The 57,671-nt window shown below is 41.8% G+C and carries 36 protein-coding genes (2 of these 36 running past the window's edge); 13 read left to right on the top strand and 23 right to left on the bottom strand.

Going from position 1 to position 57,671, the window contains the following annotated elements; all coding sequences use genetic code 11:
* The 3 genes from AB1Z56_RS00935 to AB1Z56_RS00925 form a co-directional block, all read right to left on the bottom strand.
* Positions 1-2,087 carry the 5' portion of a SusC/RagA family TonB-linked outer membrane protein gene (locus tag AB1Z56_RS00935; protein WP_426790817.1) on the bottom strand. 1,417 nt of this gene lie to the left of the window's left edge, so only the first 2,087 of its 3,504 coding nucleotides appear in the window; its start codon is at positions 2,085-2,087; the stop codon falls past the left edge of the window.
* Positions 2,088-2,336: 249 nt separating this feature from the next.
* Positions 2,337-3,599, bottom strand: a complete 1,263-nt coding sequence (locus tag AB1Z56_RS00930) for a FecR family protein (protein ID WP_426790816.1) — start codon at positions 3,597-3,599, stop codon at positions 2,337-2,339.
* A gap of 63 nt (positions 3,600-3,662) precedes the next feature.
* Entirely contained in the window at positions 3,663-4,262 is a 600-nt protein-coding gene (locus AB1Z56_RS00925) for an RNA polymerase sigma-70 factor (RefSeq protein WP_309364908.1), read from the bottom strand.
* 156 nt (positions 4,263-4,418) lie between these two features.
* Between AB1Z56_RS00925 and AB1Z56_RS00920 the strand changes: the two genes are divergently transcribed.
* Positions 4,419-5,564 carry an alginate lyase family protein gene (locus AB1Z56_RS00920; protein WP_426790815.1) on the top strand — a complete coding sequence of 382 codons (1,146 nt, stop codon included), beginning with the start codon at positions 4,419-4,421 and terminating at the stop codon, positions 5,562-5,564.
* A gap of 62 nt (positions 5,565-5,626) precedes the next feature.
* On the opposite strand, the gene AB1Z56_RS00915 is transcribed toward AB1Z56_RS00920, so the two are convergent.
* The 7 genes from AB1Z56_RS00915 to AB1Z56_RS00885 form a co-directional block, all read right to left on the bottom strand.
* Entirely contained in the window at positions 5,627-7,132 is a 1,506-nt protein-coding gene (locus tag AB1Z56_RS00915; RefSeq protein WP_426790814.1) for a glycoside hydrolase family 32 protein, read from the bottom strand.
* Between the two features lie 66 nt (positions 7,133-7,198).
* Complete coding sequence (locus AB1Z56_RS00910) at positions 7,199-8,803, bottom strand: glycoside hydrolase domain-containing protein (protein WP_426790813.1); 1,605 nt, start codon at positions 8,801-8,803, stop codon at positions 7,199-7,201.
* Between the two features lie 76 nt (positions 8,804-8,879).
* Positions 8,880-9,992: a hypothetical protein gene (locus AB1Z56_RS00905; protein WP_426790812.1), complete on the bottom strand. Its 1,113-nt coding sequence runs from the start codon at positions 9,990-9,992 to the stop codon at positions 8,880-8,882.
* Positions 9,993-10,035: 43 nt separating this feature from the next.
* On the bottom strand, positions 10,036-11,718 hold the full coding sequence (locus AB1Z56_RS00900; protein WP_426790811.1) for a RagB/SusD family nutrient uptake outer membrane protein: 1,683 nt from the start codon (positions 11,716-11,718) through the stop codon (positions 10,036-10,038).
* A gap of 43 nt (positions 11,719-11,761) precedes the next feature.
* On the bottom strand, positions 11,762-14,887 hold the full coding sequence (locus AB1Z56_RS00895; RefSeq protein ID WP_426790810.1) for a SusC/RagA family TonB-linked outer membrane protein: 3,126 nt from the start codon (positions 14,885-14,887) through the stop codon (positions 11,762-11,764).
* Between the two features lie 86 nt (positions 14,888-14,973).
* A complete protein-coding gene (locus AB1Z56_RS00890; protein ID WP_426790809.1) occupies positions 14,974-15,924 on the bottom strand; it encodes a carbohydrate kinase family protein in 951 nt (316 codons plus the stop codon).
* A gap of 194 nt (positions 15,925-16,118) precedes the next feature.
* Complete coding sequence (locus AB1Z56_RS00885) at positions 16,119-17,441, bottom strand: sugar porter family MFS transporter (protein ID WP_426790808.1); 1,323 nt, start codon at positions 17,439-17,441, stop codon at positions 16,119-16,121.
* 292 nt (positions 17,442-17,733) lie between these two features.
* Between AB1Z56_RS00885 and AB1Z56_RS00880 the strand changes: the two genes are divergently transcribed.
* Positions 17,734-20,487: a substrate-binding domain-containing protein gene (locus AB1Z56_RS00880; RefSeq protein ID WP_426790807.1), complete on the top strand. Its 2,754-nt coding sequence runs from the start codon at positions 17,734-17,736 to the stop codon at positions 20,485-20,487.
* A gap of 21 nt (positions 20,488-20,508) precedes the next feature.
* On the opposite strand, the gene AB1Z56_RS00875 is transcribed toward AB1Z56_RS00880, so the two are convergent.
* From AB1Z56_RS00875 to AB1Z56_RS00865, 3 genes are read right to left on the bottom strand one after another with little or no spacing between them, the layout of a single operon-like run.
* The gene (locus AB1Z56_RS00875; RefSeq protein WP_426790806.1) at positions 20,509-21,279 is read right to left on the bottom strand and encodes an ABC transporter permease; all 771 of its coding nucleotides are present in this window, start codon (positions 21,277-21,279) and stop codon (positions 20,509-20,511) included.
* Positions 21,272-22,177: an ABC transporter ATP-binding protein gene (locus AB1Z56_RS00870; RefSeq protein ID WP_426790805.1), complete on the bottom strand. Its 906-nt coding sequence runs from the start codon at positions 22,175-22,177 to the stop codon at positions 21,272-21,274. Before AB1Z56_RS00870 ends, AB1Z56_RS00875 begins: the two co-directional genes overlap by 8 nt.
* 4 nt (positions 22,178-22,181) lie before the next feature.
* On the bottom strand, positions 22,182-23,453 hold the full coding sequence (locus AB1Z56_RS00865; protein WP_426790804.1) for an erythromycin esterase family protein: 1,272 nt from the start codon (positions 23,451-23,453) through the stop codon (positions 22,182-22,184).
* Positions 23,454-23,719: 266 nt separating this feature from the next.
* On the opposite strand from AB1Z56_RS00865, the gene AB1Z56_RS00860 reads away from it, so the two are divergent.
* Complete coding sequence (locus AB1Z56_RS00860) at positions 23,720-24,964, top strand: glycoside hydrolase family 71/99-like protein (RefSeq protein ID WP_426790803.1); 1,245 nt, start codon at positions 23,720-23,722, stop codon at positions 24,962-24,964.
* Between the two features lie 3 nt (positions 24,965-24,967).
* Positions 24,968-27,454, top strand: a complete 2,487-nt coding sequence (locus AB1Z56_RS00855; protein ID WP_426790802.1) for a glycoside hydrolase family 95 protein — start codon at positions 24,968-24,970, stop codon at positions 27,452-27,454.
* A gap of 186 nt (positions 27,455-27,640) precedes the next feature.
* Here the strand turns inward: AB1Z56_RS00855 and AB1Z56_RS00850 are convergent, their stop codons facing one another.
* From AB1Z56_RS00850 to AB1Z56_RS00825, 6 genes are all read right to left on the bottom strand, one after another.
* Positions 27,641-29,896, bottom strand: a complete 2,256-nt coding sequence (locus AB1Z56_RS00850) for a GH92 family glycosyl hydrolase (protein WP_426790801.1) — start codon at positions 29,894-29,896, stop codon at positions 27,641-27,643.
* Positions 29,897-29,993: 97 nt separating this feature from the next.
* Positions 29,994-30,974 (bottom strand): family 43 glycosylhydrolase, encoded by a 981-nt coding sequence (locus AB1Z56_RS00845; RefSeq protein WP_120336608.1) that lies wholly within the window; start codon positions 30,972-30,974, stop codon positions 29,994-29,996.
* A gap of 69 nt (positions 30,975-31,043) precedes the next feature.
* A complete protein-coding gene (locus AB1Z56_RS00840) occupies positions 31,044-31,775 on the bottom strand; it encodes a DUF3823 domain-containing protein (protein ID WP_075991603.1) in 732 nt (243 codons plus the stop codon).
* A gap of 10 nt (positions 31,776-31,785) precedes the next feature.
* The gene (locus AB1Z56_RS00835) at positions 31,786-33,759 is read right to left on the bottom strand and encodes a RagB/SusD family nutrient uptake outer membrane protein (protein ID WP_426790800.1); all 1,974 of its coding nucleotides are present in this window, start codon (positions 33,757-33,759) and stop codon (positions 31,786-31,788) included.
* An 18-nt stretch (positions 33,760-33,777) separates the two neighbouring features.
* Positions 33,778-36,975, bottom strand: a complete 3,198-nt coding sequence (locus AB1Z56_RS00830) for a SusC/RagA family TonB-linked outer membrane protein (protein WP_309364888.1) — start codon at positions 36,973-36,975, stop codon at positions 33,778-33,780.
* Between the two features lie 258 nt (positions 36,976-37,233).
* Positions 37,234-39,837, bottom strand: coding sequence for a hypothetical protein (locus tag AB1Z56_RS00825; protein WP_426790799.1), 2,604 nt, complete (start codon positions 39,835-39,837; stop codon positions 37,234-37,236).
* A gap of 262 nt (positions 39,838-40,099) precedes the next feature.
* On the opposite strand from AB1Z56_RS00825, the gene AB1Z56_RS00820 reads away from it, so the two are divergent.
* From AB1Z56_RS00820 to AB1Z56_RS00785, 8 genes are all read left to right on the top strand, one after another.
* Positions 40,100-41,929, top strand: a complete 1,830-nt coding sequence (locus AB1Z56_RS00820; RefSeq protein ID WP_426790798.1) for an alpha-1,3-galactosidase-related protein — start codon at positions 40,100-40,102, stop codon at positions 41,927-41,929.
* A 33-nt stretch (positions 41,930-41,962) separates the two neighbouring features.
* Complete coding sequence (locus AB1Z56_RS00815) at positions 41,963-43,564, top strand: sulfatase (protein WP_426790797.1); 1,602 nt, start codon at positions 41,963-41,965, stop codon at positions 43,562-43,564.
* Between the two features lie 576 nt (positions 43,565-44,140).
* Positions 44,141-44,731: an RNA polymerase sigma factor gene (locus AB1Z56_RS00810; protein WP_204990787.1), complete on the top strand. Its 591-nt coding sequence runs from the start codon at positions 44,141-44,143 to the stop codon at positions 44,729-44,731.
* Between the two features lie 83 nt (positions 44,732-44,814).
* Complete coding sequence (locus tag AB1Z56_RS00805; protein ID WP_426790796.1) at positions 44,815-45,831, top strand: FecR family protein; 1,017 nt, start codon at positions 44,815-44,817, stop codon at positions 45,829-45,831.
* A 24-nt stretch (positions 45,832-45,855) separates the two neighbouring features.
* Complete coding sequence (locus AB1Z56_RS00800; protein ID WP_426790795.1) at positions 45,856-49,206, top strand: SusC/RagA family TonB-linked outer membrane protein; 3,351 nt, start codon at positions 45,856-45,858, stop codon at positions 49,204-49,206.
* Positions 49,207-49,217: 11 nt separating this feature from the next.
* Positions 49,218-50,603, top strand: coding sequence for a RagB/SusD family nutrient uptake outer membrane protein (locus tag AB1Z56_RS00795; RefSeq protein ID WP_426790794.1), 1,386 nt, complete (start codon positions 49,218-49,220; stop codon positions 50,601-50,603).
* Between the two features lie 28 nt (positions 50,604-50,631).
* Positions 50,632-52,104, top strand: a complete 1,473-nt coding sequence (locus AB1Z56_RS00790; RefSeq protein ID WP_426790793.1) for a redoxin domain-containing protein — start codon at positions 50,632-50,634, stop codon at positions 52,102-52,104.
* 437 nt (positions 52,105-52,541) lie between these two features.
* The gene (locus AB1Z56_RS00785) at positions 52,542-53,573 is read left to right on the top strand and encodes an MBL fold metallo-hydrolase (RefSeq protein WP_426790792.1); all 1,032 of its coding nucleotides are present in this window, start codon (positions 52,542-52,544) and stop codon (positions 53,571-53,573) included.
* Positions 53,574-53,575: 2 nt separating this feature from the next.
* On the opposite strand, the gene AB1Z56_RS00780 is transcribed toward AB1Z56_RS00785, so the two are convergent.
* The 4 genes from AB1Z56_RS00780 to AB1Z56_RS00765 form a co-directional block, all read right to left on the bottom strand.
* Positions 53,576-54,385, bottom strand: a complete 810-nt coding sequence (locus AB1Z56_RS00780) for a helix-turn-helix domain-containing protein (RefSeq protein ID WP_426790791.1) — start codon at positions 54,383-54,385, stop codon at positions 53,576-53,578.
* Positions 54,386-54,657: 272 nt separating this feature from the next.
* On the bottom strand, positions 54,658-55,242 hold the full coding sequence (locus AB1Z56_RS00775) for a Crp/Fnr family transcriptional regulator (protein ID WP_426790790.1): 585 nt from the start codon (positions 55,240-55,242) through the stop codon (positions 54,658-54,660).
* A 26-nt stretch (positions 55,243-55,268) separates the two neighbouring features.
* Positions 55,269-55,979: a response regulator transcription factor gene (locus AB1Z56_RS00770; protein WP_426790789.1), complete on the bottom strand. Its 711-nt coding sequence runs from the start codon at positions 55,977-55,979 to the stop codon at positions 55,269-55,271.
* Positions 55,960-57,381 carry a sensor histidine kinase gene (locus tag AB1Z56_RS00765; protein WP_426790788.1) on the bottom strand — a complete coding sequence of 474 codons (1,422 nt, stop codon included), beginning with the start codon at positions 57,379-57,381 and terminating at the stop codon, positions 55,960-55,962. Before AB1Z56_RS00765 ends, AB1Z56_RS00770 begins: the two co-directional genes overlap by 20 nt.
* Before the next feature lie 130 nt (positions 57,382-57,511).
* On the opposite strand from AB1Z56_RS00765, the gene AB1Z56_RS00760 reads away from it, so the two are divergent.
* Positions 57,512-57,671: the beginning of an alpha-L-fucosidase gene (locus tag AB1Z56_RS00760; RefSeq protein ID WP_426790787.1), read on the top strand. The gene runs 1,247 nt beyond the window's last position; the window shows 160 of its 1,407 coding nt (coding positions 1-160); the start codon lies at positions 57,512-57,514; its stop codon lies off the right edge, out of view.

Genomic DNA, 57,671 nt, shown 5'->3' with positions numbered 1-57,671 from the left:
TTGGCGGTTCCAAATCGTGAAGATCCATCGTAACGTACAACTGCTTCAGCTAGATATTTATTCGCATAAGCGTAATTGGCTCTACCGAAAAAGGAACGCAATCCATAATCAAGCTCATCACCGGTGATGGAACTCATCGTCGTCGCGGAGTTAAACGTTGTTAAATCGGGATGCACAAGACCAAGTTTGGCCGCACCAATATTATACTGGTTGAAGTATTGCTCATTATAACCTAAAATTCCGCCCACATCATGTTTACCAAAAGAACCTGAGTAGCGCAATACATTATCAATGATCACATTGTAGCTCTTAGTCAATCCATATTGGGTTGTTATTTGCCCCGAAGATAGTGCTGCTGTACTCAATTTGTTCGTTGCGAAATTCCATTTTTCATAAGGCACCTGATGGGAATTGGTCTCGGTATACGCATAATTGTAATTTACCTTTGACTCAAACTCCAGCCCCTTCATCAGATTTAATTTCGCAAAAATTGTCGTATTGAATCGATTGACCTGGTTCTTTCCGCCCATCCCATTGAGAAAAGCCAATGCATTATTTGCTGTGGCGGACTCTTCGGCAGCAGCTGGAAAACCATAAGCTCCATTATAATAAGGATAAACACCAGGTACAGTTTGGGTTTGGTAGGAATATGCGGTAGCAACATCGGCTACGCTCAAGTTTTGCAGATCACCAAAGGTCTGCGTTCCTACGGTCAAAAACTTAGCAACTTTCGATTGCAAATTGATACGCATACGTATCTTATCCGCTCCAGTTTCAGGCATCGTACCTGGATTGTTGAAATATCCTACTGAAAAGAGGTATTGCGTATTCTCGTTGCCACCATTTAAGGACAGATTGTGATTTTGTAAAAGCTTCCGTTGTCCAAAAAGTACATCGCCCCAATTGGTATTTGGATAAGCGACCTCATTTGGAATACCAAATTCGGTTAGCCCTGTTGGATTTTTCTTTGCTTCTTCCCAAAGATTGATTGTCGCATCGGTATACACAGCTGCCCGTCCCAAATTTTTAAATCCTTCATTGACTAGGCGCATATGCTGCGCATAATCAGTAATAAATTCGGGCACATTATTAGGTCGAAGCATAGAGACCATTCCTGTATAGGAGACATTATTTTTCCCTTTGGCGCCCTTTTTAGTTGTAATTAGAATAACACCATTGGAGCCTAAAGAGCCATAAATTGCTGCTGTTGCAGCATCTTTTAGAATAGAAATTGATTCCACATCATTGGGATTTACTGCATCCATAGATCCTACGATACCATCGATGACGACTAAAGGTGATGTATTGTTCAAGGTTCCCTTTCCACGGATAAGTATATTAGCGCCATCAGCTCCAGGTTTTCCCGTTGAGGTCTGCACATTAACTCCTGCTGCAAGCCCTGCTAAAGAAGATGTTAACGTAGAGGTGGACCGATTTTCCAATGAGCTTCCGCTCACAGTTGATACCGCACCAATCACATTGGCTCGTTTCTGGCTACCATAGCCCACGACAACTACCTCATCCAGACCACTTACCACCTCTTGAAGCACAATATTCAATTCTTCGTTGCCACTGACATTTTTTTCTAAACCTTGGTAGCCTACATTCGAAAATACCAAGGTCCCGTTCTCGGCAGGCAACTGGATGGTAAATCTCCCATCTTGATCTGTCACCGTGGAGATATTAGTTCCTTTCACGGTAACGGTCGTTCCTACAAGGGTCTGCCCTTTTCCATTGACGACTTTACCGCCGATGCTCCGCTGCAGGACTTCTTTGTGTTCAGCAATTAGTGAATTTCTTTTAGGTTTTATCACGACCACCTCATCTTTTTTAATCCACTCCAAATTCAAGGGTATCACGATAGCATTTAATGCATCTTCCAATTTAGCATGCTGTATATTGACTGACAAGCGAGTCTGTGCCAGCGACTTGCCATTCAAGAAAAAATTGACACCACTCTGTTTTTGGAGATCACGCATCACCTGGTTTAAGGTCACATGCTTTGCGGTTAAGTTTATGGTCTGCGCATTTCCTTCTGCAAACAGTTGCATCGCAGTCAGTAAAGAAATGAGTACGATTAATTTCATAATCAGTATACTTCGTAAAGTTAAACTCCACGGGTGTAGCCTAACAAATGGATAAAAAATCATATGTTTGTACGGTTTGTATGTTATTTATAAATGGTTATCAAAAATTTGCCCTCGGGCAACACTTGTAAGTATATGCATCCAATTTAAGGCAGTGCCCCCCAGCACTGCCCTTTTTGTCTTGCCTATACCTTTCTCCAGGTTAAGAGGAGTCTATGATCATTTCTTTTTTCATCAATATTTAAGGTTTTATTGCAATGGTGTCACCAGTAAGATATTTTTTTCCTGACTTCTGCTCAGCTCAAAATGCAGCCCACCTTCTTCCAATACATCGAGTACTTCACGGAGTGGCTTGTTTCGTTTGATACGACCATAGAAATGTGTTTGTGCCGCTTCGCCCTTATACCTCACTTCTACATTATACCAGCGACCAATCTGCTGCAGTGCATCCGACACCGGTGTTTCGTCAAAATAAAACAAGCCATCTTTCCAGGCCGTGAACGGCTCTGTATCTACATTTGCAACTTGTATATTTCCATTATTGGTATTAATCGATTGCTGACCAGGTCGAAGGTATATTGCCTGTGAAGCGTGATTATCGTTTGATAATTTGACCTTCCCTTTGATTAAGGTCGTCTTAATCGCCGTATTTTCCGGATAAGCATTCACATTGAATGCTGTCCCAAGCACCTCAATTTCCTGTCCTTTACTGAGCACTTTGAAAGGTCTGGAGCTATCTTTGCTCACCTCGAAAAAGGCCTCTCCCAACAGGATAACTTTTCGTTCATTTTTGGCAAAGCTCATCGGATATTTTAGAGAAGAGGCAGCATTAAGCCATACTTTTGTGCCGTCAGGTAAAGTAATTTGATACATCCCCCCAAGCGGTGTGGTCAACTCCAACGTAACCTTGCTTGGATCTACTTTCCGGCTTTGTTTACTTAAACCATCAGCAATAGATTGTCCATTTTGATAGGTAATACTTTCCCCCATCACAATACCCGACGCCTGCTTATCGAGTTCCAAAAGTGTACCATCTGCCAAGCGAAGCGTGGCACTGGTTCCGCCAGGCTTTACAGCATCGCCCTTTGTATCATTCAGTCCAACCAGGTTCCTGTCCTCCTGGACAAGGCTCGTCTGCTGCTGCCAAAATACCATTGAAAAAACAAAGAGCAATAGACAAGCGGCAGCAGCCCAATAGGGCCATCGTATTGAGAGAATGGTTTTCTTCTGGATCGGCATATTATCTTCCGCTCCTTTTTCCAATAAGTTATCTTTTCCTTGCTGGATTTGCTTTTTGATGGTTTCGAGCATTATTTTCAATCTCGATTCGTTCATTTTACTTACAGACGAAGGTTGTAGTAAACTAGCGATTATAGCCCGATCGATAGCATCCTGATCACTGGTGTCAGTAGTAGAAAGCGCATGCTGTATCCATTCGATCTCCTCGAGCGAACAGTTCCCTTCTTTATATTTTTGAAGTAATTGGTCTATTTTAGATTTATTGGTCTCCACTGAACTGTATTTTAAAGTAAATACACACAGCGTGAAATAAAGGTCTGCTCCAGAAATTTTTTTTTATTTAGTCGAATAGAGAAGCAATGCCAATAACAATGACGAAAATCCACTATCCTGCAATGCGCCACTTCGGATAAACTTATTTGCTTTGACAATATGATCGCGAACTGTAGCAATAGAAATCCCCATTTCTTCGGCAATCTCTTGATAGCTTTTGCCTTCCAACTTGGACAGCCTGAATATTTTTTGGCGTTGTTTGGGTAATCTGCTCAGTAATTCCTCGACCAAGACTAAAGCTTCCTTTGAATCCAGCACTTTATCAATGGTATTCTCCGATTCCACTACTCCATAAGCGAGATGGATCTCCGATTCCATCTCTAATTTCAGACGTCGCTTGAAATTAAAAGTAATATTTCGTGAGCAGGTGAACAGAAATGCGGCGAAAGATTGCTCGGGATCTATTTTCGATCTATTTTCCCAGATACGTAGAAAAACGTCCTGAAGTAAGTCTTCAGCGGTGGTTTCATCTTTCAGAAACTTAAGAATATTGGCGTAAATAATTTGGCTATAGCGATGGTACAAAATATCAAACGCCTGCATATCTCCATGATGGAGTAGGCACAAGAGTTCTTTCTCAGGCAGATTTTGATCGATGTCCATAATTGATTATTCTAGGCATGAAGTTAGTTACTTCGCTGCAATAATTCAAATCAAATTTCTGAAGCCCAGTAAACTTATTGTATTTTTTTCTTAATTTGCAGGAGCTAGTCCCCCCATAGCTGCGAAATCAATTGATAAACATATCCATTTAAAACCATGCAAAATTTTAGATCTTATTTTCGGACGGTCAGCCGCTCGACGGTTCAATTTATTAAAATAGGGTTAACTTTGAGTCTGATCTATTTTATTACAGCTTCTTCTCACTGCCATGCCCAATCCCTTATGCACCCGACTTCACAGATCAGCTTTGTAAAATCACAGATCAGCAAAAAATCCGAACCAGTATATACTGCGTACAAGCAATTGATTACGCTAGCTGATTCTCTTTTATTAACTGATCACCATGCTGTCGAAGATTTTAGCGTCCCTGGCTTTTATAGCGATAAAGAAGGCCAACGTGCAATGGCAAAAAAACTCCATGCAGATGCTTTTGCCGCTTATTGCACGGCCCTCGCCTATACGTTGAACGGGGAAAAGAAATATGTACAAAAAGCCCTATACTTCATGAATGCTTGGGCCACCATCAATAAAAAATATTCCCGGTTTGACGGGCCAGTTGTTCTTTCTTATGCAGGTGCCGGATTAATGATTGCGGCTGAACTTCTTAAAAACGATCCGTTCTGGGCAGAGAACGATCTTAATCAGTTTAAAAACTGGACGATCAACGTCTATCAAAAAGCGACACATTTCTTACGTGAAAGACCAAATAATATTGCTGATTGGGCAAGGTTTGCAAATTTACTTTCGGCAAATTTTCTTGATGACCAAAAGGAACTTTCTTTTACAATAGCACTGATTAAGAATGATCTTTTTGAAAAGATCGCAGCGGATGGTCATCTTATTGAAGAAGTAAAGCGGGAAGAGAAAGGTTTATGGTATACATACTTCTCGCTAGCTCCACTGACAGCTTCCATGTGGTGTATATACAATGCAACAGGGGAAAACCTATTTACGGTCTCGAAAGCCGGAAAATCGGTCAGAAAGGCCATTGAATATCTATACTATTACAATCAACATCCAACAGAATGGCCCTGGTTTTACAATCCTGATGTCGATACGCTGAACCTGGCAGCGGGTGTCTGGCCGTCCAATCTATTGGAAGCCATGAAGGATATTTATAAAACTCACCAATTTGATTCTTACCTCTTGATGTATCGTCCTATTGTCTACAGGAAAAATCATTTTGCATGGACTTTTCCCACCCTAATGCCTGTACATTTAAATCAGACCAATATGGAATAGTGTAAACCATAAAGCGATCCCTCGTGAAAACGGGGATCGCTTTAATCGTGTAAATTTGGGTTTTATCTCTTAAATGCAGAAATACCGATTTCCTGAAACTCCAACTTTTTATCCCCAACGATACGCAGCTTGGTTATCGGCCTGTTCGGAAAAAATAAACTGGTCATTACCGTTAGTCCTCGATCCGCAAAAAGCTCCACAGAGCTCACATCAACATACAAGCTGAAAGAGAGCGTTCCGTTGTTCAGCAGGCGTTGTGCTGAAGCTATCTTTGGGAATTCCTCATTAAACGACACTTCACCGGACTTAGAGCGGTCGATGTAATATGCATTTTGGTCTTCTCGATAACCAATAACCAATTCGTCACCAGATTCATTTGATAGGATCACTTTAAAAGACTGCTGCTTCAAATCTCTGAGGTCCAAACGGTACGCTTGCGGGAGATGTTGCCCGAACGAAACTTCCTTCGTTCCGCCGCCATGGTATTTTTTAAGCGGTCGGAATGCAGTTTCAATTTCTTTGGGTGCCGTACTTGCAACATAGAACGACTGTCCAATTTTATCCAACGATAAAACACGGGGTATGGTTGAGGAAGAACGCCATTTTGTAGTGGGTACCACATTAGCATATTGCCAGTTGCTCATCCAGCCAATCATCAGGTGCCTATCCCCTAGATTACTCCAAGTTACGCCGGCATAATTATCGGGTCCCCAATCCAACCACTTTATGTTAGTATCCGCTGTTCGGAACTGATGCCCATCGAAGTCACCCACAAAATATTGTGTTACAGAACCACCGTTGGGTCCACCTGGATTGATGCTGACCAACAAAACCCATTTTATAGCTCCTTTATAGTCCATGGGGATAAGATCAGGGCATTCCCAGACACCGCCATGAGCCCCCAACTCTTTGCCAAACTCACTTTCTTTCTGCCATGTTTTCAAATCTTTGGAAGAATAGAAAGTAATACAATCTTTGGTAGCTAAGGTCATAATCCAACGTTGGCTATGCGCATGCCACATCACCTTTGGATCTCTAAAATCCCATATACCAGGATTCGGCAAAACTGGATTTCCTTTATACTTTGTCCAAGTAAGGCCCTGGTCCAAACTATAAGCCAAACTTTGATTTTGATGCAATCCTGTTTTTCGATCCTCTTCCTGATGATTGTGATGGGTAAAAATGGCAACCATAGCACCTTTTCCAAAACCTGCCGTGTTGTCTTTATCGATCACTGCGCTACCAGAGAAAATAGTTCCTAAACTGTCGGGGTACAATGCGATCTTCCGCTCGTCCCAATGAATCAAATCTTTACTGATCGCATGACCCCAATGCATAGGCCCCCAAACGGGCTTTTCGGGATTATGCTGAAAAAAAAGATGATAATTACCGTTCAAATAGACCAGTCCATTGGGATCGTTCATCCAGCCCTGCTGTGGGGTAAAATGGTAAAGTGGGCGATACTTCTCTTCCGGATCCCCTTGTTTATGCTGTCCCGTCTGTGCCAGACTTGTACCAAAAACACCTAGCAGGAGCATTAAAACACCGTATTTCTTTAATCTTATCATTGTTCTTTTGTTTACATTTCTAATTAGGTTATTGTTTGCTCCACTAAGCAAATATCCTATAAATTGTCAGGAAGATTTTTCGATTTTCAACTCATTCACTTTTACTGTTCCTTGATCCGCGAAAATAGTCCAAGGGTTTTGATCCATTTTATAGATCCGGTTGGTAAAAGCAACACAATCATTCACATATACGATACCAATCGATTTTTCAATAATAATTTTCACGTTAAAAATCCGGTTGGTCGGTACTGTAAGTGGCGTAAAATTGAGCTCTGTTTTACTTCCTCCGCCATCGCGTGCCTCCTTGTTCATAAACAGTGCCGGCATATTCCAACGATTGGATGAAGTCAGATCAAAAGCAATGCTATACACTTCGGTCGGATCATCACATGCGCCAAATGAAAAACCAAATTGACTGGATTGGGAAGCATCAATGGTCATTGTCATTTTAACGGATGAAGTGTTCCGGTTAAATTGTGCATAACTTCTTCCGCCCGGTTGCGCTGTCAAACTATAGGATTTATTCAATTCGGAAACTTGACCAACATTGCTCAGTTTTTCAAAGGCGACTTCCTTATTGAATTTACTGTTTAGGGCTTCCGGAATTTTAGGATATAAACGTCCTGAAGCTCCCTGAACCAACTGGTGTGAAATTAAATTTCCAGCCCAGGGCAGTTCGTTGTTATTATTTACGGTTTGCCCAGTAGAACACCATCCCGAAAGATAACGTATCGTACCATCGCTAGCCGTTTTGCCCGCATAGAGATAGCGTCCGTCAAAAGTTTCATGATGTCCTTCGTTATCCCGACAGATCGTCCAGGGGCCGTCCGGAGAATCCGCAACACGATAAAATGTCTTGCGATGTTCATCCCGGTTGATCCGCGAAAACAAGAGATACCATTTATTGCCCAGTTTAAATAGATCCGGGCATTCCAATAGTTCAGCATCTGTTTCGATGCCATATTTTTCCACTGTCCCTATGGTAGCAACGAGCGGTTCAATCTCAGACCAACTGCTTAAATCGGTTGACTGATAACGTGCCAGCGCTCCTTTTCCGTCTTTTCGCGTCGTGACTAGCATGACGTAGGCATTTCGGCCTTCATCCCAATAAACCTGTGGATCCCGAAAATTATTTCGATCATAGCCCGCTGCAGCCTGCAGTGCCATAGCTGGTTGCTTAGTCCAATTCATTAAATCAGTGGACGTCGCCAACATGATCTTTTCTGCTGGAGTAAAAACACTGTTATGACCTGTATAGAAACAGTAATACAATGTTCCTTTTTTAATAAAACTTCCTGTTCCGATCCATTCATCCTGACTCTCCACAGCGCCCGACGACAATACTTCGGTATAGCCCTCAAATGTTCCAAAATCACTTGTTCGCGTGCTATAAATTGGGTGTCTGTTGGCATTTTCATAGAGATAAAACAAGTAGAACTTTTTATCGCTGGCATTGTAGTAAGGCATGGGATCACCTACGAAACCCTGCTGGGGCCTATAGAACCTTCGATAGGGGCCAGCCTCCTGCCCCGAAATACAAGCCGCAGAACTGTCCACAGGCTGTATTGCTAAGGGCTTATCTCCCCCTGTCGAACTCTCGTCGCTATTCTTGCAACTTGTCAACAAGCTGAGTAAGAATACTGTCGGAAGCAAATATATTTTTAGTCTCATGATTTAAATCTTTCTATTAATCCCTTATTGTCTATCATCGCTTATTTTTATAATAGCTTGTTTTACTTGTATTCGATTATTCTTTAGGTAATGCTTTCAATTCGTCCCAATACATGCGTTGGGTAGGAAATGCCACGGGCTGTCCATTAGGATGTTCATGCGGCATCACAAGTATATTGTTAATGATAGCTTTTCTGCCGGCAGGAATCTGAAAAACCAATTCTTGCCACTCACCGATATGATCTTTCGAATAATTGGCACGCAACCAATCCTTATTCTGTTCACCATCCGATTGAATTTCCAATTGCACATCACCAGCAACATCTTTCAATACCATCATCGAGAAACGCCCGTATTCTGCCGGATTGATAGTTACTTTATTTGCATTCCAGAGTGCTCCACCGTGCCAGCCTTCACCAGTTTTATTGTCTCGGACAAACGACGCACAGAAAGGTGTTGCATTAATTCCAGTGGTTTTCGGATTGGGATAAGGCGAATCTACCGTACTCACCCCTAGCCCGTCGAAATGTGGAACGCTGGTTTCACCATTATAAATCATAAGGATTTGTTTAGGTTCTGTACCCAATAGGGCAGTTACGGTGTATTGGAAAACTTGCCCCATATAAGCAAGGCTGTATTTTATTGGGGAACTTAAATCCACGGGCGCACTCTGATTGGGCGTTATGCTCGCTCCGGCTGTAAATTCTATCGCAGGTGACAGGTTCTTCAGGTCTGTCCCCAGGGGTAGGTAAATTTTAATGCTTTTATTTTTCTGATCAATGATCCCTGCTTTTTCTCCGATGCGGAATGCTGTTATTTCCGCTTTGATTTCTTTGACGGTTACTTGGTAGGTATTAAATAGATTACCATTAAACACGCGGTAAGTAATCGGTGTTGTACCAGAAAATGAAAAATTCTGGGCGATGCCTGAAGCTGGAGAAACCTTGGCATTGCTGGGCAATTCAATTGTCGGAGCCACCGCCGAAAGATCTGTACCTTCAGGAACCATAACAAGAATGGTACCTTTTGCCTGATCTACTTTCCCAACAGTATTTCCGACCTTGAAAGAAAGTACATCGACATCTGCGCTCAAATTGAATGTACTATCGGCATCACGCTTGCAGGCAGCGAGAAGCCCAATAAGCAGGATAGTAATCCCTACTTTTATATAATTGTTTAATGTGTTCATTGGAATAATTGGTTATGATGGTCGTTCAGCAATAAATGCCTGTTTAATAGCCTGGATTTTGTTTATACAGATATTTACTCAATCTGATCTGTGCTTCGGGAATCGGCAGATATTCGTTCCTATCTGCTGTAAAATGTGCCGAAGAATAATAAGATCGACGTGACTTTTCTGCATCATAATAAGCATTCATGGCCTGGTCGGCAATTCCCCAACGTACCAGATCAAAGAATCTTCCGTTTTCCATAGCGAGCTCCAAGCGTCTTTCCCAACGTAACGCCTTGCGGGCATTTTCTTCGTTCCACACAATATTATCCCCATTTTTGTACGTATCGATCAGCATTTTATCATTAGCATAGCCGGTCAGTGCAGTACTATTTTTTGCCCGCGTACGCACTTGGTTTATCAATGGCAGTGCTTCAGCCGAACGATGCAGCTCGATAAGCGCCTCTGCCCGCATCAACAGTACATCGGCAAAGCGCAATACAATTCGATTCTTTGTATTCGCATAGAAGGGTACCATCGGAACGAAACAATCACAGTCGGGATCAACATTTTCTTTTAACGATGCATAAACAGCATACTCCGCAGGATTACGATTCCAGCTTTCTTCGTATGTTCTTTTGCTACTATACTTGTACGGTAAGCCTGGAATTGCAACCGTATGAAATAACCTTGGATCATACTTCTCGGAGGTATTAAAGCTATTCAACGCATTATAATTATCCAGTGGCAGACCTTTACCCGTTGTGCGAAATGCATTGACAAGACTTTGACTTGGTTTATTGAAATCACAGCATCCTACCCCCATAGGTACAGAGAGCACATCAGAAAAGTTAACACGCCCAAATTTTGTCCCGTCATCTTTTGAAAACTGAACTGAAAACAGGGCTTCCGTCCCATTTTCATATTTGCCCGGCAAGAAGTTAAAAGCAAAGTCGGTTTCCAGCGTATGGTTCGATGAAAGCACAATATCCGTATTTTGTACAACCTTTTCCAAATCTCCCGCATCGATACCCGTCACCAAATTACGTTCGGCATTGTCCTGACGGTATCCTTTATAGAGATAGGTTTTGGCAAGATATGCCGCAGCAGCAACACGATTGGCGCGCCCCACCTCCGTTTGTACCGCCGGGAGATGATCTACAGCATACTGAAAATCCTCCACAATCTTTTGCCATAGCGCATCGTTAGTCAAGGCCCTATTCGATACGGTTTCATAGCTGTCTACTGGTACATTTTCATTGATATAAGGCACATATTTGAAAAGGATCTTGAGCATAAAGTAAAAATGCCCCCGCAGAAAACGTGCTTCACCAAGTTTTTCTTCCTTCCCATCGAAATTATCCATTTCCTGTATGGTCTTAATTGTCGTATTGGCACGCGAAATCGCAACGTACAACTGAAACCATAATTTATCCAACTCCGCGAAATTAGTTGTAATGTTATTGGAGACCTCAAGAAAATGAAAGGTCTGGATATCCTGTGGCCCCGATCCGCCTTTATAAGCATCGTCCGACCGAACCGTACCATAGGGCCATAAGCTAAAAGGGACATCATAATGATCATTGCCCAAAGCGGCATAGGTCGCTGTCAATAATCGTTCTGGCTCCTTAACCTGATCGGAGCTCAGCACACCATTGGGTGTTTGATCCAAAAATTTGGTACATCCTGGAAGTAGTCCAGCAAGAACCATAAGTATCGCTATTTTAGTGGTTATTTTTTTCATCCGTTAAATTATTTATAAGTGTATAGCCTTATTTCTCCCCTTTTTAAAATCCAATATTTACCCCGGCTGTCCAGGTCGTTGGAATTGGATAACCCCAACCTACATTTTCAGGATCTACACCTGTAAAATTCTTTGACTTAACAGTAAATAGGTTCTGACCGGTGACATAGATTCTTAGCCGGCTCATACGCAGACGTGAGGCTGTTGCTGTTGGCAAGGTATAGCCCAAAGACAGATTTCGGAGTTTCATATAAGATCCATTCTCGATAAAGTAATTTGACAGGCGGCCCTCGTCATTGTTGTTTGTCGTCTGTAAGGCGGGAATCGTTGATGTTGGATTTTGTGGTGTCCAAGCATTGAGCAGACGTACGCCTTTATTGGAATTGACGTCGTCCACACTCCAGAAGTCCGTTTGTTTTTTCAGCCAGTTTTCGACATCTATCCCCTGTACCCCCTGAAAGTACGCCGATAGGTCAAAACCTTTATATTTTAGCACAATGTTCAAACTATAAGAAAAATCAGGATGAGGACTACCGATCCAAGTACGGTCCATGTCCGTGATCTGATTGTCCGCATCATATACATTCACATAACGTAAGCGTCCAATCCCCTTACCGGTCTGATTGACGTGCGCATCCACTTCGTCCTGATTCTGAAAAATACCGTCCGTGACATAGCCATAAAATGATCCCAGCGGCCGGCCGATAATATTATCCCCTTGACGACCGCCATAGGAGTTTTCTACTGCTTCGGGCAAATGTGTCACCTTATTTTTATACGTCGAGAAGACAGCCATCACATCATAATCCAGTCCAAAGGATGTTTTATTACGATATCCGGCTGATACGTCCAAACCTTTATTTTCCATGGATGCACCATTTGCCCAGCGGTAACCGCCCTCTCCTACCACACCGATGTAAGCTGGATTGATCAACATATCTTTTGTTGCTTTGACATACCAGTCAATCGAACCATAGAGACTTTGTTTAAACAGTGAAAAGTCCAAGCCAATATTCGTCTGCGTTGTGGTTTCCCATTTCAGATCATTATTTTCCGTTTGGATTTTGCGGTATCCCGATGGTAATTTTCCAGTTCCTGTACCCGAGAGATCGTATGCTGTACCATCCACGATGTTCCATGTGGGATCAGCAACCCCATATTCGGGGACGAACAGCGCATAGGTAGCCAGATTACCTATCCCTTGGTTACCTGTCTGCCCCCATCCAACCCGTAGCTTGAGGTCAGAAATATAATTTTTTGTACTTGCCATAAAGCGTTCAGAAGATATTCGCCAGCCTGCCGTTACCGCCGGGAAAGTGGCAAAACGGTTATTTTTACCGAAGCGGGAAGAGCCATCGTGCCGTACGGTGAAAGAAGCCAGATAACGCTCGTCATAGGAATAATTAGCTTTTCCAAAATAGGATAGCAGCGAGAAGCCTGTAGAGCCACCTCCTACTGCTGCTGTACCGGTACTCACACCCGGCCACATGTACTCTGGTGTCTCTATGGCAAATGCACCATCACCAGCAGTATACGCGTTAAAATTAATATCGTTCTGACGGTTCATTTCGATACCAGCTAGCACATCTAGAGTATGTTTGTCGATCGCCTTCCGATAAGTCGCTGTATTGGACCAAGTCCACTTCATCCCATGAGACTGCTCCATATTAACGCCACTTCGGCTGCTGTTCATAAATCCCGAACGATAAGATACTTCCAAGTTACGTTTGTAAAAATTACTGTAATCCAGGCCATAACTGGTTCGAACATGCAGATCTTTTATTAGCTGTAAATCGGCATAGGCATTTCCAAACAAGCGCCAATAATTGTATTTATTATTTCGATTGTCGTAAAGTACACGCATTGGATTATGGCGGTCGTTCATTCCTAATGCTGGCCCCCCCCAGCCTATTCCATCTACTGTATGGACAGGAATAATGGGTAATGCTTTCAACGAAAGGTCAAGCACATCGCCAGGGACCTGCACTTCGCCCGTGTTGTTTACCGTAAAATTTTCACCAACAACCAGTTTTCCATCAAACAGTTTGTAGTCAGCATTCATCCGGGCGGATATTCTCTGGAAATCAGTGTAACGGAGTGTCCCGCTATTGTGCAAATAACCTAAAGAGAAAAACGAGCTGGATTTTTCTGTTCCGGAGCTCAATGTCGCATTGTATGACTGTTGCAGTCCTGGTTTCGAAACTTCCTTAAACCAATCGGTATCTGAAGCATACATCGTATGTTCACGATCAATATACTTGGAAACAAACACCGTATTGAGCTGAGGCACACCATTCGTATCGTTATTCCATTCAAACTGATAACCAATATTGTTTCCATTTGGATTGCCACCGTTATTGATGGTCGCCTGCCATAGTGCACGACCATATTGTTGTGCGTCCAGCACTTTCATTCGGTTATTGAAATGTGTACTTGTGGCAAAGGCATCAACCGTAAGTTTTGGTGCACCTAGCTTTCCTTTTTTGGTGGTGATGACAATAACCCCATTAGCTGCGCGTGAGCCATAGATACTCGCCGAAGAAGCGTCTTTTAAAACCTGAATACTTTCGATATCATTCGCATTAAGTTCATGCATTCCCCCTTGTGTAGGCGTTCCATCAATGACATATAAGGGATCCTGACTACTGTTGATGGAGCTGATTCCGCGCATACGCACCGTCGCGGCTCCACTTGGACTACCATCCGAAGTTACGGTCATACCAGCTACCCTTCCTTGCAGGGCTTTCATAGGGTTATTTTCCGGAGCCTTCATCATCTCGGCTACATTAACAACACTCACCGCACCTGTTAAATCCTTCTTCCGTTCCGTTTGATATCCCGTAACAACTACTTCATCTAGCCCTTTTTCGGTGCTAGCAAGCTGAATATCGAGGAACTTTCTTCCGGCTACAGAAATTGTCTGAGTAGCATAGCCAACATAACTTATTTCCAATGTGCCCTGATTGCCTGAAGTCTGGAGGACGAATTCTCCCTTTTCATTTGTCTTGGTGGCTATTGTGGTTCCCTTCACCACTAAAGATGCCCCCACTATAGGTGCTGCTGTCCCACTATCCGTAATCCTTCCCCGGATTTCAGTCTGCTGCGCAAATGCGACAACAGAAAAAAGTGCCAAAGACGGGAGCAGCATCGCTTTCTGTCTTGTAAACATAATTGGTTATGAGTAAATGGTTAATTATTTAGATTGATTATTTTATTATGATAGCGTGTATACTGCTTCTTAAAGAAGCAGTATACTTACTGTTGCTTCTGAGCTCCATTGAAGATCGGATGCAACCATTGAAATCGATTGATGACCTCATCGTTATATTCAGGACAAGCCCCCCGGCTCTGTGTCACAAACCCACTCAGGGTCGCTGCAAATTCCAATACTTCCTCCAGCTGAACACCTTCCTGCATCTGAAACCTCTTTGTTAAGAAAGCTGCCAAAAACGAATCACCACTTCCGATTGTATCTTCTACCTGAACTTTCAAGGCTGGAAAATGATAACTGATATTATCTTTTTTATAATGATACACCGCTCCATCTGCACCATAGGTTACAATTGCCTCCTGAATTGCAAAACGCGCCATGATCAAGTCTACACGCTGTTGATCGGTATAGGCTTCCGTAGCGCCATTCCATTCGGAAATAATATGCAGCTCCTCGGCATTCATTTTCACAAAATCAGCATATGCCAACAACTTATGTATTTTTTCAGGACCAAAATAAGGTGTACGCAGGTTGACATCCATCACCCGAAAGCGGGCCTCTTCAAGCAATAACAGTAAGCTTTGAAAGCTTACTTCATCTCGACAGGCCAGACTGCCATATACCAAAAAGTCCGCCGTGGCAACGGCATCCAGAACAACATTGTCCACCGCTATTCTATCCCAAGCAACCGGATAAACGATATCGTAATGCACGTCACGTTTGGCATCGATCGAAACCTCGACGGTTGAGGTCGGCAACAACTCATCGTATTGGAAGAAATCGGTCGGGATACCCAGATCCTCACATACCTTACGTAGTTCATAACCATTTTCATCACGCCCTATACGTGTTAGCATACGCGTAGTAACACCCAGTTTATTGAGGTGATAAGCCACATTCAAAGGTGCACCGCCTAATTTTTTACCTGTAGGAAGATTATCCCAAAGAACCTCGCCAAAACAAATACCCTGTATTGATTTTTCTCCGTTTTTCATATTTCTTCTTTTTTCACAAAGCTTCGGCCGAGCGCCAAAAGCCATGTAACGAATTGATTATTTTATTTCCCTTTAAATTCAATGTTGACAATACACACAACATGCTATCACATTGTCATTGATTAAATAACTTTAGACAGGCGCCAGTCGCATCATGGCTACTCCGACGTCTATTAGCGTAGTCTAGCTAAAGACTAATGCAAATTGATGGTATGCCCAAGATCTTCCAGCGACTTCCCTTTTGTCTCTGGCATAAACTTCAGTACATAAATAAGCTGTAAAACCATAAATAGTGCAAAAATCAAGAATGTACCGCCGCCGCCTAGCATTTCCGTCAATGCAGGAAAACAAAAGGTAATAATTGCCGCCATCACCCAATGTGTCAAGCTGCCGAATGTCTGCCCTTTAGCGCGGACATCGTTCGGAAAAATTTCTGAAATAAACACCCAAATCACGGCGCCTTGCGAGAATGCAAAAAAGGCAATAAAACTCATTAAATAGATGGTGATTGCAAAACCTGTTGTCTGGCTGGTGTAAAAAGCATGGGAAACGAGCGCCAATGAAACAATCAGCCCGATCGAACCCACCAACATTAATTTTCTTCTGCCGACCTTATCGATGAAATTGATCGCCAGCAATGTAAAAATAAAATTGACAACCCCTATACCTACTGTCGAAAGCAATGAACTCTGTGAGCCCAAACCAGCCATTTCAAATACACGGGGCGCATAATATATAATCGCGTTGATACCTGAAACTTGATTGAACAGCGCAAAACAAAAGGCCAATAAAATAGGTTTGGCATTTTCGCGAACGAAGAGCTTGCCTTCTCCTGTGGAATTGTTTTTGGACTCCTGAATTTTTGAAATCTCCAGCTCGTAACCATCCGAATTAATTTTTTTCATAATCCGTGTTGCCTCGGCTAAATTACCTCTGTGCAGGAGCAACCATCTCGGACTTTCCGGAATGAGAAAGATCAAACAGAAGAATAACAGGGACGGAAAACACTGTACGCCTAACATCCAGCGCCAGGACTCTTCTCCTATCTGACCGATGAAGTAATTGGACAGATAGGCAATCAAGATCCCCAATACAACGTTGAACTGGAAAAGTCCGACTAATTTTCCCCGCGATGCCGCCGGAGAAATTTCCGATATATAGATTGGTGCAGTTACCGAAGAGACACCAACACCTATACCACCCAAAAAGCGGAATAAAATAAATATCGTCCAGTCATTCGCCAGTGCACTACCAATCGCTGAAAGAAAGTAAAGGGCTGCAACAGCAAATAAGGTATTTTTACGGCCTAATTTATCGGAAGGCAGTGCACCTAATGCTGCGCCGACAACTGTCCCAATCAAGGCGATGGCCATTGTCAGGCCATGCTGAAACTCACTTAAATGCCAGTGCTCCTGAACGGCCTTTTCTGCTCCCGAAATAACCGCTGTATCAAATCCAAATAAAAATCCGCCTAAAGCCACTACAAAGGACCAAGCTAATACCGTGTTTTTGTTCATGTGATGATCTATAATTGATTAATCCAAATTTAACACGTGATTCATCTTTACTTAAATTTGGACTTCGCAAAAACATTTATTTATGTAACATTTTTTAAAAAACACTAAAACACTAAAAATCTAACACTTACATTCATTTTACTTTTCAAAACTTTCACTTTTTAAACAGAAAATTTAGAAAATGATACATTTTTGAAGGTTCCTATTTTAGTGTAAAATATACACTAACACAACCACTGTTACCCCAAAAAATCTAAATAATGTATATTCGGATATTTAAGGGGGAAAAATCATGGGAAAATATTTCATTTATGGTGGCATATTGACCTTGCTTCTTTTTTGTGGATGTCAACCAATGGTCCGGAAGAAAAAGCAGGTCATCGCTTTTTCGCAGTGTATCGGAAACGATGCCTGGCGACAAACAATGCTCGAGGAAATGAAAAGGGAACTTTCCTTCAATCCCGATATTGAATTTCTTTATCGCGATGCACATGGCGACAATAATGTGCAGATCAATCAAATTCGTGAATTAGTCAAACAGGATATCGATCTTCTGATTGTATCCCCAAATGAGGCCGAGCCCCTTACCCCTATAGTAGATTCTGTATTTCAACGCAATATACCCGTCATCGTAACTGACCGTAAGACGTCTTCGGGCCAATACAATGCCTATGTGGGGGCAGACAATCTTGCTATCGGGAAACTGGCTGGTCAATATAGCCGCACGATTTTACAAGGAAAGGGTTCGGTCGGATTAGTCACAGGGCTATCGGGCACCTCGGCTTCAATAGAGCGTGAAAAAGGCTTTATGCAGCAAATTAGAGATACCACAATGATTAGGGTGAGCGGCGTCATTCACGGCGGCTGGGAGAAAAATAAAGCCTATCTGGAAATGCGTAAGCATATAAACGTCATGAGCCAGAGTGATATCATCTTTACATTCAATGATCAGATGGCCATGGGGGTAAAAAAAGCATTGGACGAGGCCCAGATTAAAAAGGACATTAAGATAATTGGTGTTGATGCTCTTCCTGGTCCCGGAAATGGCCTTGAACAGATCATACAGGGCAAAATGTTTGCGTCCATACTCTATCCCACTGGCGGGGCCGAAGCCATTCGAACGGCCTTGGCTATCATCAACCACCAAAACTACCGCCGCGAAAATATACTCGCAACCTCTGTCATCGATAAAACCAACGCGGAGTTGCTTGCCCTGCAGTCGGATAAAATAAAACAACAGCAGCTCGATATTGACAAAAGACAGGAGTTCATTACGGAACAGAATAAGATTTACCAAAGCCAAAAGTCCGTTCTTAATGTATTGGTCGTTAGCTTGGTGCTAGCTGTTGTCTTTGGTGGAATTTCTATTATCGTGATCAGAAGCAACTGGGAAAAGAACAAACATCTGGAAATCCAGAATAGCGAGATTCTTGCGCAACAAAAACAGATCGTCGAAATGAACAGTCAAATTCAGCAAGCGGCAGAAATCAAAAATAATTTCTTTACCAATATCTCGCATGAATTTAAAACCCCGCTGACCCTTATCATCGCACCTATCGAGGACCTTGAATTACGAAAAGATCTTACCGAAGAGGTCAGAGAACAGTTGTCGCGCATCAAACGGAATGCAAAAAAACTACAACGTTTGGTCACCGACCTCATTGATATCCATCGCATCAGTAAATCGAAGATTAAGCTACATGCGGCCATCGTTTACATTGACCCATTTATTCAGCAGGTAATAGGTAGTTTCAAACCCTTATTTAAGAAAAACAGGATCTCCGTCAGTTATGTCAACAAAACAAGCTTGAAAGAGGTTTGGATGGACGAATACCTCATGGAACAGGTCTTATCCAACTTATTGTCCAACGCGATCAAACATACGGCGGCAAGTGGCAGAATTGAAATTATATTGGAAGAAAACAATTTCAAAGACTATTTCTATCTACGTGTATTAGATAATGGCCTGGGGATTGCCCCAAGTGATATTGAGCATATTTTTGATCCTTTTTATCAGGGCGCCAGTAGTCGTAATGGCTCCGGAATCGGCCTCGCCTACACCAAACAGATCATCGAACTGCATCATGGCCAAATCACTGTGAGTAGCAAACCCGGCCATGGGTCGATATTCACCCTACGTATGCCAATTGGAAATAGTCACTACGAACCTGCTGAACTGGCCGATTTCGACAAAGGAGAAAAACCGCTGTTTCAACAAGACGACATATTGGACGCCACACGAAAGATGGTAGACAACAATCTTTCTTTTCGATCCAACAAATCAAAAAGTATTATGGTCGTCGAAGATAATGATGAAATCAGAGATTATCTCCGCTCCCTCTTAGAAAGAGATTACAATCTTTTCCTGGCAAAAGATGTACAACAAGCCAATGGAATGTTGAAGACACATTTTCCAGATCTAGTAATTACGGATATTATGCTTCCTGATGGTAGCGGTCTGGATATTCTAAAGGACATCAAAGCATTTTATCAGACCGCACATATTCCCGTCATCTTACTGAGTGCACTCGCCAATGAAGATACTATGCTCGAAGGAAGTAAATTGATGGCCGATGACTACATTACTAAACCTTTCAATGCTGAATTATTGCGGACACGCATTTCAAACATCCTACAGTCACGCCATCAGCTTAAAGAAAAATACAGCAGCAATGTGGAACAGTTTGATAGCGCTCAAGCGGAGCAGGTCAATGATAACGATAGACGTTTTCTGAATAATTTTTCTGCGATTGTCGAATCCAAATTGTCAGACCCGCGATTAAGTGTCGATGGCATTGCCAACGAGCTTCACCTCTCCCGCGTGCAACTCTACCGTAAAGTCAAACAGTTACTTGACTGCAGCGTCAATGAATACATTATCGAGCGAAGATTAAAGAAAGCCAAAAGCCTTATGGCTGAAGGACTAAACATCAACGAAATATTTAGCAGTGTCGGTTTTTCCTCCGCATCCTATTTCGCTTCGGCCTTTAAAAAGAAATATGGCCAGTCCCCGAGTACTTATAAAAAAGAACTTGATAAAAAATAGCCGATCAGGTGTGCCTGCAAATTAAAACTGTCCTTTCCGCTTGAATAAGTAAAAACTGATCAATAGAAATATGACGAGCATCAGCATGTTGCTATAGTCTAGTCGTGCAAAGGAATCATTCTCGGATAAGATATTCATTACCGCATTATAGGCCCCTGTATAAGGGATAAAATCCGAAAAACTTTTCTGTGCGACAAGCACGGAAAAGACCAACATAAACATGCCTACTCCAATTGGGTAGATAAAACTTCTGAACAATAGGCTCAGTGCAAGCTGAATCATAGCGATAGCCGAGAGCGTAATAAAAAGTTTCAAAAACGTATAAAAGATTACGACCCTAAAATCATAATTCTGAAACCCCAGTACGGGGTAAATCAGGCTGAGCAGATAACCACTTATCAGAAATGCAGCATAAGCAAAGAGTATTGAAAACAGTAAGGTCAGCAGGATAAAGGCAGCTTTGGAAAAGAAAATATTCGATTTACTGATGGGCAGGGTAAAGAGTATTTTATAATTGTTATTCTTATACTCTACATCACAACAAGCATATACAAACAATGCGACAAGAATGGGATAGAGTAAATAAAAAAATTGAAATACATATCGACCCAATAAGACTTTCCAGGGATTGGGAATGGCACTGGCACCTCCCGAATTGACAATATCATAGATAATATAAGCACTAATCGCAAAAATGAGCAACATAGGTGCGATTAAGACTCCAAAAATTTCCCTGTTCCGAAGAAGTTTGTACTTTTCAGACAAAAAAGCAGTATAAAATGTATTAGCCATTTGCACGAGCGATTAGGTTTATAAAAATTTGTTCAAGATCAGCACTACGGGATTCCAATCCATAAATATCAATCTGCTTTTCGACCAAAGATTTGATCATAAGACCAAATTGCAGATCATCGCCGATAGTGACTACAATGTTTTCTCCTTCGATTTTAACACCAGAAAAACCGCTATTTCGTAAAACCGAAGCTGTTGCTTCGGGACTGGCTGTACGTAGGTACACTTCTCGGTCAACCTGTCCCAGCAACTCCTGTTTGGTTCCCTGGAAAATCATTTTCCCACCTTCAATGATACCAATGTGTGTCGCTATTTTTTCAAGCTCACTCAAAATATGACTCGAAAGAAAGATCGTTTTTCCCTGTTCGTTGAGATGACAAAACAAATTGCGCATTTCGACAATTCCCTGTGGATCGAGACCATTTAATGGTTCGTCCAGGATAAGCAATTGCGGATCATGAAAAATCGCCATCGCTATTCCCAGCCGCTGTTTCATCCCCATGGACAGGGCACTAGCTTTTTTCTTCCTTTCCCGATGAAGATCTACCATTTCCAATACTTCATCAATGCGTTTGTTGCCTTTTTTGTGGATGATATCCAAGTACTTTAAATTTTCAAAAACGGTCAATTTAGTATAATAGCATGGGGACTCAATCAAGTTTCCAACATTGGCATAAACACCTGTGGGATGAGCCTTTAGACTATTTCCCTGAATAAAAATCGTATCTGCCTGATCCTCCAAAAGACCTAAAAGCAATTTGATTGTTGTGGATTTTCCCGCCCCATTTCTGCCGAGATATCCATAAATACTCCTGTCTGGGACTTGTAGGCTAATATTATCCAAGATTGTTTTTGCGCCTATTTTAAAGCTAAGTTGTTGTGTTAAGATACTTTCCATGCTGTTAGCGGTAAATTGGATCTTTATTGATATCGATATAGAAAATGCCATCGATAAACTCGTGCCATTTTCTTTCTTCATCAATCCCCTGATTAATGACTGAACTAAAACGCTGTTTTAACATGCTATTGTTGGGCAACTGACGAAGATCCAAAAAGAAATAGGGTGATTTAGTGGCATGAAATACATTTTCCACTGCCAACTTACCCACTCTATCGACAACACGGCCAGTTTTATCGTATCGTCCATAGGAAGTAAAGTCCAGGCTATATACTTGAGCGCCGTATTTACGCTTTAGATAAGTCCCGAGCGGCCGATAATCTTTATTGTATGGAGCAGAAAAGCTATGGATATTGGCACACCAGACGATAATCTTTTTGCCGGCGTAAAGCGAATCGATCTGATAGGTTAGATTTTCCGCCATCAGTGAATCTCTAAAATGCATGCTCTGCATCGACCCAGTTTTATAGCGCCAGGATTTGTCAAAGTTGTTCTTCATATCAGACAGATATCGACTATAGATCAGATGCTCCGAGTCTTTTACGCCGCTGCGGATCCTACGGTTCAATTCATCCAGTTCTGCTAGAAACTGTTTTTTTTCGTTCGCATTGAGCCGTTTACTGGCAAAAGGTTCATAAGTTAGATACTCCAACCTGTTGCTATTTTTTTTCAATAACGGATATTTGGTCGAATCTATCCCATTTTTAAGCAGGAAATCTTCCAATAATTTTACGCGTATATTGGATAAGCCCCTGCCTGAAAATTGGATATCAAATCCGCCGAGGATCATTGGACGCTCTGTTGATTTTGTTTTTTTATAATACGTTAAGAGAGGCTGATTTTCCTGATTTTGCCACCAGAAATCAAATAGTCCAGTGCCACCGATCGTTTTTTCCTGCGACTTATCTATTAGGGTGTCCATCTGTGCATTCATCATCCACATATCATACTGCCCTGCCTCATATAAAACAACATCATAATCCAGATGTTCGTGGAGATAACGGATGATCCTGGCTTTCGCTTTAAAAGTTTCGCCATCATTGTGCATCATTTCGCCCAACATCAGGATTCTATTGTTTTTTAGCATAGCATCAAAAAAACTTAAATCCGAAAAATTACTATCGGTCATTAAGATACTTTTGACGTCTTGTTTATGACGATTTACTTCGGTCAATACTATCGTAGCATTGGCTACGGGCATATCATCATATACAAGTTTATTAAACGATAAGATTAGGATAATCGTTACCGCAAGTGCGCATAGAACACTTCTCATTTACCTTATTTTATATAATTCATAATTGATCTATCTACTGCGTATCACGCTAAAGTAGGATATATTTTAACATAAGATGATCATTTTTTCTTTTTCCATAAAAAATTACACAAAAAAATTAGAAATATAACATGACAATAAAAAAGCGGTTAATCGATATATTCAAATGCGGAAAAATGATCGATTCACAGGGTATTAATACTTTATTAATGGACTGTTAATTGGGTTAATCGATATTTAGCGGGATAACTTAATTATAAATCGATATGATAGCTAAAACGCTCCAATTCCATCTTCTTGGCATCTGCCTATTTTTTTCTGTAGGCTTGCTATTCGCACAAAAACAATACGACTCCTATAGCGGCCTTGTTATGGCCGGCTACCAAGGCTGGTTCAATAGCCCTACCGATGGTGCAGACCGCGGATGGTACCATTACCGTGGAAAAAACGGATTCCAACCTGGTTCTACGAATATCGATTTTTGGCCCGACGTCAGCGCCTATCAAAACACCTATGATAGTCCTTTTATGACAAAAGAAGGCAAGCCCGCTAAGCTTTATAGCGCACATGATTATTCTTCCGTCAACCTCCATTTCAAATGGATGCAACAATATGGAATCGATGGCGTATTTATGCAACGATTCGTGGGTGAGATCGCTAACCCCAGTGGTCGCAACCACTTCAACACAGTGTTGACTTCGGCTATTCGTTCAGCCAATGAATTTGACCGTGCAATCTGCGTCATGTACGACCTTAGCGGAATTAAAGATGGTGACGACAAAATCCTAATGGACGATGTAGCTGCCCTTGAAAAAGAATGGAACCTCAAAAAGCGTGATCGCGCCAAAACCTATCTTTTTCATCATAGCAAACCACTGATTGCCGTTTGGGGTATCGGATTTAACGACGGTCGCAAATATAATCTCAAAACAGCCGAACGTATTGTCAATTACCTCAAACAAAACGGCTATAGCGTGCTTCTTGGCGTACCGACTTATTGGCGTGAATTACGCCAGGACACCGAATCCGATCCATTTTTGCATGAACTCATCAAAAAATCAGATATCATTATGCCTTGGTTTGTTGGTCGATATAATCAGGCCGGATTCGATCAGTTCAAATCCTTAATCAAAGATGATATGGACTGGTGCAAACAACATCAAATCGATTATGCTCCACTTTGCTTCCCAGGATTCTCCTGGACTAACATGACGGGTAGCTCCCGTGCTTTTGTCCCACGTGATTCCGGAAATTTCCTCTGGAAACAATTACAGTATAACCTTTCAATTGGTGCCCAAATGCTCTACATCGCCATGTTTGATGAAGTCGACGAAGGTACCGCCATATTCAAGACACTGCATCAAAAAGATGTCCCACTTAATGGAACAGGCTCATTTGTCGGTATTGAAGATAATCTTCCAAATGATCATTACCTTTGGTTAACCGGACAGGCAAGCAAATACCTAAAAACCAAAACCTCAGCACCTGTCAAACAACCAAAAAGAAACTAAAAGATGAAAATAAAAACGTTCCTATACTGCGCACTGCTACTGATGGGCAACACAACAATTAAGGCACAGCAGTCCACTAAAATAATAGATGCCCCAGCTAGTCAGCGGCAACGTAAGATCACGCAATTCTGGACAGACCGCACACAGATTCAATCGGCTGCAAGTCTTTCCGCAGGCCCTTTAACGTTATCCTATGCACGCCCCGCAGGAGTTTGGGAGGAAGCTCTACCGCTCGGTAACGGTCAGCTCGGTGCTATGGTTTTTGGTGGTGTCGCCGATGAGCGAGTTCAACTAAACGAAAGTACACTTTGGGCAGGACATCCACAGGATCCCAATAATCCCAAGGGGAAAATATATCTACCCCGCATACAACAGCTTCTTTTTGAAGGTAAAAATAAAGAAGCAATCGACCTTGCAGACACAACTTTGATGGGCTTACCCAAAAACATCAAACCCTATCAGTCGCTTGGCGAACTATGGTTTGATATGCCCCATCTTAAAGCTGAACAGTATACGCGCTCGCTTGATCTTGAGCGTGCATTGCAACAAACAAGCTATGTGTATAATGGTGTCAAGTTCTTTCGCGAGTCATTCATTTCAGCACCTGCCAACGCAATGGTCATGCATTATACAGCAAACAAGAAACAGGCACTCGATTTAAACTTCACCTGGAAAAGAGCCCAAGATTTCAGTTGCACCGCTGATCCGACAGATCCCACACAATTGCTACTTGAGGGTCAGATTGGCCGATCTGCTCCTGCCCATGAGCGCGGAACAAAGTTTGCCGCAATTGCAAAAGTAATCCTTAAAGGCGGCAAGCTTATCAATGCCGACGGGCGCATAGCGATTACCGGAGCAGATGAGATTACCATCATCATCACCGCTGCTACGGATTATCCCGGATTAAAACATATCGCCTATCCCCAAAACCCGGTGGATATTGATCCGCTTGCAAGCTGTCGAAAGTTAATCAGTGGCCTGAACAAACAGCATTATGAACAGTTAAAACAAGCTCATATAGAAGATTACCAACAGTATTTCAATCGGGTCAAGTTGAATCTTCCAGATCCAGGACAAGATAAACTCGCAAAACTACCAACTGATTCACTCATTCGGTTAACAAAAGAATTACAAAAGGTACCTAATACCTTAGTCAACAAATTCTTTCAGTTTGGTCGTTACCTTTTAATCAGCAGTTCACGCCCAGGACATATGCCGGCAAATTTGCAGGGCTTATGGGCTTGGCAGATGGATCCACCTTGGAATGCTGATTTTCATACCAATATTAATTTGCAAATGAACTATTGGCCTGCCGAGGTAACCAATCTTTCTGAATTGCATAAACCCCTATTTGATCTGACGAAGGCATTAATCCCTTTTGGTGAGCGTACCGCGAGCAAGCTCTATAGAGCCAAAGGCTGGGTGGTACATCATCTCACCGATGCCTGGGGTTACACAGCTCCAGCCGATGGCGTACAGGGCATTTGGCCCATGGGATCGGCCTGGATGGCACAACACCCTTGGGAACATTATAACTATACTGGCGACAGAGAATTTTTAAAAGTCCAGGCTTATCCTATTATGAAGGGAGCGGCTGAATTTATTTTGGATTTTATGGTCAAAATCCCGGAAGGTAAATCATTTGCCGGTTATTGGACCACCAACCCTTCACATTCCCCTGAGAATAGTTTTGTCCTACCATCGGGTGAAGTTTCCAGTTTTACTTACGGTGCTACGATGGATACACAGATTATCCGCGACCTCCTCCAAAACTGTGTTGAAGCCACAAAGGTCTTAGATTGCGATCCTGATTTCAGACAACGCTGCCAAGCTGCCTTAACCAAACTTATTCCAACACAAATCAGCAAAGAAACAGGCCGCATTATGGAATGGATCGAAGATTACAAGGAGACTGAGGTAAATCATAGGCATACGTCACATTTATTTGGTTTGCATCCGAGCAACCAGATTTCAATCGTTAATACACCCGAACTAGCCGAAGCAGCAAAAAAGACGCTATTAAGTCGTGGCGATCATGGTACTGGTTGGAGCTTGGCCTGGAAAATCAATATGTGGAATAGATTGCATGACGGAGAACATGCCTACCGCTTATTGTATAACCTGATCAGTGATAAGACACTCCCCAATCTGTTCGATAATCACCCACCTTTCCAAATTGACGGGAACTTTGGCGCGACCGCAGCAATTGCCGAAATGCTGCTGCAAAGCCAGGTCAGGGACAAAAACAACAATTACCTCATCGAACTGCTACCCGCTTTAAGCCACAACATGGATCAGGGAAGCGTAACCGGACTTAAAGCAAGAGGAAATCGCACGGTGAATATACAGTGGGAAAACGGTAAGCTTAAGAAAGCCGAAATCCTACCAAGCAGTAATGGTCCAGTCTGTATCAGCTATGCAGGTAAACAGATCGAACGGAATGGAAAAAAAGGTACAGCAGTCTTGATTACCCCCGATATGTTTCAATAAGGGAGCATCCATATTTGAGCTGCTTATAAAAGTTTTGGTTATTCGATTTAAAACAAGGCAAATATCCTACCGCGTATAGACAATAGGACAAAGCTATCCATAAACAAAAGCGCTGTTGATCATCGATCAACAGCGCTTTTTACTTTTTTTACTTTCTGGCATACTCATGCTGGTAAGCAAGCTTTGTTAGTTCCCCCAATTTCGATTTGCTCTGTCCCCCATCACAAATTCCAGTGTGCCACCTTTCAGCACATCGGCATGGGTCAGCTGTGGAACGTTCAGCGGCTGCCCATTTAATTTCGCCGATTGAATGTATTTGTTTTTTGCAGATGCATTCTTGCCAATAATTACAAAAGACTTGCCATTCGGAAGCTGTATACTCACTTTCTGAAAAAATGGAGATCCGATGCTGTAGGAGGTCAGACCTGGAGTTACAGGATAGAAGCCCATTTGGGAAAAGACCACAAAAGCTGACATCCCTCCACCGTCTTCATCACCCGGTACCCCCATTAGATCGTTTCTAAACCACTCGCCGATCAGTTTATGTATCCGTTTCTGTGTCATCCAAGGTTGTCCGGCGTAATTGTAGAGATAAGGAATATGCAAAGCCGGTTCGTTCGCCATAGAAAATTGTCCAACATTACCTGTATGATCTGGAAGCTGTGCATAAAAATCAAATTTCGACCGACCCAAAGGCTGCTGAAACATCTCATCGAGGTACTTGACAAACAATTCATTTCCCCCCATCAATTTGATCAGATCCGGAATGTTGTGTTGTACATCCCAGCGATAGATCCAGGCATTGTTTTCACCATAATACTCCCGTGCTCCCTGTCCGCCAGAAAACACATAATCAAAAGGCATAATGAAATTTCCCTTGTCATCTTTAGGATGGAAAAATTTGGTCTGTTCGTTGAAAAGATTTCTATAATTGAAAGATTGCTTCATAAAGAGATCATAATCAGACTGAATACCCAATTCTTGAGCAAGCTGTGCCAAGCACCATAAGTCGTAAGAGGTACCCAAGGTTACAGCGACCGGTTGTCTCCGTTCAAAACCGTTTACCTCTGGTATCGTTTCTTTTTCATCTGGATATAATGCTGGAATATAGCCTTTCTCCTTAAAAAATTCGTCTAATTTCCCCGCGGCTTTACCCGACCAAGGAGCTAGTGTCTTTTCTGTAATCGCACCTTTTGCTGCCAGATAGGCTTTCTTGATATCAAAATTACGCACTCCTTTGCGGTAAGCATCCAACAAAGTTGCTACACCATGATTGGAATTCATCCGTCTACTATCACCGGTAATCTCAGGGAAAGTAGGCAACCAAGGCTGCTCCATTTGTTCAGACATCCGGACAAAAGAATTGAGGATCATTGACTCTGTCGTAGGATCAAGCAAAACCCGCAAAGGGTGATGCGCCCGGTAGGAGTCCCAGATCCAGTCATCGGTAAAAAAAGGTTTGCCCTCGTCCTGATGTACCTTACCGTCGAACGCACTGTAATAACGTCCATCCTCAGAAATATTGACTGGACGTTCGTAGGTGCGATATAAGGAGGTATAAAACACATGTTTATTGGACTCATTGTCGCCTTCCACAGCAATTTTACCTAAAGCGTCGTTCCATATTTTACGTCCTTTTTCGGCAAGCTTCTTTTGGTCAAAGTCGCTGATTTCACGCTTCAAATTGGCTTTTGCTTGTGCCGCATCAATAAATGAAACGCCATATTTCATACGTAAGCTAGCCCCTGCTTGATTAAACTCCAGTACCAGACAAGAATTCTTACCAGCAGCGTCCGTGGCATTTTCGAGTTGTTGCCCTTGCAGTCGCTTTACAGCAACAGGTTTGGATTCGGAAACGGCATAAATATACACATGCGTGCCATTACCAATATCCTGCATACCCGAAAGTCCCTGTCCGTCCCATTGAAGTTTCCCCTCCTGTGAGTTGAACTGAAGATATTTTGTCGAAGTTCCTGGAAAAGTAAAGGTATACATCCCCGACTGATGCGACAACGCATAGTCTACCTGAATATTCTCTTGATCCAATAACACGGAATACGCATACGGATGAATTTCCTCCTGATCGTAACTATACAATTGTACCGGTTTCAAACCGCTTGGCAATTTTACCATTGGGCTAAGGTTGAAAGCCGATCTTCCACGATGGCTAGTAACGATAAGCGGCAGACCAAACAGACGGTCTGAAGTATAGTCTCCTCGCTCAGGATAAACGCGCAAAAGGCTGTTTGGCAAATGAACCGTTGGGTAGGTTGGTACCAACAAATGGCTGATGTTTCCCATGTAAGGATTGACATAGTCAACATAATCTTTCGTCATTCTAGCTTGGGAAAAACCTTTTAGCATACTGACCGAAAGAAGAGAACAGCAACAGATTGTGCGTAACAATGTATTGGTTTTACGTTTGATATTCTTCGTTAGCATTTTAAACAATTAAGTGTTCGATGGTTTAAGGGCGAAACAATTGTTCCGCCCCTAAAGTTAATTTTTTTTGGCAACATATCGTCTTCGTGCCCATCGATTATTTGGGACCTGTCAGTAAGCCAGTCTGCTTTACCTTCTTGATACTGCCGTCCTTATTGTACTCTAAGCGGTCTACGCAAATAGAGCGAAGCCAATCGTTGAATTCGCCATTTTTTTGTGACAATTCACTGTTATGGTAAAAAGCGTACCATTTACCTTTAAACTTGACAATGGAGCCATGGTTTGTATAGCTATTCGTCGGATCCATATAGATGCCCATTGATTTCCATGGTCCCATTGGGCTATCACTTACCGCATAGCGCATGCGGTTATCCCCTTTTACTCCATCTTTCCAGTTCTCATCGTGATTATCAGAATAGGACAGATAATATTTTCCATTATACTTGTGTACCCATGAAGCTTCGTGAAAATCTTCTAAGCCTTCCATCTTTTGCAATTCACCGTCAATCTCCATCATATTGTCTTTGAGCTTACCTGCTTTACAGACACCACCTCCCCCCTGATAAAAGTAGGCCTGACCATTATCATCGATAAAGATATGCGGATCAATAAGTGCTTCGGCACCTTTTACATAGCCCTGTACCACAAAATCCTTCGCTGGTGATTTACTCGTAGCCACACCGATTTTCCAGGTCTTATTCCACTCCGTACCACTTGGATGTGGAAAATAAAAATAATAAGTACCATTTTTATAAACACAATCCGGAGCCCACATAAATCCACCTTCTTTTCTACCCCATGGTACTTGTGAGGCGCGTAATATTTCGCCATGATCGGTCCATGTTTTCATATCCGCAGTCGAAAACACATGGTACTGATCCATCAGATCGCAACCTTGGGGCGGAGCAATATCATGTGAAGCGTACACATACAGGCGGCCATCGGCCCATACCCGTGCCGAAGGGTCTGCGGTATACATATGTTTGATAAATGGATTATCTTGCGCCTGCAAGTGTGTGGCAAAAAATAATGTCATGCCCAATAGGCATCTGGAACCTGCTTTAATAAATTGTTTCATCCGAATAATTATTTAGTATTGAGTAGTAGTAGCGGGCACCAAGTCCCGCTTATTGTTTAGATTCTTTACTTAAGGTACTTTAATAACCTCCACTTCCGAATAATTGAATTTTTCGTAGGTGTCGCGCACCTTTGCACCCATCCGTACATAATAGGTGTACCCTGATTTCAATGGAATATCCTTGATCGTGTAAGTTTCCTTCCCTTCTCCGGTCTGCATATTGCCGATATTTTCCCAGTTTTGATTGATCAATGCGCGATATTCATCCTTATAATACGCATCAATACGGTTTCCAGCCCCACAGTATGGTGTCAGACTCAGGAATGGGCGAACCTCAATCACTTGCGGCAATCCACCCGTAATAGGTGCAGCAAGCGTACAGGAGATTTCCAATTTATTTTCCGCTTTTAAGGTCCACTTCACATTTTTGATCTGTAGGTAGGGCGTCACCTCAAAGTTTTGCTCTGCATTAGCACCCAGTTGGTAACCTTCGATCTTCTGTGCTGGCCAAAATGCACCACCATAGGGCTGGAGGGTATACGTTGCCTGAAAGAGTTTTGTATGGTTATACGATCCGTCCTGCTTGACGGCAATATCTTGCGGTGCGGGATTGTCACTCCAACTGGTTTCTAGCAAACGGATGCTAAATTCGCCCTGTCCGGTCAGGAAGGGTTTATTCGTTACCTTATCAATGACCTGCCCTTTCATACTCGCATTCGGGCCATCGTAATTATCTGTTTTCGAACAGGCATTTAAAAATAACAAGCCTGTCAATGCTGTAAATAAATATATCGTTCTCATTTCCGCTCAGTTAGTAAATAGGGTTCTGTGGATATAGATTAGGGTTTTTGTTCAGTTCTCCACCCGGAATAGGTTCATAGTACCATTTCTTTTCAAAGTTGAACGTCTTGTTCCAAGGTTCTTTTTCGCGAATAAAAATAAAGGAGTTGATCCGTTCACCGCCCGGAGCATATTTCAGTTCATCCAATACAAGGTAAGGCATCAGCGAATTGGGTACAAAGTTATTGAGTTCCACATCTGCAATGCGCCATCTCCGCATGTCCCACCAATGGTGATTTTCAAAGCAAAGTTCACGTTCGCGCTCCTCGCGTATAAATTGCAGATTTCCATCCAAGGGATAACCATATTTACCGGAGAGGTTTGCCGAAGCAGCTGTATAGAGATAAGGCTTGGCACCAGCACGATTACGGATCTGCGCGATGTATTGAAATGCTTCCTGTTTAAGTGCTTCATCATTTTTGATCAGGCCAAGTTCATAAGCAGCTTCTGCTTTATTTAAAAGTATCTCTGCGAGTCTAAAGACCTTCCAGGGTTGTGTACTGTTATATAACTTCACATCCTTGGTAGACATTTTATAATTAATGTATTTACGGATGTAAAATCCAGTTCGGGTATTGTTGGCATGTCCATCTTTCCACATGCCATGCTCGCCTGTTATGTTGATCTTCGTACCATTGTAATCAAACAGGCTATTTTTGGGGCCAGCCAAGATTCGATTTGACTCGCTATTTATCGCCGCAGTACCCGCGCCCATCTGCGCATCAGCAGCCTTACCGGGAAAGGTTTTATAGAGTCCACGCTGAATATCAAAACTCCGTCTTTCGGCACCTTCGCGTAATTCCATTCCCGAGAAATAAAATGTAGCCCGCTGACGAGGTTCCAAATCAGCATACAGCTGTTTACGGTCCGTATAGCGTACTGGTTTTCCACCGACATCCGTGATTGGAAGTTCACCGAATAACTCCACGACATTCAATACGGGGTATGCCGCAGACTCATTGTCACTTGAAAAGGTCGGATTGGGTAGGTGCGTGGCGTCATAGCTATGTTTAAGACGATTGTTGTGCGGTGCAGTGAGGCTATATTCCTTGATCAGAATATCCTCGGGGCTATCTAAGTCCAAAAACAAATTCACATAGTTAAGTTCCTTATCCTGGGCATTCTTATTATACAAACTGTACGGCCCTGCCAGCACTGTTGTTGCAGCATCATAAGCCTGTTTGAAGAACCATTCCGCTTCTTCCTTTTTGATACCCACCAACTGCTTGTCTGTGGCGTCGCCGGACAGATTACTATACGAGCTATATTTAGCAATGCTACCGGCATATAACATGGCGCGGGAAAGTAATGCTGCGGCCACATATTTATTGGCGCGGCCCCGCTCGCTGCTTCCAGACATCATAGAAATTGCCACCTGCAAGTCTTCATTGATAAAATGATAAACCTCAGATTCTTTATTTCTGCTAACCAAGAGCTGTTCTTTATCAGCTGTTGGATCCTGTACGTCTTTTATAATAGGTACCCCACCGTAGCGCTTAACCAAAGCAAAATAATAGAAAGCCCGTAGGAAATGGGCTTCCCCAAAGATCTGGTTGTACCCTTGCTCGGTATAATTGGCTTTGTATTTAGGTAGGCCTGCAATAAGGGTATTGACATTCCGGATGCGATCATATGGCCAGTAACCAAAGCCCTGTGCCCCAGCTACCCCCCAAAATTGTCCGGTCATCTCGCCACTCATGGCCGCAAGCGTTTCCGAATTTTGCCAATAATTGTCCCATCTAAATCCTCTTTCAGGATGATATACAAAGTCTTCTATGGGTAGATAGCTGTACATTCCAGCGACATATTTACGTGCCCCAGCCTCATTTCCAAAAAGCGCATCTTCACCTAATACCCCTAGTGGATCCAGATCCATTTTTTTACAGGATTGCATGCCCGAGCACAGAAAAAGGCCAATGATTGCTATAGCGATTGATTTTTTCATGTTTTGTTCGTTTTGAGATTAAAATTTAATGGATGCTCCAATGTTGTAGGTTTTATTGATGGGATATTTGTACACATCAATATCACCCGATGAAGAACCTCCGGCAGATCCTGGGTGCTCGGGATCGGTATATTTGAGACCTGTCCATGTCAACAGGTTATAAGCACTCGCATAGATCCTTAGATTCTTTATTTTTAATGTCTTCAACCATTGTTGCGGGAGAGAATACCCCAGTTCTAAGGTTTTCAGACGCAGATAGGAGGCATTTTGAACTGCCCGGGTTCCTTCGGCCATGGCTGAGCCAGTAGAAGGATAATATCCAGCAAGCCATTGTGTGCTTGGGTTAAATAGATCGGCACCGGCATCAACTGGTCTCCAGCGATCCAAAAACTGCGTCAAAGCACCGCCGTCAAACTGCAGTGGTCCTGCCAATACCTCACTATACTGTACATATACTTTTGCTGCCCCCTGAAAATTCATCGTCAGATCCAGACCTCGCCACGATCCGCCTACCGTAAAACCATAGTTGATCAAAGGCATGTTGTATGTTGCAATAGGATGATTGTCGGCATCGTTGATTACCCCATCACCGTTCCAGTCCTGATAGTAATAATCACCAGGCAATGTACCGCTGCTTACCAATGTTGGGTGGTTATAAATCTGTTCATAAGATCCAAACTGTCCAGCATATTCCTTGCCCCACCAGATATCTTTATAGCGATTGGAATTGCGGTTACGCCAATTGTCGTACGAATTACCCGCTTTTGATTCTACACGGTTTACAAATTGACTCTTGGTAGAAGATACCTGCGCATTGATAAAGTAACTGAAATCATTGATCTTATTACGATGGGTCAAAGAGAGCTCATAGCCAAAAGTGCGATCGCTTTCTAGATTTTCCTGCGGTAGGTTGGCGCCAACGGTACCTGGGATCAAGTCAAGGCTTGTCGCTAGAAGGCCTGAGCGATTACGGTTAAAATAATCAAAAGTCAAGCCCAGCTTGCCGTTCCATAGATCCATATCTAAACCCACGTCAGCAGTTTTGGAAGTATACCAAGTGAGATTAGGATTAGGAATTGCTGTAGGCAGGGCCCCATTCACTAGGTTTCCACCAAAGATCCACCCCGTCTCATTGGGTTCCAGTGCATAACCAACGATGGTTGAAGGGTAATTACCTGCCGAACGGTCATCCCCCAACTTACCGTATGATGCTCTTATTTTTAAGTTATTAATGAAACTGTAGTTATTTTTAATAAAGCTCTCCTCACTAATACGCCAGCCCACCGAAGCAGCTGGGAAAAATCCCCAGCGCGATTCTTTTGGAAATTTAGATGAGCCATCATAGCGGAAACTAAATTCCGCGATGTATTTGCCCAAATAATCGTAATTGAACTTGCCGACCAAACCTCGTGCTGTACGTTCGCCAATACCTTCCATATTTGCCAATTGGTTCTTGTCCTCACCGGCAAATAGATATTCCGAATTAACCATGATCTCCCGCTGTGCATAGAAGCTGTCCCATTTGTTATATTCTTCGACGAAAAGCAACAAACCGGAGACCTGATGTTTTTCGGCAAAACGACGGTTATAGTTCAACGAGAATTGCATCAGGGAATGTGTATCCGGATAAGAACTCCGTCTCACGGTCGTAGGGGCATTTTTCTCGTGTGCATTATACTTTTCCGGAGTTATAATCTGGCCGTTACCATCATAGACCGGTGGTGTATAGCTATATAAAAAATAGGATTTTTTGAAATCCGTGTTGTCACTGTACTTGAAGTCATAATTATAGGTTGCCTTCGCATTTAAGCCTTCCACAAAGGGTACTTTATAGTCTAAAGCGATAATACCGTTGAATTGCTTACGTAAAAATTTACGATAGCCAGTCTGTTTGGAGTCCGTTACCACGACCGGATTTTCGTTATCGATCATCTCAAAATTCGGATAAAGGGGATTGTCATTAACATAAATCGGCACAATAGGTCTTTGTCTCCAGGCCTGTTTGTAGACCGCCCAGATATCCGTACGTGGTTGGTTGGTCTCATCAGCATAACCGCCCAGATCCAAGGATGCTTTCAGACGATCCGTAATCTGCGCATCGATGTTGGACCGGAAATTCCAGCGGTTGTAATTGAGGCTCTTGCTTTTGTAGGCTCCCATCTGATCCATATGACCTAGGTTGAAGAAATAATTAACTTTCTTGCCGCCACCGTTGATGGAAAGATTGTGCTGGTATTGTGGTGATACTTTGTCAAATGCCGCATCGACATAATTGGATGTCTTTTTTGTGCCGTTCTGATACGCTTCAAAATCTGCTGGCCCAAAAACATTAGGCATCTTCGCCGGATAATTGCTATTAAAATCGCGACCTATCTGTTCATTTTTAAGCTGCATATAAGCTAGGGCATCTACCGTATTGGGAACATAAAGAAACTTTTGCCAGGCACGATTATAGGAATAGTTTATTTCAAAGTTTCCATCTTCATTGCTTCCCCGGCGTGTGGTCACCAAAAGAACACCATTCGCCGAGCGCACACCGTAAACAGCTGCAGAAGCATCCTTTAATACGGATACACTTTCGATTTCATTGGCATCCATGCGCGACAGATAATCTTTATCCCGGGGGATTCCGTCCACCACAATCAAAGGCTCACCCATTCCGCGAATGTCGATATTTGATTCAAACGATCCCGGTTGGCTCGACTGTTGGCTGATACGCACACCGGGCATTTTACCGGCTAACATATTGACCACATTTTCATTTTTTGTGACCGTAATTTCTTTATTGTTCACCGATGATATTGCTCCTGTTAACGAAGCCTTTTTCTGCGTACCGTAGCCCACCACAACGACCTCTTCCAAGTCTGTATTATCTTCGTTGAGCAATACATCCATGAGACGTTGCTGCCCTACGATCATTTCAGTCTTGCGGTAACCTACATAAGTGATCACGAGTTTGTCTCCCGGCGATGCGTTAATCTTGAAGCGCCCCTGACCATCAGACGATGTTGTCTGCCCGGTACGGAGGTCTGTAATGGAGGCCCCAGCGATCGGCTTATCATTTAAAGTCTGTACCTTACCCTCGACCTGCTGTTGCTGCGCGATGGTTGCCATTGGAGACAATAGCAGCAGCGAGGACAATGTCCATTGCCAAGGGTAACGACGGAGCTTGTTCCACGGCAATGGCCTTTCATTAAAAATGAAGTTTGTTTTCATGTATTGTTTTAAATTGGTTATTGAATTATGTATTAGGTTTATGTACTGACGGAAGCCCTGTTTGCTACAAACAGTCCATTACCGCTATTCCCTAGGGAAGAGTTGAAGAGAATTTTTCGCTTTCATTTGATTGGTTATTAAGTATGAAAACGAATATATTGGCGGAGGGTATAATAGAAGATTAACAGAAGATTAACAGGCACCAAAAAACATCATTAACAACTGTATATCAATATATTAAAATTTAAATATTTTTTTTTAATCTAAGCAGTCCTTAAAACTTTTGGGGTAAGCTTCACCATATAAACGAGCATAGATCTGACAGAAATTCTCATAGCACTGTAAGGCCAGGCTGTGATAGCCTAGCTGCAACAACGAACGGCATTTATGAACCATCGCTTCCTCATTGATCTCATCAAAATAGAATATCTTATTACAGATCTCAATAATCAGTTCAGCATTATCCTGTACATTCAGGTTTTCAATAAAATTGCCCAATGTTGTGAGCACCAGAATAGACATTTCACTCTTAAAGTTATCAAGCCACTCATAGTCCACTTCGAAAAGGAAGCCGCCTTTGTCGATTATATCGAGTAATTCTCTAATTTCAGTTTCTGTAAAATGTTTTTTATTGGATACCATCCTGCTGAAGCGAAGGTAATCGATATACACTGTATCCATTGGCTCTATGCACCAATAACCACTTTTTTTGGTCACCCTAAAATCGCCCAATTGTTCGAGTAGACTATTGAGCTTGGCGATGTTCACTGAGCGATTATTGCGTGCACTAGACTGGCTCTTATCGGACCAAAATAGCTCAGTCAGCTTTTCGGAGCTAATTCCTCGCTCCCATCGTACAGTATAGAGAATAAAAATCAGCAGCATTTCTTTAAGCAATGGCGAAAACTTCTTGGTGATTTCTTTTCCAGCAAGATCCACAATCTGTAGATCGCCACCGAAAAGATAGATTCCGGCGCCATGTCGGGTTTCAAATCCCTTGGCCACTTTCTCAGGTTGCGGAAGATGTACCAATTGCCCGCTCTTATCTTGTTCAGTCTCCTTCAAGGGAGCTGCTTGTAGGTGTGGCTCTCCTATTTTATCGGTTTCCATGACGGAAATAATTTGTTTTTTTTGCTTGCTTCTTTTTCGATACCACCAGATCAAGAGCGATAATCCAATTACAGCGAGGGCATAAAGGCTGTATTTAAGCAGCGCAGGCTTAGCCAAAGGCATGATACCCTGTTCAGACGGTAAAGGCGGTGCCAGCAAGGTATAAATACTCACTTTGGTAAGATCAGTTTTGTCGTCATAAAACAGGGTTACCGCAACAAAAGATTTTGACTTCGGCGCATAATACAGATCGGCGAAAGATCGAATATCGTGAAAATCGAAAGGTATAGTACTACCCAGAAATTGATACTGTGTATTTTTCAGATTACTTGCTACCAGCTGCAAATGTGTTTTGAATTTATTGTTTGGGAAGATCAATCCGTAGAATAGACCACTGTTGTCATCTACGACCAAACTATTGGCCCATACCATATCTGAGAATACTGACGAGAATTCGTACAACTTAAGCGCTTTCCGTCCTTGAAAATCAAGCTTAAGAAAATCATTGGAAATCCGGGGATTCAACATTTGATCACCACTAGAACTACCATAGCCGCCAGCTAAGTAAACGCCATCCCTACCCTGCCCCATTCCGGCCAGGTAATGCGGAAATATCTCATCACCTGCAAACGGAATGCTATCCCAAGATTGTGTCGGCAAATGATAACGCAATACGCCCGCTTTGTATTTAAAATGTCCATAGCCTCCGATCATATAGATACTCGTGTCGGACGAACTAAAATATTTATTGAACAGCCAATAGTTTGTGCCTACTGCGGGAAAATCAAATTGTTTATTCCATGTTCGACTGGTGGAATCATAAGCTGTGACAATTTTTTGGTCGATGGAGATATTCAAGACGCTCTTTTTGATCGGATCAAAAAGCGATTGGCTGCCATTGACGAGTAAGAGCTTCCCATCCGCATATTCTTGGGATCTTACTTCATTGCCGCCAACCTTTCCGATCATAAGACGCTTTGTACCAACAAAAAATACGGTCTCATCGTTCTTGTCGAAAGCCACACTTGCCTGCCCTTCCAAGGAAAAAGAAGATTGCATTTTCCATTCACTGCGTTGCCGCTTAATCCAAATGGGATTATTGATTTCAGCCGTATTTTTTCGCTGCGCATCCAAACTCTTTGTTCCTATGGATTCATCCAGTGGCCAATAGAATTTAGGTTTATCGTTTTCTCCTATTCGAATATCCTTTAAACGCATCGGCGGCACATCCATAGCCTGGAAGTTTTTGATCGCGGTCGCCCCGAATACCAGTTTAAATTGAGATGCAAAACGTCTTTTTAACGGATAGGCATAACGCTTTCCACTACATACAAACGAGATCTGCTGTCGATCTGCATCCAGTTCCAGCCGCATAGGAGTCCAGTTATAATACAGTTGCAAAGGTGTAATATTGAAGGAGACAGGTGTAAAATCCTCCCCCACGACCAATTTAAAATGCTTGTCCTGATCTAGTCTCCGGTCATATATCAGATCAATATTGACCCCATCGTCAGTAATCAGGCGAAAAATATAGCCGAAATAGTCTTGCTGGAACGGCAAAAAAGAAAGATCAAAGGAAATGGATAGTTTGTGCTGGAATGAAATGGATTCCTTAGCCCCTATCTGCAGGCTCGTCCGCTTGTCTGCCTCCATATTATGGCTGGCAAACTCCAATCCATATTGTGCTGATCCAATCTGATAGATTAGTATAAACAACAAAAACAGAAAAAGATGTCTTGATTTTTTCTTCACAATTTAGATTAAGCCTGATTTCAAAAATATAAAATTTTAGATAGAAATCTAAAATTTCTATCACTATTGCCTGCCAATTCCCGAGACGATTTACAGCGTAGAGCTTACAATCCAAAATCCTACAATTCCTAGTTTCAGGCGCGTAAAAATATCGCTACGCTTAACACCATCATTGGGATATTAAGGGATATTACCTATCTTCGACAAGCCTAATCCGACAAGAAAAAGCAAGCATAAACCAATTCATTCTAATGTGTTCATCATGAATCTCTTAAAATCCTGCCTCCTTATCATTATCTCTATTTTTTTTCATATACACAGCCAGGCACAGCTTACTCCAAAGATCATTGATCTGTCAAACTATGGTGTGCTTCCAAATACAGGCACCAATAGTACTCCATCAGTCAATAAGGCCATTCAATCCATTCTCGGCAAAACCAATAAACAACAGTCTATTGTCTTAAAATTCAAAAAGGGACGTTATGACTTCCACCCTGAAGGTGCATTGACCAGGACGTATTATATCTCCAATCACGATCAGGACAATCCCAAGACTGTAGGTATGGCATTCGAGCAATGTGACAATATGACGATCGACGGACAAGGCTCCGATTTTATTTATCATGGCAGGATGCTGCCGATTGCATTGATAGAAAGCAAAAATTTAACTCTGAAAAATATCCATATTGATTTTGAGCGCCCTCAGATCTGTCAGGTTAAGATCCTACAAAACGATACGATCAACGGTACAATAACCTATCAAACCGCCCCTTGGGTAACTTATAAAATCAAGGACAGCACCTTTTACAATACCGGCGAAGGTTGGGAACTCAAGCCAACATCTGGCATTGCCTTCGAAGAAAAAACCAAACGCATTGTCTATAATACAAGTGATATTCGCGTGGGCACAGCCAAAGTCAAGGAACTTTCTCCAGGAATCATACAAGCCCAGCAATGGAAGAACAGCAAGCTTATACCGGGTACCGTCGTTGCCATGCGCGCTGGATTTCGTCCCAATCCGGGCATATTTGTTCATAAAGGAAAAAATATACGGCTTGAAAATATCTCCGTCCATTACGCCGAAGGCATGGGTTTGCTAGCTCAATTAACGGACAACATCACCTTAGAAGGTTTCCGAATTGCACTTCGCAACGATCAAGATCCGCGCTATTTTACAGCTCAGGCAGATGCAACGCATTTTTCGGGTTGCAAGGGAGTTATTGTATCGAAAAACGGACTCTACGAAAATATGATGGATGATGCCATCAATATACACGGTACTTACCTCAAAATTACCAAACGACTGGACGACAAAACCTTGATCGGTCGTTATATGCACGATCAGTCGTATGGTTTTGACTGGGGTTATAGCGGTGATACCGTCCAGTTTATACGATCAAAGACGATGGAACTCTGGGACCAGAAAAATAAGATCCAATCCATCACCGTCCTACGCGATAAGGCCACAGACCCTACCCGCGAATTCAAGATTACGTTAAGCAAACCGCTGGACCCTGCTATTGATCCGGCAAAAATGGATATTGGCATCGAAAATCTTACCTGGACACCAAGCGTTGTATTCAGCGGCAATACCATACGTCATAACAGGGCACGTGGTGCTTTATTCAGCACGCCAAAAAAGACCCTTGTAGAAAACAATCTTTTTGATCATACTTCGGGTACCGCCATTCTCCTTTGCGGTGATGCCAACGGCTGGTATGAAACTGGCAGCTGTCACGATATTCGCATCCGTAACAATACGTTTATCAATGCCTTGACCAATATGTTCCAATTTACCAATGCGATTATATCGATCTATCCTGAAATTCCGGATTTAAAAAACCAGCAAAAATACTTCCATAGCCATATCATTATTGAAGACAATCTCTTCGAAACTTTCGACAAGCCCATTCTCTATGCGAAGTCTGTGGATGGATTGGTGTTTCGCAACAATAGGATCAAAACCAACCAGGAATATCCAGCTTTTCATTGGAACAAAAGGCCCCTATTTTTTGAACGTGTCGCAAATAGCGTTATTTCAAACAATACGATAAATGGCAAACAAAGTGATTTACAAACGTTGGATCAATAGCAAATCCCGATATTCAAACTATAAACTGTCCCTATGTTATTTCGCAAAAACAATTCATCATTCACCCTTGCGGTGTTATTCATGGGTATGTGTGTAGGAGGCCATGCGCAAACAGTCAACCGAACTAAAGTTAAGCAGAAACATCAATCGGTATCCACAACACAACGCCCCAATATTGTCGTGTTTTTTGTGGACGACCTCGGTTGGCAGGACATGTCCGAACCGTTTTACAAGGTCAAAACACCAATCAACGAAAAGTTTCATACCCCTTATCTGGAAACATTGGCCAAAGATGCCATTAAATTTACCAATGCCTATGCAACCCCGGTGTGCACACCTTCCCGAGTGAGTTTTCTGACCGGTTTAAATGCAGCTCATCATCGTGTCACCAATTGGACCCATCCCAAGGCTGACACGCCAACAGATAGCAAAGATGAATTATTGAATCCACCAGATTGGAATATCAACGGATTAAGTCCTGTACCCAATGTTCCACATACGGTATATGCCACTCCATTCCCAAGCATCCTCAAGGCCAATGGTTACTATACCATTCACGTGGGCAAAGCACACTGGGGGTCTGCTGGAACACCTGGTGCCAGTCCTTTGAATTTGGGCTTTATGGTCAATATTGCAGGGCACTCTGCTGGACACCCACAAAACTATTATGGCGAGCAGAATTACGGCAATCTTCCTGGTAAAGCCAGCTATCAAGCCGTGCCTGATTTGATGGAGTATCATGGTACTTCAACATTCCTAACCGAAGCGCTGACTCGGGAAGCCCTCAAGGCACTCGAAGAACCTATACGCCGGAAAGAACCTTTTTTCCTTCACTTTTCCAACTATGCGGTACATTTCCCGATACAACCTGATCCACGCTTTGTACAAAAATACATCGACCGTGGCCTAGATTCTACTGAAGCTGCATATGCGTCACTGGTCGAAGGTTATGACAAAAGTATAGGTGATATCGTGCAATTTCTCAAGGACAAAAACCTATACGATAATACCGTCATTATTTTCCTTAGCGACAATGGCGGACTTAGCCTCAGCCCGATGCGCACCGGACCAAGCCATACACAGAACCTACCATTAAAAGCCGGTAAAGGGTCGGTTTATGAAGGTGGAATACGGGTTCCTCTGTTGATCAAACAGGCCCAGCAACACCCTGCAAGCACAGACGCTACCCCTGTTATGGTCGAAGATCTCTTTCCAACCATACTCAGCTTAGCCAAAATAGATCACTATCAGCTCGTACAGGAAAAACCAGATGGAAAAAATCTATTGCCATTAATGGAAGGTGATAGGTCCGACAATTGGAACAGCCGTCCATTGGTATGGAATATCCCCAACAAGTGGACAGTGCCAGATGGCCCTGGAATCAACTTTTTCTCGGCAATAAGACAAGGTGATTATAAGTTGCTTTACGACATGAAAAATGGGAGGCTTGAACTTTATAACCTGCAACAAGATATCGGTGAGCTCAACAACCTTGCCCCAAAAATGAAAGGAAAAACCAGCGAGCTCAGCAAATTACTTTCGGATCAGCTCCGGACTTGGAAGGCTCAGTTGCCAACCTACAAAGCAACAGGCCAGCAGATCCGTTATCCCGACCAAATTAAGCTGGTGGATTAAGGGGCCCTTGCCTAGATAATTTATCACAACGAAGCCCCGACATTACATATCGGGGCTTCGCTGGTTTATCCTTTTTTCTCTTTTTTTGCAGATTCGATCAGTTCACGCATTTCTAACTTAATGTAATCAACATTCGGGGTCGATCCTGTTGAATTAATTTGGTCGTCGGCTCTTATCTAAAAACCTCTCCTTAAAGATTTATTAATTTAAAATATTATTAAACCTTGACAATGAAAACCGAATTTTTTATTGCTCTGCGAGCATAAAACAAGATAAATTTCAGTACTCATCCAAAAACAAATGTACTTTTGACTATTTATTCGAAAAATTAAAAGTGAATTCTATTTTAATTTTATTCAACCTAATTTTGAGTTAATTACGGCTCAAAAACCAATTTCTTATGAATATAAGCCCAAATGATGATGTGAAATGTTTAATGAATTTCAAAAGATTAAACACAAAAAATAAAAAATACTTACAGATCTTGACCTTATTTAATAAAATCTGTAATATTGAAAAAAAGTTACATTCCTCACCCCTACCAATCTAAGGAATTCAACTTCACACTATCATATCATGAAAAACGATAAATATCCAGCTCATAATGATGCAAGCTTGTTAGCTAGGCTTCGAGAAGGCGATTTAGAGGCTTTCAATATTTTGTATGATAAATATTGGTCTTTACTTTTAGATGAATCTTACAAAAGACTCGAAGATTTAGCTTCCTGCGAGGAGATTGTTCAGGATGTATTTATTGAACTTTGGGAACACTGTCCCAGTAGAGAGATTCACAACCTGAAATCCTACCTAATTGCATGCATGAAATACAAAGTCTTTGAAACCTATAAGAAAAACAAACGCAGAAATATCCTTATCGAAGAAAATCATCACCTTTATCGAAGTTATGAAATTCTAGAAGGAGATCAGTATGCCGAAAAGGATTTAAAATCTTTAATTGAACAATGGGTAGCCAATCTCCCACAAAAAAGAAAAGAAATCTTTAAAATGAGATACTTAGATGGACTTACCACAAAAGAAATTAGTGATTTGACAGAAACTTCCCAAAATACAGTTCAAAATCACCTCGGAGTATCAATTCAAAAATTAAAAAAACTTGTTATCCAACATTTTTTGACCCTACTCTTAATTTTATACAACTGTAAATAAGCAAATTACAAATAAACACCAATTTAGACTAGTACATTTTTCCCTTTTAGGGGCACTATTTAAGTGAACATTGTACTAATCATATGCAATATCCTAACCAAGAGCTCGAAAAGCTAATTGACAAATACTTAAAAGGCGAAGCCAATTCGGAAGAAATGGACGTCGTGGAACGTTTTTTCGATTCATTTTCATCCCGACCGAATTTAATCAAAACACTACCCGATCATGTACAGAAAGCACTCAAAGCACGCATTCATGGCAGAATTATAAAGAAACTGACTCGGAGGAATCAGAAAACATTCAATTTCCCTAGAATTGCAGCAGCTGCAGCTATCCTCTGTATCGCTTTTACAGCTCTTTATCTTTACAAAATTGCGCAACCAAACAATCGAGAAATTACGCTAACAAACGGACAACAGCAGCGAATTGTTCTAGAAGATGGTACAAAAGTTACACTTAATGCTTCGAGCAAAATAATCTATCCCACCTCATTCAAAGATTCCAGTACACGTGAAGTTACTTTGATTGGGGAAGCATTTTTCGATGTCGCCAAAAATCCATCCAAGCCCTTCCTTATTCATACACCAAGAATGGAAATTAGCGTACTGGGAACCGCTTTCAATGTGCGCGATTATGCCGAAGAAAATAATGCCCAAACAGCTTTGGTACGTGGCAAAGTATCCATTTGGAAAAAAGGAACTGACAATCAGAAATTTATATTAAAGCCCAAAGAAAAGTTTGTGATCAGAAAGGTATATGGAGTTGAAAAGGAATTCCCATCTACAACTACTAAAACCGCATCGGCTCCCATGGCAATAGCTATTCAGTCCTTTTCCATCTCTGAAAAAGACGGATCCGCTTTAGAAACCGAATGGTTATTAAATCGGATTACCATTCAAGATGATAGATTACTGGATATCGCCTTAAAACTAGAACGCATGTATGGCGTGGAAATTAAAATTACAAACAAAGCAGTTGCTAACCAACGCTATTCAGCAACATTCGAAAACGAACAACTAGAAAATATCCTAAAAGCATTACAAACTGTCAATTACTTTCAAATTAAAAAAACGGGGAAAAATCAAATACAACTACTCTAAAAACAATCAACCTATATAACTCACATGAACAAAACAAAACCCAAATTTAGAAAAGAGTCGAGATTGGCTTTACTGCTCATTTGTCTTAGCGCCATGCATATACAGAGCTTCGCCTATTCTCAAACTGAAAAAATTGATGTCTCCATCCAGGGAGGAAAACTCGAAGATGTATTTCAAACAATCAATGACAAGAGCAAATACAAAATGTTCTTTAGCAAATCGACTCTCCCAAACTCGACAATCAATATTGTTGGAAAGAAAATCAGTGTAAAAGATCTTCTTTCCCAGTCTTTGGCCGGGAGCAACCTAACATGGGAAGTATTGGACAATGATATTATCGCTATAAAAGAAAAAAAACAGAATCAGCAACACATTGCGGGCCAAGTAGTCAATGAAAATGGAACGCCTTTGGCAGGAGTATCTGTTATCATAAAGGACTGGCAAAAAGCAGAATACCGCAATATGCAAACGAGTACCGCAACGGATGTCAATGGACAATGGGGACTGCGTATTCCAAATGACGATGTCATTATTACTTTTTCTTTTATTGGTTATCAGAAGGTTGATATCACTGCGAAGCAGCTTATTGCCAATTCTACTCCTATTAAACTGAAACCGGAAGAAGGAAGCTTAGAAGAAGTGGTTGTTATTGGCTACGGTACGACAACACGTAGATTGAATACGGGATCAGTTGCTTCGATCACAGCGAAAGACATTACCTCTCAACCTGTAAGTAATCCCCTTGCCGCACTATCGGGAAGAATGTCCGGTGTATTGATCGCCCAAAACAATGGTGTGCCCGGAAGTGCTGTTCAGATTCAGATTAGGAATCAGGCGTCATTAAGTGGAACAACCTCAGGTTCAATACCACTATACGTGGTTGATGGAGTTCCATTTACCAATTTTAACGGCGGACAACCTGCAACAGATAACCTCAATTCATTTGGTATCTCAGCTTCTTCAGGCGGCTTAAGTCCCTTCAGCATGATTAATCCAGCTGATATTGAACGTATCGATGTCTTGAAAGATGCCGACGCTACAGCGATCTATGGTAGCCGGGGCGCAAATGGTGTCGTATTGATCACCACAAAAAAAGGATCTGCAGGTCGTACTCGCATTGGTGTAAACTTTAACACCGGATTTACGGAGGTCAACCACTTTATCCCTATGTTGAATCTAGAACAATATCTCACGCTAAGAAAAGAGGCTTTTGCTAATGCTGGAGTTACACCTACAGCCGATAACGCTCCAGATCTTATGTTATGGGATCAGAACAAATCGACAGATTGGCAGAAAATGCTGATTGGAAACAAAGGACATATTACCGACGTTCAAGCAAATATGTCTGGTGGAAACGAATCTACCCGTTTTTTCTTTAATTCGGGATATAGACGCGAGAGTACTGTTTTTTATGGGGATAGCAAAAACAGTCGCTTTACCTCACGGTTAAACTTAGATCACACCTCTTCTGACAAAAAATTCAATGCCGCTTTATCAGTTAGCTATGCCAACGACAATTCGGATATGCCTTCCTCTGATGTCACTTCACTCTACAATTTGCCCCCCAATTATCCAATCTATGGTGACAATGGAAAATACTATTGGTTACCGTCATCAGCTTTTATTGACAACCCAATCGCCTTGCTCGAACGGAAATACTTTGGTAATACCAATAATCTGATCTCAAATGCCAATCTGAGTTACAAAATTATACCTGGGCTGACAGCAAAAGCAAATTTTGGCTATACCATCACACAGTTGAACCAAAATAATCAACGGCCAATTACTTCCTTAAACAATACCGTTTCCAACCCGCTTGGTTCTTCTAGTTTCTCTAATACAAAGGCCGAAAATTGGATTATTGAACCGACATTGGATTATGTAAAAAGTATCGGTGAAGGTAAATTTACGGCATTAATTGGAACAAGTTTTCAGCAAAATTCATCCCGTTCCCAGACAACCAATGGTTCTAATTATTCAAACGATGCACTTTTAGGTTCGCTCAGTGCCGCAGGATTATTCACTGCCAGCAATAACCTCGTATATTACAAATACAATGCACTATTCGGAAAAGTAAATTACGACTGGAAAGAGAAATATTTGTTTAATGGAACTTTTAGAAGAGATGGCTCATCTCGTTTTGGACCTAAAAACCGATTCGGAAATTTTGGAGCAATAGGGCTAGGATGGGTCTTTGGAAAAGAGGATTTTATACAAGATAATTTAACGTTTTTAAGTTTTGGTAAATTGAGAGCGAGCTATGGAACTACAGGTAATGATCAAATTTCAAATTACCTTTATCTTCCACTCTACTCTTCAACAACCGCGTATCTAAATAATCCTTCCATGAATATTGGAACACTTCCAAATGAATATATCAAGTGGGAAACAACCAAAAAACTGGAGTTTGCTTTAGATCTAGGTTTCTTGAAAGATCGAATTTTGTTTACTGGAAACTTTTTCAGAAATCGTTCTTCTGATCAGATAACTGATTTAGTTTTAAGTACTCAAACGGGCTACAACAGTTACAAAGAAAACCTACCGGCATTGATCCAAAATACAGGCTTGGAATTGGAGTTGAACACCACCAATATTACAAATGAAAATTTTACATGGAAAACATCTGCTAATTTCACGTTTTATAAAAACAAACTTGTCGAATTTCCTGGAATTGAAAACACATTTTATTCAAGTAGCTTTCTAGTTGGTGAGCCGCTCAATATGGTCCGTTTGTATCACTATCAAGGTGTAGACCCCGCAACAGGAAGAGCGTTATACGAAGATCGCAATGGCGATGGGGCTATAACGGGCGATGACCGATACGTTGCTAACTTAGGTACACCTTTCTATGGCGGATTTAACAATACCTTTTCCTACAAAGGCTTCGAGCTTGGCGTATTTTTTCAATTTAACCACCGCTTTGGAGTAACTAAAATCCTCAATACAAGACCTGGTGCTATGCTCAACCAAAATGATTACTGGTTGGACAGATGGACACCAAATAACAGCAATACCAATATCCCGGGAGCAATTATCCCGACAGTACCGGCATCTTCAGCTGATGGAGTTGCATTAAGCAACTCTTATAATCAATATACCAGCTCTGATGCTGTCTATGGGGATGCTTCCTATATTAAATTGAGGTCTGTCAATTTATCTTACAACCTGCCCAAAAGCTGGACTTCGCAATTAAAAATGTCTAATTGTAATGTATTTATGCAAGGGCAAAATCTCTTTACATGGGCCAAGAACAAATATGTCCTGGATACCGAAACGACCGTGCAAGGCGGTCCATCTGGTTTAGGAACTGGAACGATTGCCCAGGTATTGCCTCCATTGCGGACGATTGTATTTGGATTTAACTGTCAATTTTAAAACTAGAGATCATGAAATTAAACATCAATAGAAATATATTATTATTAGCAATTACCAGTGGAACTCTTTTGACCAGCTCCTGCGAAAAATTTGTGGAATTGGGAGCTCCACCAACACAAGTTGTAGCTGGCGAAGCATTCTCCACAGATGCTTCTGCAAATAGTGTCATACGCGGATTGTATACCACAGCATTAAGCATCAATCTCGCCGGGACTTCAACCTTTTATACGGGAATCGCTGCAGACGACCTTCAATACAATGCGGCTGATGCAAATACCTCGGAATTCGCCAGCAATAACCTGCTGAACACAAATGGGAATGTCGCTAATTTCTGGTCAAATTGTTACCAACTTATCAAGAACGCAAACAATGCGATATCAGGTCTCGACGCATCCACCAGCCTTACCCCAAGCGTAAAAGACCAGCTCCTGGGCGAAGCGAAATTTTTTAGGGCCTATACCTATTTCTATCTCGTCAACCTTTATGGTGATGTGCCATTGCAATTACGTGATGACCTCCACGCTTTTGAAGATGCAATTCTTCCACGAACTTCTGCACAGCAAGTATATGATCAGATTATTGCTGATCTAAAAGATGCGGAAAGTAAGATGGCGACGGCCTATGATGCAACAGCAAGCCCGAGAGGAAGAGCTAACAAAACTGCTGCAAGTGCACTATTGGCAAGAGTTTATCTTTACCAAAAGGATTATCAAAATGCCGAATCTTATGCGACCAAAGTATTACAGTCATCTGATTATGGCATGCCGACACCAGATAAAAATTTTGTAAACTCAAGTAATGAGGTTATCCTTCAACTTGGCAATCAAACGGGAGTAACGACATTTGGCTCCAATTATATTACCGCGGCTACAGCTACACCCGGCTACACCCTACCGGACGCTGTGTACAATAGCTTTGAGACATCTCCGACGGTTGACTTAAGAAAAACAAATTGGACAAGTTCAAAGTCGGTCTCCAACAAAATCTATTATGCCATAACCAAATATAAAGTATCCTCGGGAACAGGTTCCGAATACCATATTATGCTTCGCTTAGCCGAGCAGTATCTTATTCGCGCGGAAGCGAGGGCTAAATTGGGAAAACTTGCCGAAGCCCGGACAGATGTGAATGCTGTCCGTTCTCGCGCTGGACTTGCAGGACTTAATTCAAGCTTAAACCAAACACAATTACTATCTGCAATAGAAACGGAACGCCTGCACGAATTTTTCGGTGAGTTCGGCCATCGTTGGCTCGACCTCAAGCGGACCGATCGTGCTACCACTGTATTGTCTCCAATCAAATCAAACTGGCAGGCTACGGATGTCTTGTATCCTATTCCACAAGCCCAGATTTTGATCAACAATAAACTGACACAGAATCCAGGATACGAAGATTAATGAATTAAAAAAATCATACAGACAAAAAATGAAAACAAAAATCTTAACGGCTGCATTGGTGTTTTCGCTAACAGCATCTTTTGCACAACAACCAGCAAAAAACAAATACCAACAGTATCTCCCCATTATAGAAAAAGGTACGTTGGTACAAAAGGATTCGCTTGCTAATGTATTAATGAGCGAATTAAAGACTTATAAATCGGAAGAAGACTACCGTACTACAATCAACATTTTGCGTTCTTTAGGGAAAGAAGATCTGCAGGCATCTGCAGAAGTACTGGCTAAGAAAAAATATCCAAAAGGATCACTAACCCGTGATGCCTTTATCACAGATATTTTTTACAATGCAAGTACGCCAGTACAAAAAGAAAAAGCTTATAACGACCTTATCAAAAAATGGCCAGTTAAAAACTTCAAGGAAGAACCACTGACTTATGATTATGTATTGGCTAATTTAGCACAAAGTTTTGCCAACGATGGAAATGCACAAAAAGCAATATATTATCTAGAAGAAATGAAAGAACGATTCTGGCGCGGAAATGGATATATCCCTGTTGGTCAAATCCTCCTGAGGACAGGTGATACGACTACTGCAGCACCACTCTTAAAAACTGCTATGGATGATAGTTATTACTATTTAACCCTTCCAGAGGATCAAAAAGACAATAAGGCTCGGTTTGCGTCCATGGGGTATGCAAGCTCCATGTCAGCTTATGTAAATATACTTGTTTCGCAGAAAAAATTTACTGAAGCGCTAGGTTACATAGAAAATGCATTAAATGCAGCACCAGAGCAAGCGGATGGTCTAGCAATGGTATACTACAAATCTTTAATGGGCACAGGAAGAAAGCTTGAGGCATATAATATTCTCACCAAGTTATATGCTAAAGGACAATTTTCGGTCGAAAATGATCTTAAAAAATTATATACTGAATTGAATGGATCTGTTCAAGGTTACGAGAGTTTTAATGCATCCTTAAAAATAGAATTAACGCAAAACATTCGCAACCATATTAAAGAAATGGCAACTTTTAAACCTGCACCTAATTTTGAATTACTCAATCTTAAAGGTGAAAAAGTATCCCTAGCCAGTTTAAAGGGAAAAGTTGTGGTATTGGATTTTTGGGCAACTTGGTGTCAGCCATGTATCCGTTCATTTCCAGGAATGAAGGCAGCACAGGACTCTTATGCAGATGATAAGGATGTACAATTCTTATTCATGAATACCTGGGAGCGAGATAAGAATTATAAGGAAAATGTAGTATCCTTTATCACCAAGAATAATTATCCTTTTGAAGTTCTCTATGACGATCAAAAAGATCCACAAACTGGAGAAGTTATGGCCGCGAAATTCGGAGTCAAAGGAATTCCAGCAAAATTTATTATTGATAAGGAAGGAAATATACGTTATTTTCTTACCGGATCTACCCCAAATGTAGATTACATTAAATTAGAAATGAAAGAGCTTATCGAAGCCGCTAAAAAACCTTATAAAGGGTAAAAGAAGGGGGCGTCCAAAAAGATTGGACAGCCCCCTTTTTTTTATTATCCAACCACCTATAATCCAACCAACTCCCGAGCGTAAAAGAAGAGCAAATAATTCTGAAAAAGTGAAACAAAATTTTCGATAATAAGGAAAATAGTAATCTCAACGGGTTCAAATAGTCTTTTCTAAATTGCCCAAAACTATACCATTTTTTTTATTTTTTGTGGACTTTAAGACTTTCTTTATATTGTGGATCGGATGAATCCGCAGAAATGAGCCATACAGCACATAAATTTGAGCTATCAGCAAAAAACAGATCTGTCTCAGCAGTCTTATCTTTGTTGTCATACAATAAGCAGATGACAACAAGAAACATCAGGAAGAAGTGGCTTCTATTTTTGAAAAGAACAATCCTAGGACTAACAGTTCTCATCGCTCTTATCGGACTATATATGATGCATCCACAATTCGGCAAAAGACCCTCGGGTGAAAGACTTCAACGCATACAGCTATCGAAACAATTTAAAGACGGAAAATTCCAGAACAGTAGCCTTACACCACAGCTTACCCAGCCCTGGACCGTGGCACTATACGATTATTTTTTTAAGCGCTCGAACGAAACAAGTCCCAAGCATATTATACCAACAGTGAATATCGACTGGGAAGAGTTGTTAAGTCAGCCTCATGGGCTTGTTTGGTTTGGTCACTCCTCTTATTTCCTTCGTATCGATGGTAAGAACATACTCGTCGATCCTGTCCTTAGCGGCAGTGCTTCCCCAATTCCGGGCAGTGTAAAAGCATTTCAAGGAGCCGATGTCACTACCGTAGCGGCACTACCGCCTATCGACTTTTTATTTATATCACATGACCACTACGATCATATGGATTACAAGACGCTCAAAGCACTTCAACCCCGGGTTGGAAAAGTCATTGTTGGCCTTGGTGTTGGCTCTCATCTTGAATATTGGGGATATCGTCCTGAACAGATCATCGAAAAAGATTGGTGGGATGAAATCAACTTGGGTGACGGTTTCAGTGTAACAGTTACGCCAGCCAGACATTTTTCAGGCCGCAGCATATTTACAGCCAATACATTATGGGCATCCTATGTTCTCCAGACACCTTCCATGCGGCTCTATTTAGGTGGGGATAGCGGCTACGATAGCCACTTCAAAGAGATAGGTAATCGATTGGGTCCTTTTGATCTGGCTATATTGGAAAATGGCCAATACGACCTCAGCTGGAAACACATACACATGATGCCGGAGGAGGTTGTCCAAGCGGCAAATGATCTCAAAGCCACCTTGCTATTTCCGGTTCACTCATCGAAGTTTGTATTGGCCAATCATGCCTGGAATGAACCTCTAGAACGCATTTCTAAGGAAGCAATACGACAACAACAGGCCTTGCTTACCCCTATGATCGGCCAGGTCATCGACCTCGATCAAGCCCCTTTAGCACCTAGTTATTGGTGGCGGAAATAGTTTTAAGCAACGGAATTGATGGTCGCTGGTGTTATGCCAAACTTCTCCTTGAAAGAAGCATAAAAATGAGAAAGGTTTTCAAAACCCAGATCAAGATAAAAATCAGCAGGTTTTTGCCGCTTATTTTCAATCAGATAATAAGCCTCAGAAAGACGTCTTTCTTGCAGCCATTTTCGGGGAGACGTCTGGAATATTTTCTCAAAATCACGTTTAAAGCTTGCTAAACTCCGACCTGTAAGTTTCGCAAAGTTTTCTAAAGGCACATTGTACCGATAGTTTTTAACCATAAATTGCTCGAGATCAATTTTATGTGGTTCCGAAAAGTCAAATAGAAGGTCTTTTAACTGTGGATAGCTTTCCAACAACAAGGTGATCAATTCATAGATCTTGATATTTTCCATCTGCGGGCTCACTCGGTCGATGGCTTCAGCATAAGGCGTCAATGACTCAAAATAACTTTTTATAAACAGGTTACTTTCCAGTACAACATTGGACTCACCCTGATACCTTTTGTCCGAACTAAGGTGATGATCCATTGCGTATTGCTTCAGCCGATCAGCCCCCAGCAACACTGAAACAGATTTGTAAACATTATTTTTCGCGGGATATTTAAAAGCTTTGGCCAGTTGGTTTCTACGGGCAACTACAATCTGCCCTTCTGTCGCCACCAATTTTCCTTTCTGATGGTCCAGATGTGTTTCACCAGATAGCTGAAAAAAAACGACATGTTCGGGAATGAATTGTTCGTGCCCAAATGCTTTCTCGACATAACAGGAATACAAAAAGGCATTCCCAAAATCTTTCTCTTCCATGCTCAATACGATTTATTTTAAACGGCTCTGCGATTATGGGTACCGATAGCTAAAATCAGTCCCAGTCTAAAGGTAGCAAATATCTCATACCTTTTACAAAATCTAGTTATCCGAAAGCTCAAATATATTTGGTACAAAGCTCAAATCAAATCGCAAAAAAACTCAACGCATAAATACATTCACTTTTTGAAAAGCCTTCTTCATCTTTTTCTAAATCGAATGGCTCATGTCATCACCTATGTATTTCAACATGGAGCCATTCGAACTGCTTATTATTTCTTTGCAGCAAGCCGCTTACGTATAATGCTGACAAATTCGGGTGAAACCCCCAGGTAGGATGCAATATAGTATTGCGGTACCCGTTGGGAAATAGTCGGATATAGTTCAATAAATTCGAGATAGCGATCGGCGGCCGGTTTGGCCATTGTATGGATCAGTCTATTTTGCAGAACAGCAAGCCGACGCTGCACCAACATACGAAAGACCCGCTCAAACTTTGGAACAGTCTCTAATAATCTCTCCTTGGTCTCTGGTGTTAACATCAAAAACTCACTGTCTTCTAATGTTTCCATGTATAAACTGGATGGTGTATGGTAATGAAATGAAGCAATATCGCTAATCCACCAATCTTCGACAGCAAATGCTAACGTTACCTCAAAACCATTTTCATCCAGATAATAGATCCGGACACAACCTTTTTGAAGATATCCTTCAAACTGACATACTTCCCCTTCCTCCAATAGCATCGTTTTCTTGGGAACCTTCTTTGTTGTCAATAAACTAGTAAATTGTTCGGTTTCTTCAGCTGTCAAAGTAATGCACTTGGACACATTTTTAAGAATATTTTCGTATAACATAGTATTTCTTTAAATAGATCCGGTCGTCAAACACTTTCATTTTCGTGCAAAATATAACCCGCCCCATAGATACTTTCGATATGAAGTTTGCGATCCATCTGCAGCAATTTACGAAGTCGGGAGATAAAAACCTCTAGGCTTTTACCGTTAAAAAAATCCGTATTACCCCAAAACTGCAGCAGGAGATCTTTTTTATTGACCAATAGATTTTTATGGAGGACCAGATGTCGCAGCAACTCAGCTTCACGGACTGTGAGCTTTTGTATGCTCCCCATTCCATCACGCAGACTATAGCGTTCCATGTTGAGCAAGAGACAACCGATAGCGAGTTCAATTTCCGAATTGGCCTGCACTTCGGGCGCATTTGCCACGGTCAACAAATTGCGAATCTTGAGCAGTATTTCGTCCATGTCAAAAGGTTTAGCAATGTAATCAACAGCGCCTAAACTAAGCCCTCTAAGCCGCGATGTACGTTCATGAAGTGCTGTTAAAAAGAAAATAGGTTGCCCAGGATTAAATTGTATCATTTGTTGCGCCAGGTCAAAACCATTGCCATCGGGCAACTGCACATCAATAATGAGTAATTTGACAGCATAGACCTGAAAAGCGGCCCAGCCTCCTTGCGCTGTACTTTCCCAAACTACAGTAAAGCCCTTATACCGTAAGTAACGCGAAAAAACCTCACCCAAATCGGGTTCGTCTTCGATCAAAAGAATGTCAATCTTGTCTTTTACCATTGAATCCCCCATTGCCCATGTAAATATAAAAAATCGTACCGGAACCAGACTTATCTTCCGCTATATGGATTGTCCAACCCAGCCTGTCCAAATAAGATTTGACATAGTAAAGCCCCAGTCCTAGTCCAGGTTTATTACCGGATAGTTTCCCTCTATAAAATGCTGTAAATATCGCTTCCTGATCTGCAGCCGCGATCCCAACACCATTATCCACTATTTTGAGGTTATAATGATGACCTTGCTGCTCCCAGCTAAACTGAATCGTCTTCTTACTATTATCATTAAATTTTATCGCATTGGATACCAGGTTATCTAAGATTGAAAAATAATAATCTTCATCAAGATTCATCTCTACATCGGCAGCTAAAGGTTCATAGTGAATTTCAATTTCACCTCGGTAGCGCAAATGAAGTTCTTTCAGTATTTGCTGTGTCAGCCGATCAATGGAAACGGATACAATTTTAGCCTCTTGTTCCTGTAATGCCACAGATCCCATGACCTGTTCAAAATAAGCTTTGAGTCGTTTGGCTTGCCTTTCCACGATGCGCCCAAGTTGTGCCACCTCCTTATCGTCTTTTCCTGTTTCACGATCGATCAAACTATGCGCACTGATCAAAATTGTCGTCAGTGGCGTATTAAATTCATGGCGCATATGATTTAGAAAACTCGTTTTCAGATCTGCCAATTTACGTTGATTGATCCAATTACGATAGGTTCGATAGCTCAATAATACGATCACAACAATACAAGCTAAGGAGAGTAAAAACACGGGCACCATACGTTGGACAAGACGCCAGTCCCTATTTTCATAATCAACATACAGGCTATAGGTAAAACGATAAGGAATAGGATTCTTGTCACTAACAGACAGTTGGAATACCCTATTATTATTTGTTCCGCGCTTGAGTTTGCCACTAATTAGACCTGCACGATCATCCGCTGCTAACGCATAGAAAGTCGTCCAGGCACGGTCTCTTGCATTATATATTTCCAATTTATCAAAATGGAATAGGTAAACAAGTGTTGTATCGAGCCCTTGCTGATGTACGATCCGACGAAAAATACTGTCTAACGACTGCTGCCTCCGCATCTGATCGAGAAAGCCATTCATACAATGGTTACCGTACTGGTCTGTATCTGCGAATTTATTTATTTTTTTTTCATACCATTTCGGCAAACAGGGTACCAATGAAGTCTGGAATATCGTATTACCACCGGGGAATATCTTATCATCCATTACGGCAGCGCCATAGGCATTCTGAATCAGACTGAGCTGTCCGATCTGGTAATTTTTATCTTCAAGCTTATATGTATTGAAGATCAAAAAACCGATCAACAGGGTCAAGATCAGGAAGCTGGTGCCAAATGCCCAGGGATATATATTTCGACTGGCGCTGTTCATGGTTTAAAAATAACATCTATTTATCGATCCAAGGTACCCATTAGGCTTTTATTAGGCTTTCATTAGGTTTCTGTTAAACACAGGATACTCCTTCTTACCCTATCTTTACAGCCTAACAAATTAGCAAATTATGTCCAAAATTTCACAGACTCTACTCTGTCTATGTTACCTCTTGCTGGGCCAAAGCCTGTTTGCACAAACCAGTTTTTCAAAAAAAGTGCTCGAGCAGAGCCAGCTCGATTTTGTCAATCTAGGATTTGGCATGTTTATCCATTATGGTATGCCCACTT

The organism is Sphingobacterium sp. WOUb80 (genome assembly GCF_050058145.1).
Lineage (GTDB): Bacteria > Bacteroidota > Bacteroidia > Sphingobacteriales > Sphingobacteriaceae > Sphingobacterium.
Note: the sequence above shows the minus strand (reverse complement) of the source record. Positions and strands in the feature narration are given on the sequence as shown.

Coding starts and splice junctions, on each gene's coding strand:
- AB1Z56_RS00925 (WP_309364908.1), bottom strand. CDS start 4,262: ATGGACATCGATCAAAATCTGCCTGAGAAAGAACTCTTGTGCCTACTC.
- AB1Z56_RS00920 (WP_426790815.1), top strand. CDS start 4,419: ATGCAAAATTTTAGATCTTATTTTCGGACGGTCAGCCGCTCGACGGTT.
- AB1Z56_RS00915 (WP_426790814.1), bottom strand. CDS start 7,132: ATGATAAGATTAAAGAAATACGGTGTTTTAATGCTCCTGCTAGGTGTT.
- AB1Z56_RS00910 (WP_426790813.1), bottom strand. CDS start 8,803: ATGAGACTAAAAATATATTTGCTTCCGACAGTATTCTTACTCAGCTTG.
- AB1Z56_RS00905 (WP_426790812.1), bottom strand. CDS start 9,992: ATGAACACATTAAACAATTATATAAAAGTAGGGATTACTATCCTGCTT.
- AB1Z56_RS00900 (WP_426790811.1), bottom strand. CDS start 11,718: ATGAAAAAAATAACCACTAAAATAGCGATACTTATGGTTCTTGCTGGA.
- AB1Z56_RS00895 (WP_426790810.1), bottom strand. CDS start 14,887: ATGTTTACAAGACAGAAAGCGATGCTGCTCCCGTCTTTGGCACTTTTT.
- AB1Z56_RS00890 (WP_426790809.1), bottom strand. CDS start 15,924: ATGAAAAACGGAGAAAAATCAATACAGGGTATTTGTTTTGGCGAGGTT.
- AB1Z56_RS00885 (WP_426790808.1), bottom strand. CDS start 17,441: ATGAACAAAAACACGGTATTAGCTTGGTCCTTTGTAGTGGCTTTAGGC.
- AB1Z56_RS00880 (WP_426790807.1), top strand. CDS start 17,734: ATGGGAAAATATTTCATTTATGGTGGCATATTGACCTTGCTTCTTTTT.
- AB1Z56_RS00875 (WP_426790806.1), bottom strand. CDS start 21,279: ATGGCTAATACATTTTATACTGCTTTTTTGTCTGAAAAGTACAAACTT.
- AB1Z56_RS00870 (WP_426790805.1), bottom strand. CDS start 22,177: ATGGAAAGTATCTTAACACAACAACTTAGCTTTAAAATAGGCGCAAAA.
- AB1Z56_RS00865 (WP_426790804.1), bottom strand. CDS start 23,453: ATGAGAAGTGTTCTATGCGCACTTGCGGTAACGATTATCCTAATCTTA.
- AB1Z56_RS00860 (WP_426790803.1), top strand. CDS start 23,720: ATGATAGCTAAAACGCTCCAATTCCATCTTCTTGGCATCTGCCTATTT.
- AB1Z56_RS00855 (WP_426790802.1), top strand. CDS start 24,968: ATGAAAATAAAAACGTTCCTATACTGCGCACTGCTACTGATGGGCAAC.
- AB1Z56_RS00850 (WP_426790801.1), bottom strand. CDS start 29,896: ATGCTAACGAAGAATATCAAACGTAAAACCAATACATTGTTACGCACA.
- AB1Z56_RS00845 (WP_120336608.1), bottom strand. CDS start 30,974: ATGAAACAATTTATTAAAGCAGGTTCCAGATGCCTATTGGGCATGACA.
- AB1Z56_RS00840 (WP_075991603.1), bottom strand. CDS start 31,775: ATGAGAACGATATATTTATTTACAGCATTGACAGGCTTGTTATTTTTA.
- AB1Z56_RS00835 (WP_426790800.1), bottom strand. CDS start 33,759: ATGAAAAAATCAATCGCTATAGCAATCATTGGCCTTTTTCTGTGCTCG.
- AB1Z56_RS00830 (WP_309364888.1), bottom strand. CDS start 36,975: ATGAAAACAAACTTCATTTTTAATGAAAGGCCATTGCCGTGGAACAAG.
- AB1Z56_RS00820 (WP_426790798.1), top strand. CDS start 40,100: ATGAATCTCTTAAAATCCTGCCTCCTTATCATTATCTCTATTTTTTTT.
- AB1Z56_RS00815 (WP_426790797.1), top strand. CDS start 41,963: ATGTTATTTCGCAAAAACAATTCATCATTCACCCTTGCGGTGTTATTC.
- AB1Z56_RS00810 (WP_204990787.1), top strand. CDS start 44,141: ATGAAAAACGATAAATATCCAGCTCATAATGATGCAAGCTTGTTAGCT.
- AB1Z56_RS00805 (WP_426790796.1), top strand. CDS start 44,815: ATGCAATATCCTAACCAAGAGCTCGAAAAGCTAATTGACAAATACTTA.
- AB1Z56_RS00800 (WP_426790795.1), top strand. CDS start 45,856: ATGAACAAAACAAAACCCAAATTTAGAAAAGAGTCGAGATTGGCTTTA.
- AB1Z56_RS00795 (WP_426790794.1), top strand. CDS start 49,218: ATGAAATTAAACATCAATAGAAATATATTATTATTAGCAATTACCAGT.
- AB1Z56_RS00790 (WP_426790793.1), top strand. CDS start 50,632: ATGAAAACAAAAATCTTAACGGCTGCATTGGTGTTTTCGCTAACAGCA.
- AB1Z56_RS00785 (WP_426790792.1), top strand. CDS start 52,542: ATGATGCATCCACAATTCGGCAAAAGACCCTCGGGTGAAAGACTTCAA.
- AB1Z56_RS00780 (WP_426790791.1), bottom strand. CDS start 54,385: ATGGAAGAGAAAGATTTTGGGAATGCCTTTTTGTATTCCTGTTATGTC.
- AB1Z56_RS00775 (WP_426790790.1), bottom strand. CDS start 55,242: ATGTTATACGAAAATATTCTTAAAAATGTGTCCAAGTGCATTACTTTG.
- AB1Z56_RS00770 (WP_426790789.1), bottom strand. CDS start 55,979: ATGGTAAAAGACAAGATTGACATTCTTTTGATCGAAGACGAACCCGAT.
- AB1Z56_RS00765 (WP_426790788.1), bottom strand. CDS start 57,381: ATGAACAGCGCCAGTCGAAATATATATCCCTGGGCATTTGGCACCAGC.